The organism is Rhizobium brockwellii, from assembly GCF_000769405.2.
In the GTDB taxonomy this organism is placed as follows: Bacteria; Pseudomonadota; Alphaproteobacteria; order Rhizobiales; family Rhizobiaceae; genus Rhizobium; species Rhizobium brockwellii.
The window spans coordinates 2897927-2954114 of the sequence record NZ_CP053439.1; the positions used below are offsets into that span (position 1 = coordinate 2897927).

Genomic DNA, 56188 nt, shown 5'->3' on the forward strand with positions numbered 1-56188 from the left:
CCTCGCCGACCTGGCCTGCGAGATAGACCGTGTTGCCGTGAATGACGGCGCCGCTCATGCGCGAGCCGACGTCGATACGCTTGATGCTCATTATAGTCTCCTGAGTGAATGGAAGGTGAAGGCGTTGAGGTTCAACGTCGGAAAATCGGCGCCCGGAACGGGCTCAATTGCGGATATGGTGGGTCTTCTGGTAAATCGCCGTCGAGCGTGCCCCGGAACGGCAATAGCCGAGCATCGGCCGCGGGAATTCGTCGAGCGCGTCGACCATGCCCTGCACGGCTTCCTCGGTCACGCCCATCGGCCCCACAGGCACGTGGGCGATATTCAGGCCGAGTTCCTTGGCGCGCGCCTCGATAACAGAGAACGACGTCTGGTCGGGACTTTCGTGGTCGGGGCGGTGGCAGACGATCGATTTGAACCCCAGCGCCTTGATCTCGTCGAGCTCCTCAAGCGTGATCTGGCCCGAAACCGAATATTCATCGTCGATCTGGCGAATATCCATCGTCTTGTCTCCTCAAAAATCGTGGGCTGAAGGTCTACGACGGAGGTCTGCCAGCGTCAACAACACTTCGCTCACAGGAAGGCAAAGGTCAGCGCATAGCTGCGGCTCTCGCCGGGCGCCAACATATTGAACTCACCGGCGGCCTCGAGCTCGTCGCGCGAGATCCAGCGATGTGAAACCGGCTCGATGCCGATGATGTGGGCCGGCGCCTTCTGGTTCCGCCAGACCTGTAGATGCGGCAGCGTGTCGGCGCGGAAACGCACCCGCAGCGTCCTGCCGCCGATTGCGGCGATCGGTCCGAGGCGGACCTCCGCGAACCCCTCCTCCGCAGCCGCCGCCGCGACGCAGAAGATGCCGCCCGGCTCCTCGCCGAACGTCCAAGGGAAACCGCCATTTTCCAGCATCAGGCCTTCGAGCCGCGTTCCCTCGTCCAGCCATTTGCCGCCGGTGTTCATGTGGTACATCAGGAAGGTCGGCACCGTCCGATCGCTCGTATTGACGACCCGGTCCTCGAGCCGCACCTCGCCGGTCGCCCCATCGATCCGCCACAGCCGCTCGATGCGCTGCGGCAGTCCTTCGACGGTGGTGATGTCGATATCGGCGCGGCATTCGGCATTGCCGTTCTCGAACTTTGTCCACAGCACCTTTGCCGCATGGCCGGAGGCCGATCCGTGCAGCGGATAGACCTTGCCGTCGTCCCGGCCGGGGATCGGCTGGCGGTGGCGGATATGATCCGGCCCGCAGGTGAACAGAAAGCCCTCAAGCGAGTGATCGATTCGCGAATCGCCGTCATCGGGAATGGCGCGTTTCGGCGCGATGTCGACGCCGTTGACGATGCACCCGCCGATATCCAGCACCGATGTTTCGTCCAGCATCAGGCGCGGCCCACTTGCTGCGGCAAATTCGATCATCACGGTCTCCTTGGGGAATTGTCGGCCCCTTAGAGCGCCGAGCGTCCTTTCGGACGCACAAAGGACACTCTAACACTTTGAATCAACGCATCATACTTTCCGAAAAGCGGAATCGATTTTCGCAAAGAAGGATGCGCTAGCGTTAGGTTTCATGCCGCCATTCGTCAATCGGCGTCGCCCCGATCTTGCGTTATTGCAGCAACCGTGGATTTTGCGGAACTGACACAAGGACGCAAACGTTTATGAGCAAAAGGAAATCTTAGTGATTTTCATATTTTGTTCAGCACGCTTTCATAAATTCCACACTAGCGTCAAAATTCGCAGGTGTGTGTCTGCCAGTCACTGTTCGAGGTATCAGACGTGAATCGCTTTTTGAAGTCGGCATTTTGCCTCGCGGCCGTTCTGGCTGCTCTTGCGGCTACAGCGCCGCAGGCAGGCGCGCAGCAGTTCCGCGATCGCCGCCAGAGCGATATCGTGCTCGTGACGCCGAGCGGCGAAATCCTCGACTATGTTCCAGCTGGCTATATCTACGCCCGCGACCGTAGCGGCAATCGCGTGTTGATCGACGACTATGGCAACGTCGTCGCCACCGAGATGCGCGCGCGGGGCTACTATCCGCCGCGGCCGAGCCCGCGCGAGGTCTATAACGACCAGTATGGCAACGACCCCTATTATTCCGACAACAACCCCGATGGCGATACGCGTTATTCCGAGCGCGGTGCCGTCACCGGCGGAATTCCGCGCGATGCGGCGATCGAACGCCGGCCGCTCGGCGACCAGCCCTATCCCGATGACAACAGCATCGGCAATCCGCAACCCGGCGACGATTATGCCTCGATCGACCCCGACCAGCAGATCCCGCCCGCCGACCAGCCGAAGGCAGCACCCGATGAGCCTGTCATCACGCTGAAGAACAAGTCGAAGCCCGAGATCGTCGCATTACAGGTCTTCCTCGATCGCGCCGGCATCTCTCCGGGCGTCATCGACGGCCATATGGGCTCGAACGTCACCAAGGGCATCTATGCCTATGACCAGATGACCGGCTCCAAGCTCGATCCGAACGACACCGACGCCATTCTGGAAGAACTGCGCATGAACGGCGGCCTGCCTGTGGTCAGCTACACGATCACGCCGGCCGATGCGGCCGGCCCCTTCGTCGCCGAGATTCCGGAAGACTATTCGCATAAGGCGTTGCTGCCGTCGCTGGCTTACACCTCGACCACCGAGATGCTCGCCGAGCGTTTCCACATGGATGAAGCTTTCCTCAAGGAGATGAACCCCGGCGCCGACTTCACCGTTGCCGGCACCGTCATCAAGGTCGTCAATCCGGGCGAGCCGAAGAGCGGCGCGGTCGCCCGCATCATCGCCGACAAGGGCCGTAAGCAGGTCTTCGCCTATGACGGTGCCGGCAATCTTCTCGCCGCCTATCCGGCATCGATCGGCTCCACCGATACCCCCTCTCCGTCAGGCACGGTCACAGTCGAGCGCGTCGCGCTCAATCCCGGCTACACCTACAATCCGAAGATCAATTTCCAGCAGGGCGCCAACGACAAGATCCTCAACATTCCGCCCGGCCCGAACGGCCCCGTCGGCACCGTCTGGATGGCGCTCTCCAAGCCGACATACGGCATTCATGGCACGCCCGAGCCTTCCAAGATCGGCCGCACCCAGAGCCACGGCTGCATCCGCCTGACGAATTGGGATGCCACCGAGCTTGCCAAGATGGTCAAGCAGGGAGTGACGGTCGAATTCGTCGACTGAGCCGTGCAGCAGTTCCCGTAAAGTGTGAGCGGTTTCAGGCGACATCAAAACATCGCCGGGCCGAGATCGTGTGGAATGATTGCGGCCTGGATCGTCGCCGATGAACCGCGCATTTTCGGTACGTGGGTCTAAACAAAGCTCGCTCCAACCCTGGAGCGGGGTGACGTTGTCAGCCCTCGACAATGTCGGCGCCCGAGCTTCTATGCCATCGCTCAAGCCCAAGCGCCCGTGTAAAAGAGCCGCCAGAAACGGAAATTTGCGATCGCGATGCCGATAGGGCCGGACTTAAGTCCGCGACGCGAAGCTCAAGCCATTGCTTTCTCGGAACAAATGACACCGGCTGCGATCTACGAACATTCGCAGGAGCGCTCCTTCGTTCGTTGCGAGGTGGTCGGGTAGATGCACGATGCTGGGAGCCTCGTTGCCTCGAATCTTGGCATAGATATAGGTCTCAGTCCCGATACTTTCAGCGTAATCGACAACCATTTCAACACTCAGTGGATCGCTCGAAGCATCATGCTGGATCCGGAAATGGTTGGGCCTAATACCTAGCACGACTTCTTCGCCTTCGGCGGCGCCGGACGCGTCAAAGGGAAGGACTATTTCACCAAAACCCGGCACCGCTATCGTCACATCGCCGCGGCTGATGGAAATCAGCTTTCCGTTATAAAAGTTCATCTGCGGCGACCCGATAAAGCCTGCGACGAACTTGTTGGCCGGAGTTTCGAACAGTTCGAGCGGCGTGCCGACCTGCTCAACCCGCCCGCCATTGAGGACCACGATACGATCGGCCATGGTCATCGCCTCGATCTGGTCGTGCGTGACGTAGATCATCGTTGCCCCGAGCCGCTTATGCAATCGGCTGATCTCGCCACGTGTCTGCACGCGAAGGGCGGCGTCGAGATTGGATAGCGGTTCGTCGAAGAGGAATAGCGACGGGTTTCGAACGATGGCACGGCCGATTGCCACGCGTTGCCGCTGGCCGCCGGAAAGCTGCTTGGGGCGACGCTGCAAAAGTGGTTCGATCGCCAGCATCCGCGCGGCTTCGATGACGCGCGCGTCGATATCCGTGCGGCTCATCTTGAGGTTCTCCAGGCCGAACGACAGGTTTTTTGCGACGGTCATATGCGGATAAAGCGCGTAGGATTGAAACACCATCGCAATACCGCGGTCGCCCGGGGGCGCGGTCGTGACGTCCTGGTCATCAATGAAGATTTGGCCGGCTGTCGTGTCTTCAAGGCCGGCAATCAAGCGGAGCAAGGTTGATTTTCCGCAACCTGACGGACCGACGAGAACCACGAATTCGCCCTCGTTCACATTGAGATCAATGCCGTGAAGTATTGAATGATGGCCGAAGCTCTTCGTGACGCTATCCAACTTAAGCCCAGCCATACTCCGTCCTTCACATTCATCGTCGCTTTTGGGGCTTCAGCCCTACCGACGTTACCCTCGATATGAAATGCAGTTTGCAGGCCCATAATTAGTTCGTCAAGATGACGAACGTAAAATTATCTGTTACTGCTCCGCTGGTTCCTCCCCATATGACAGGACTCCTCCCATGAATTTTCAATCCGGCAGGCTTGAGCCTGCCTCCAGACGGACGCTGGCCAAGGCATTCTCGTCGGGTGCCAACGGTCGCCGCCTTGATCCGCTTCCCGCTCCACCAGAAGAAAACCGACCAAAAGCGGTTCTGTATATGCTTCTCGCGGTCACGCTTTTTGCTTTCCTCGATTCCGCTGCAAAGCTATCGGGACGCGAGGTACCGACGTTGGAAGTCGTCTGGTTCCGATTCGCCGTGCATTTCGTTCTGGTCGCAGCCGTCCTCAATCCATGGCAGGCCCCGCATGCCTGGCGGACGCGGTCACCGAAGCTCCAGTTGCTGCGCGCCGGCATCCAGATCTCCTGTACCGGGCTTAATTTTCTGGCGCTTGGCTATCTGCAAATTGCGCAGACACTCTCTATCCAGTTCACGACACCGATATTCGTGACGATCCTGTCGATCTTCTTTCTGTCCGAACAGGTCGGCCGCTATCGGTGGTTCGCGATCTTCGCGGGTTTTGCCGGCGTGTTGGTCGTGACCCGTCCGGGAATGGACGGGTTTCACTGGGCCTTCGGCGTCTCGCTGATCTCGGTCATGGTCGGCGCCAGCTACAACATCCTGACCCGGCATCTGGCGACCACCGAATCTTCAGGCAGCATGCTGCTGATCATGGCCGCATTTCCGGCAATCATCCTGCTGCCCGTCATGCCATTCGTCTGGAAATGGCCGGAAAGCAGCTACGCCTGGAGCGTTCTTCTTGCCACGGGATGCTTCGGCGCCGTCAGCCATTTCTTCATGATCCAGGCACATCGCTTCGCCCCCGCCTCATTCCTGGCGCCGCTGCAATACGCCCAGTTCCTGGCCGTTGTCCTGCTCGGTTTTCTGGTTTTCGGCGACATACCGACAACCTACACCTTCCTTGGCGCAAGCATCGTCATAGCCTCCGGCCTTTTCATCTGGTACCGCGAGCGCCGTCTATCGAGATCCGCCGCGGAGTAAGAATCAGAGCGGCGGCGGTGGAAGCCGCCGCTGTTCAGGCAGGATCTGCGGCGAGAAGAGCAAATTGTGGACGTGGTTCAGCCCGATCGCGAGAGCTCCCACCAACGTTGCCCGATTGCCGAGCACGCTCGCCTTGACGTCGATCGTACGCCGGCTGGCCTTTTCAATACCAAGGCCTACGCGATCGACGATCATCGGATGGCGCCCGATGCTGCCGCCGAGCACGACAGTCTTGGGGTCGACGACGGCATAGACGGCGACGATGAGCAGGGCCGCGATATCGGCGACTTTGCCGATTACGTCGGTCGCGATGGGATCGCCCGTCTCTGCAAGGCTCATGATATCGCGGACGGAGGTTCCCTCCACGCCGCCGGCTCGAGCGTAAAGTTCGGTGATGCCCTGCGCACCAATCGCACATTCGAGTGCGCCGCGTTCAAGGCTGTCGTCAGCATAGGGATCGGCTCCGAACGGCATATAGGAGATTTCCCCCGCCGCCCCGCTCGCTCCCCGCATCAGTTTTCCATCCTGGAGGACACCCAAGCCGATGCCGGTCCCAAGAGATACGAAAGCGACCGAGTCTATCGCCGCAGCGCAGCCCTGCCAGGATTCTCCGATGACTGCGGCATTGACGTCGTTTTCAAGCACGACCGTGCAGCCAAGGCGACCGTTCAACACCCGACCAAGGTCGATCCCGCCGATATCCGCGAGATTGGGTGCCATCGACAGAGCGCCTGTAGCCGGATCGACCACGCCGGGCGTTGCCACTGCGGCGACGAGCACGTTTTCGGAAGTAATGCCGGTGTCAGTCAGCATCTGCGACAATATCGCCTCAACCTGTTCGATCAGATGATAGCCGCCTCGCCTGTCCGACAGATATTCCCTTTCGGCGACGATATTGCCGACGATATTGACGAGTCCGATGCGCGTCGTCGTCGGCCCCATATCGATGCCGACGGCGTAGCCCGCATTTCCATTCACCTCATAGGTGATTGCCGTGCGGCCGACGCGTCCGCTGGTGACGCCCTTTTCGCGAACCCATCCGCTTTCTTCCAGGGTACGGATCACTTCGGACATCGTCTGCTTCGAAAGCCCGGTGAGTTTGGAAAGTTCCGCGCGGGAGGTCGGCCCGGATTGCAGGAGAACATCCATGACGGCGCGAACGGAGATCTGGCGAAGCACAGGAGGCGCGTTTTCGGTTATGGCCATGTTCGAACTATCCGCCGGTCGGTCTTTTGTTGCAAACTGATGTCCCTGCTTTTTCCATGAATGCCGGTGGATTTCAAACTGGTTGTTGACAGCTCACGGACGCAGCAATATTAAATTCGTCAACCTGCCGAACAAATATAGCAGAGGACTGCTTTTGTCAAATATTTCAGCCATTGCGTCGAGTTTGCGCAAACAGCCTCACAGCCGTTGCGCCACGCCATCAGCTGCACGTTCCGATGTGGTCATCGGTGTCGATCTCGGTGGCACTAAGGTGCTTGCTGGCGTCGCAGATCGGAATGGAAATGTTCTGGCCAGGACCTCGGAGCCGACGGAGCACGGAGCTGACGCGCCAGTTCTCAAGCAGATACCGCAGATGATTCTGTCTCTTCTCGAGCAGTGCGGTGACTGCGTCCGACTGAGCAAAGTTGTCGTTGGCATTCCAAGCGCCGTCTCACCTGCCACAGGACTTGCTTCCCTCTCCCCCCATCTTGCGATTCCCGCGGACCGCCCGCTTGCTGATGTGCTGTCGGAGAGCCTGCCATGTCCTGTTGTTGTCGAAAACGACGTCAATCTCGCCGCATTCGCCGAGGCCACGCTCGGCAAAGGCCGTGACTTGGGGTCGCTTGCGTTCGTTGCGTTTGGAACGGGTGTCGGCATGGGCCTTGTGGTTGGCGGAAACCTTTTTCGCGGCCAGCATGGCCGGGCCGGCGAACTCGGCTTGCTGCCGTTGGGCTTCAATCCGCACGAGACGGCGCCGAAGGCGCGCGCCGGCCTCTTTGAGGATCAGGTCGACTCACCCGCGATCCGTAGTCTCTATGGCGATGGAACGGTGACGGTCAGCGAGATTTTTGCCCGCTCTCTGGCAGGCGATGAAGATGCCAGGGCCGTGATCGAGGCTGCGGCGAAATCGGCCTCGGTCGGTATTGCGTCAGTCCAGGCACTGTTCGATCCCGCGATCACCGTGCTCGGTGGCGGCATTGGCTCGCGACCGGAGTTCGTCGAGGCGGTCAGGCGGCATATGAACGCCTTGCTCCCATTCGAGGCCCGAATCGAAGCTACGAGCCTCGGTCCGGATGCCGGCATGCTCGGAGCGATCATGCTCGGGCTGACCGATATTGCCGGTTTTGGAGAAGATGGACAACAGGAGGCCGCCCTATGACGACATCACCGACGATGCAGACCGCACTCACACCCCTACCAGACGGTCAGGTCCGTTCTGAGCAAGCCGTGCTGCTTCCCTTCATGGCGCCGCGCCTGCAAGGCGACTGCCGGCCGGAGGGCAAGCTCGAACTTTCGCTTTGGGGCGCCGGCAAGCTTGCCACCCTCTCCTTCTCAGGCTGGACCGGGCCGTTTGTCTATGCGCCCAACCGCGTTGAAACGGCCAACGGCGGCGGACTTCATGTGGCCCAGTCCATGCCGGCACTCTTTCTCAAGGGCGCGAAGCTTCGATCAATCACGCCATCCCGTCGCTGCGCCTGGTGGGGCGGCCTGATGCCACGCCAGCCGATCGAGCGCAGCGGCGAGCGCAGAACCGTGCGCACTGCATGGGGTGTCGTCGTTGCCGAGCAGCGAACGGACGGTGTTCTTGTTGTCGCTGGCGCCACACAGGAAGAAGCGGAAAAAGCCCTAGCGATCGATCCGGCGGCAGTGATCGATGAGGCGCGCGGCTATGTGGAGCGGTGCGACGCTATGCCGGAAGCGCAACCGCTGATGCGCAGCATGATTTCTCAGGGCCTTCACGCAGCACTTTCCAGCGTACGCCGCGACGAGCGCGGTGCCTTTGCCGGTCTGGCTGCCGGCCAGGCCTACAGCGCGCCGGCGCGCACCTATTATCGTGACGGCTATTGGACACTGCAGGCCCTGCTCGACCGTGAGCCGGCGGCCGTGCGTGGCCAGATCGATCTGCTCGCCCGCGGCATCCAGCCGGATGGCGAGGCGCCGAGCGGCGTCATTCTGACCGGGCCCGCCCAAGCCGAAGAATGGGAGAAGGTCCGTCGATCGCATCCGAAGATCAAGCTTGAACACTTGCGCCCCGGCGACTGGTGGAGCGATCACTTCGACAGCCCCCTCTTCTTCATCCTGACGATCGGCGACTATATCAGGGCGACGGGCGACACCGTGCCGGTCTCGCTCTACTGGGACAAGATCGTCACGATCTTCGAACGCTATCGCGGGTTCGATGTGGCTGGTAACGGGCTACCAGTGAAGCCGCGACATGATCGCGACTGGGCAGACAATGTCTACCGCCATGGCTACGTAGCCTATGATCTCGGCCTTTGGATCGGGGCGCTGGACGTCATCGCCGAATACGGCATCGATCCTGCGGTCGCTGAAAAGGCTACCGCTGTCGCGGTGAAAGCGCGCGCATCGCTCGATGAAGCGCTCCTTCAGCCGAATGGTATTTACGCCGATTACGGCACGAAAGACGATTTTGTCGAGGATCACCTGACGCTCGACAGCCTAACGCTTCTGCGTTTCCGTGCCGTGTCGCCGGAACGCGCAAAGATCGTGCTGGCCAAGGTGCAGGAGACACTGGAGAGCCGGAACAATCAAACCCAGCCTTACGGCGATTGGGGCGTCCTGTGTGCTTATCCACCCTTCAAGCGCCCTAAGGATACACGTGAAAAGTCTTATTTCGCCTATCGCTACCACAACGGCTCTGATTGGCCCTATCTCACTGGCCTCTACGCGGAGCAGCGCCTCGCCTATGGCCTGGAAGGGTTCGACTATCCCCTGCTTCGCTGGTGGCAGACCTGCCTGGAAGAGGGCTGGATGGGAGCGGTCGAATATTTCTCGCCACCTTGGGGGCGTGGATCACTGCTCCAGGGGTGGAGCAGCATGCCGGCGGCCGCAGCCTTAGCTTACAGAGACAGGGTCTTGGCGGCAAATCGCTGACGTTTCCCCAGCTGACCACCTTCGGCAGTCTTTTCTTGCCACAGATATCGCCTCGTAACGCAAACAAAAGCCGCCAGAGATAAACTGGCGGCTTTCTTTATTGAGACGATATTGGAAACCTATTCCTTTGTAGCCCCTGCCATCAATCCGCTCATCAACATACGCTGTAGAGCCGTAAACATCACCAGCACCGGCAGAACAGACAGAACGGACATCGACAACAGCCGCGGCCAGTTGATGCCGTACTTGCCGACGCTATTGGCCAGCGCCAGCTGTACGGTCCACTTGTCCTGATCGGTGATGATCAGGAACGGCCAAAGATAGTCATTCCAGCGCCAGACAAGATTGAACGCCAGGAGCGTGCCGATGGCGGGCAGCGCCAATGGTACGATGATCCGCAGAAGAATCCGCCATTCCGGCGTCCCGTCAATGCGGGCTGCCTCAAGCAGGCTATCGGGAATGTTGGTAATGTACTGGCGCATCAAGAAAACCCCGGTTGGCGTCGCGGCCGGCGCAATGATCAACCCGGCCAACGTATCGAGCAACCCGAGGTCGCGAAGAACAAGGAACACCGGGATCATCACGATCTGCAGCGGCACCATCAGCGACGACATGATCAGCAGAAACACCAGCGTGTCGCCCTTGAACTTGAACTTCGCCAGGGCATAACCGGCCATGACGCTGATCGTGACCGAAAGCATGGCCGAAAGAACCGAGACGATAGCGGAATTCTGGAAGAACAGAAGGAACTTAGCCCGCGATACCGTGTCGATGAAGTTCTGCAGTGTCGGCCGTTCCGGCAGGAATGTCGGAGGCCATTGGAAGATTTCCTGCTGTGACTTCAGCGATGACAGAAACAGCCAGACCGGCGGCATCAGGAAGACGAAGAGGGTCAAGGCGACGAAAGCAAGCCGCCACGGAGTATAGACGCGCGTCATTTTTCGCCTCTCGATACGCGGAGCTGGAAGACGGTAAGAAGCAGCAGGATCACAAAGAGAACCATGGACTGCGCAGCCGCAACGCCAGCCTGCATAGGCTTTTGAAAGGCCGTGTCATAGATCGTCTGGATCAGATAGACAGTGGCTTTCCCCGGCCCACCGCCCGTCAACGACACCACGAGTTCGTAAACCTTGAAGGCCTCGATGGACGAAAGCACCAGCACCACCGCCATCGTGGGCTTCAGCAAAGGTAAGGTAATGTGCGTAAACTGCCGCCACTTCGTCGTGCGGTCGATCGACGCTGCTTCGTAGTAGTCGGGGGAGATCGCCGTCAAGCCTGCAATGAAGATCATCATATTGAAACCGGCCTGCGCCCAGATCCACGCAATCACGACGGCGATCTGCGCCATCGTATCCTGTTCGAGCCAGGCGACCGGTGCGATGTGCATCAGCGACAGCAGGTAGTTGACCAGCCCGTTGTTCAATCCGAACAGCCAGCGCCAGGCGACGCCGATAATCAGGAGGCTGATCATCGAGGGGAAGAAAACGATCGTACGGACGAACGCAAAGAATTTCGTCTGCGGTGAAAGCAGCAAGGCGAGCGCCAGCGAAACCGCAATGTTGAGCGGAACCGCTACGACGACGAAGACGACAGTCTTCACCAAAGAGGTGCGAAAATCCGCATCTTGGATCAAGCCGGTGAAATTCTGGAAACCAACATATTGAGGCCACGTGTTCGGCATTTGGTCGAGCACGACCACACCGCGACGGAAGAACGCCATCAGCAGCCCCTGTGCCAGAGGATAGAGCGTGAAGGCCACCAGCAGCGCGACGGTCGGAACCATGAGCAAGTATGGCCATGCCGCCAATCCAAGGGAGCGACCTAGCCCTCGCGATGCCGGGCGTTTGCCCGGCATCGTTTGCTCATTCACGATCAGCGTGCTCGTCACTTGCTGGCCTCGACTGCATCGTCTGCCGCTTTCTTGATCTGGGCAACCGCTTCCGCCGACGATATCTGTCCGGCGACGGTCTGCGTGACCGCTGTTTTGACCGTACCCCAGACGGACTGCATCTGCGGCCATGCCTGGTCTGTCGCAGCATAGGTAGGGCTGACATTCAGCTCATTCTGCATGCTTTTAACGGCGTCCGTTGCGGCCGGATTGCCGTATTCGATCGCCGGCGTCTTCAGGTTCGCCGGAATCATGCCGAAGGTCTTGGCATACTGCGCCTGAATTTCCGGAGAGGTGACCCATTTGATGAAGGCGACGGCTTCAGGCAGGTGCTGGCTGGTGTTGAAGGCAACGAGATAGTCGCCGCCATAGATCGACGAGGCAACGGTGCCGCGCGGCGTCGGCCCAGCCTGCCAGGCAAAACCGGCATTCTTTGCAAGGCCGGCAATCTGCCAACTGCCGGACATGTAGGCCACCGCCTGGCCGGCAGTGAACAATTCCTTCGGATTGTCCGAGCTTGCGCCGGTCCAAAGACCGGGTGGCATCGACGACTTCGAGAGATCGACGAATTGATCGAGTGTCTTGGTCCAGGCGGCCTCGTCCATAACGACCTTCACGGGCTCCTGCTCGGAGAAGATGTGGTTGCCGTACTGATATTCGTGAACGATCCAGCGGCTGGCCGAAACGTCCCAGACCAGCGGATAACGGGTGCCGGATTTCTCGGCCACTTCCCTGATCTTGGGCAGGAACTCTTCCCAAGTCCAGCCGGTCGCCTGATCGGGGATCGCGACGCCTGCCTTCTTGAAAGCATCAACGTTAAGGAAGATGCCGGTCGACGTCACCTGAAGCGGCGCGGCAATGACCTTGTCGCCCAGCTTCGCGCCGTCGGCCCAACCCTTAACGAAGTCCTTGATCCAGTCAGGTCCGATCTCCTTGTTCAGATCGGCAAGGAAGGGACGGATGACCGGCTCCATCGAGGAGGTAAGTGAAAGGTCCGGCATGATGCCGGATGCCGCAAACTGCTGGAATTTCTGGATCATGCCGTCATAGGGCGTAATCTGCAGGTCGAAAGTCGTCTCGGGATGCGATTGCGTATACTGCTCGAGCAGTGTGCGCACATTGGCTTCCTGCTCGTCGCCATCGACATACCATACCATTTTCAGCTCGGAAGCCATCGCGCTCGTGAGCATAAAGCCGGTCGCAGCGGCTGCCATTACAATTGTCTTGAGCGGTTTCATGGGTTCCCCTTCTTGGCTCATATCGTTCGTCTGACATTTGTTCGTAAGCATGACGAATTAAATACGAGTTTTCGGCGCTGTCAATACGTCGAATCCGGCGATCGTTAAGCTCTTGAGAGAAATCGCAGTGGCAACCCGAGCAGTCGTCTAGAAAATGAAGCGCTTGTCGTCTTCCGCACCGAGAGGAATCAGCAGCAAATCATCCTTCGAAGAGACGAGGCTCCTGGTGATAGCTTCGTCGCTGCCTGACTTCAGGCAGCGTCTGGCTGGCAGCGACATTACGGAAAGGCCGCCGGATCGCTCCGGCGGCCTCGTCATTTCCACACTCCTGCGAAATTCAAAGTGTTACCGCGTCCTCTGCGCGCCCGAAAAGACGCGGCGCTGTAGCATCGTCAGGCGGCCGAGCGGACCATCGGGCTCGTCACGCGGGCGGATGCCACCAGCCTCACCGGCAGCTTGCGCATCATTTCATCGGCAAAACAGGTCGCGTTCTCACGCGCCTTGTCGAGATTGCTGACGCGCATGGGATCGATCGTGTGCAGCGTGCCGCCGCAGTCGAAGATGTCGCGGAAGGCGGAGCGTTCGATGATCGCCGTATCGAGCACCGGCACATGCCGCTCGCTGAGCAGCGACTTGACGACTTGCAGCGCCCGCGTCGTCACCATCGAATTGACGCGGGTGAGCACCACCGAATGGCCGATCTTGATGCCGGCCTTCTCGTCCAGATACTGCAGCAGTTCGAGCACCTGCGCGCCGCCGCGCGCGTCCATCGCACAGCCCTGGATCGGGATCAGCACGTGGTCGGAGAGGCCGACGGCGGTGGCAAGCAGCGGATTGCGCGCACCGGGCAGATCGACGATGAAATAGTCGGTATTGTGCTTGTTCTCGCTGATATGCTGCGGCAGCGAGGCGGTTGTCACGAAATCGATCACCGAAAGATTGGGAACATGACCTGATATTTCGTGCCAGCGCGAAATCCAGTGCTGCGGATCAGCGTCGAGAATGGTGACGCGATAGCCTTTGCGGGCAAGCTCGGTCGCGAGCAGCAGAACAGCGGTCGTCTTGCCGGCGCCGCCCTTGGTATTTGCGAATGTGATGACAGGCATGTTCGGTCCTCGGAAGGAAATGGTGCGAGCCGATATCGCTCTTTTACGCACCCTCGGAGCATCGTGCGGTTAATCCATCCTTTCTAATCATGGTTAACAAATTGGAAACACGCGCGGCGAAATTGCAGCCGGTATTTTTCACATCCCTAAAACTAGGGATGTCGCGACAACAAAAAAAGCCCGGAAAACCGAGGTTCTCCAGGCCAGTCATAAGGTCCGCTCTTATCTTGTCAGAAGCAATCCCTGAAAAGGGTCTTGGTATTTTCGAGCGTCATTGCAACCGGGTTGCCACCCGCGCTCGGATCTTCGATCGCCATGGCCGACAATTCGTCGATGCGGTCGGCAGCGATTCCCATCGCCGACAGCGTCTCCGGCACCCCGAGTTCGGAGCGGAGCTTCAGCACATAGTCGTAGAACCCGTCGAAACCGCCCGAGATGCCGAGATAGGCAGCGGCGCGGCCGATCTTCTCCTCGATCGCCTTGCGGTTGAAGCGCAGCACCGCCGGCATCACCACCGCATTGGTCATGCCGTGATGGGTGTTGTAGACGGCGCCGATCGGATGCGACAGCGCGTGGATGGCGCCGAGCCCCTTCTGGAAGGCGACCGCGCCCATGGCGGCCGCCGACATCATGTTGGCGCGGGCTTCCAGATCCGTGCCTTCCCTGTAGGCGCGCGGCAGAAACTCCTTGACGAGACGCATGCCTTCCAGCGCGATGCCGGCCGACATCGGGTGATAGAAGGGCGAGGAATAGGCCTCCAGGCAATGGGCGAAGGCATCCATGCCGGTCCCGGCCGTGATGATCTTCGGCATGCCGACCGTCAGTTCCGGATCGGAGATGACGACGCCAGGCAGGAACTTCGGATGGAAGATGATCTTCTTCACATGAGTTTCGGAATTGGTGATGACGCTGGCGCGCCCGACTTCCGAACCGGTGCCCGCCGTTGTCGGCACCGCGACGATCGGGGCGATACCCTCCAGGCTCGCACGCGTCCACCAGTCACCGATATCTTCGAAGTCCCAGACCGGCCGCGTCTGGCCGGCCATGAAGGCGACGCACTTGCCGAGATCGAGGCCGGAGCCGCCACCGAAAGCAACGACGCCGTCATGGCCGCCGTCCTTGAAGGCCCTGACGCCGGCTTCGAGGTTTTTCTCGTTCGGGTTCGGATCGACATCGGCGAAGATCGCCCGGCCGAGACCGGCATCTTCGAGGATATCGAGCGCAGTCTTGGTGATCGCCATCGAGGCAAGGCCGCGGTCGGTGACGAGCAGTGGCTTCTTGATGCCCAGGCTCTTGCAGGCGTCGGCCAGTTCCGTGATGCGGCCCCGGCCGAGCTTGACCGATGTCGGGTAACTCCAGTTTGCGGTGATGTTGCTGCTCATGCTGTGACTTTCTTCAGATGGAAGGATTTCGGACGCGTCAGATTGTGGAAGCCGATGATCGACAGCGAGCCGCCGCGGCCGGTCTCCTTGACGCCGGTCCAGCAGAGCGCCGGATCGAGATAGTCTGCGCGGTTCATGAAAACGGTGCCGGTTTCGATCTCGCGGCCGAGCTGCCCTGCCCGCTCGACATCCTTGGTCCAGAGCGAGGCCGTCAGCCCGTACTGGCTGTCGTTCATCAGTGCCAATGCTTCCTCGTCACTCTTCACCTTCATGATGCCGACTGCCGGGCCGAAAGTCTCTTCGCGCATGAAGGCCATGGAGTGGTCGACATCGACGAGGATCTGCGGGGCGAGATAGGCGCCGCCGTCATCCTGGGGGAAAAGCTTGGGATCGACAAGCGCTTTGGCGCCCTTGGAAACCGCATCGGCGATCTGTTCGCGCACAACCTTGGCGAAGCGCTTATGCGCCATCGGCCCGAGCGAGGTTTCCGGATCGAGCGGATTGCCGAGCTTGTAGTTCGACACCCAGGCAACCGACTTCTCGACGAAAGCGTCATAGAGCGATTCATGCACATAGATGCGCTCGATGCCGCAGCAGCACTGGCCGGAATTGTAGGTCGCGCCGTCCATCAGCGTGTCGACGGCTGCCTCGAGATCGGCGTCCTCCATGACATAACCCGGATCCTTGCCGCCCAGTTCGAGGCCGAGGCCGGTGAACGTGCCGGCGGCGGCCCGCTCCATCGACCGCCCGCCTTCGACCGATCCGGTGAAGTTGACGAAATTGAAGCTGCCGGCGGCAATCAGCGCAGACGTCGTTTCATGATCGAGGAAGACGTTCTGAAACACATCCTCGGGAACGCCGGCCTCGATGAAGGCCTGTACCAGCCGCTCACCGACCAGTAGCGTCTGCGAGGCATGTTTCAGCACCACGGTATTGCCGGCCATCAGCGCCGGCGCGATCGTGTTGATCGCCGTCATATAGGGATAGTTCCACGGCGCGACGACGAAGACGACGCCATGTGCCTCGCGCTCGATGCGACGCTCGAAACGCTCGCTCTCCTCGACGACGAGAGGCGCCAGCGCATCCGCCGCGATCGAAGCGACATAGTTGGAGCGCTCGTTGAAGCCCTTGTATTCGCCGCCGTACTTGATCGGCCGGCCCATCTGCCAGGCAAGCTCCGGCACCACAACGTCGGACATCTCGTTCAGCCGCGCGGCACCCTTCAGCACCAGTTGCACACGCTCTTCGAGCGGCCGTTTCGCCCAGGCTTTCTGGGCCTTGCGGGCGCGCGCCACCACGTCCTTGGCAGCATCGAAAGAAAGGGCTGCGCGTTCGGCATAGACCGACCCGTCCACCGGTGAAATGCATTGGATCATTGCCATGATCGATTTCCTGTCCTCGTATTGGTCAATATTTGGGTGGGCGACAGCCCCTCATCCGCCTGCCGGCACCTTCTCCCCGCCTGCGGGGCGAAGGGATATGCCGCACCGCCTTCCTTAACCTCGACGCTGCGTTTGGCACGTCCCCTCTCCCCGTTTTTACGGGGAGAGGGTTAGGGTGAGGGGCAAACACACTCGAAATGCCTATTAAGCTCTTTCGAAACCGCGCGCCACTTCCCAATCGGTGATGCGGCGGTCGTATTCTTCCTGCTCCCACTCGCCGGCGCGCGTATAGTGGTCGATCACGTCGTCGCCGAAGGCCTTGCGCAGCATCGCCGATTCCGTCATCGCCGCCGTGGCCGCGCGCAGCGTGCGCGGGATCTCGCGAACGCCCTTACCGCCATAGGCGTCGCCGACGAAGGGGGCTTCGAGTTCGAGCTTGTTCTCGATGCCGTCAATGCCGGCGGCAAGCAGCGCGGCGAAAGCAAGATAGGGATTGAGATCGGAGCCGCCGACGCGGCACTCGATACGGATACCCTTGGTCTCTTCGCCGCACAGGCGATAGCCGGCGGTGCGGTTGTCCTTACTCCAGATCGCCTTGGTCGGCGCAAACGTGCCGGCCATGAAGCGCTTGTAGGAGTTGATGTAGGGCGCCAGGAAATAGGTGATCTCGCTCGCATGGGCGAGAAGCCCGGCGACGTAATGATGCATCAGCGGTGACATGCCGTATTTGCCGGTATGGTCGAAGAACAGCGGCTTCTCCTCCAGGCTCCAAAGCGACTGGTGGATATGCGAGGAACTGCCGGCAGCATTGTAATTCCACTTGGCGAGGAAGGTGATGGCCTTGCCCTTCGACCAGGCGATCTCCTTGCAACCGTTCTTGATGATCGCGTGCCGGTCGGCCATGGCGAGCGCATCGGCGTAGCGCACGTTGATTTCCTCCTGGCCGGCCGAGGCCTCGCCCTTGGAGTTCTCGACCGGGATGCCGGCGCCCTGCAGCCCGGTGCGGATCGCCCGCATCACCTCTTCCTCCTTGGTGGTCTGGAAGATGTGGTAGTCCTCGTTATAGGCGCTGGCGAGCTTGAGATTGCGGTAGCCGGAAGCCTGCGCCGACTCGTAGGTCTGGTCGAACAGGAAGAATTCGAGCTCGGAGGCCATGTAGGCCTTCATGCCCATGTCTTCGAGGCGCTTCACCTGCTTCTTCAGGATCGCGCGCGGCGAATGGGCGACCTCTTCATGCGTATGATGGTCGAGCATGTCGCACAGCACAAGCGCTGTACCTTCGAGCCAGGGAATACGGCGTAGCGTCGAAAGATCCGGCTTCATCGTATAGTCGCCGTAACCCTTCTCCCAGCTCGTCGCCTTGTAGCCGGAGACGGTCTCCATCTCCATGTCGGTGGCGATCAGGTAGTTGCAGCTGTGCGTTTCCTTCCAGGCGCTCTCGACGAAATATTCCGCCTGGAAACGCTTGCCCATCAGCCGGCCCTGCATATCCACCTGGCAGGCCAGAACCGTGTCGATGCGCCCCTCGGCAACATCCTTCCTGAGATCGTCGATTGTGTAGCTGCTCATGATTGATCCGCCTGAATTGGGATTGAGAAAATCGGGGCAACAAAATCGCATGCGCTCGGCCGGACTTTGCGGCCCGATGCCTTTTCGTTGAACCGTGACGGGGCCGCAGGATGCGGCCCCGCCATTTGAGAGGGAAGTCTCGTTGCTTAGTGTTCGCCGCTTTCACCGACGGCTGCTTCGGCGGCCGCGATGCCGGCCTGGCGCTTCGCCACTTCGGCGCCGATCGGCGGTCCCTTGAAGCGCCGGCTTTCGAAACCGAACCAGACGATCGCGGTGAGCACCAGGAAGCCGACGGTAACGTAAAGCGCAATGTCGTTCGGCGGCTGGATGCCGAGAATGAAGATCAGGATCATAGCGATGATCGTGAGCACGGCAAACAGCTTGAAGACGCCCTCACCGAGGTTCCACGGACCCATCTTGTCCCACTTAGATGTGCCCCAGGCGAAGAGGCCGAGCGTGATCGGAATCGCGAAGGAGAAGAACAGGAAGATGACAGTGCACGAGACAACGATCGTATAAACCGGCGTCTCACCGATTTTCATGAAGTCGAGTGAAGTAAACCAAACGAAAAGCACCGACAGGATCGAGCCGGTCCAAATCGCCGCTACCGGCGTGCGGTATTTCGGGCTGACCTTCGACAGCGCCTTTGATGCCGGCAGACCGCCGTCACGCGAGAAGGCAAAGATCATGCGCGAGACCGAGGTGACGGTCGCAAGGCCGCACAGCCACTGGCTGACCAGGATGGCAAAATAGAGAATGTCCTTGATAACAGGGTTCACCTGGCTGTCCATTGCCCAGAAGAACACGTTCCAGCCCTGCTTTGCCGCATCGTCCATGTTCGGCAGCATCAGAACGAAGGCGCACAGCATGATGTAGCCGAAAAGAGCTGACCACAGGACGGAGGAGACCATGCCGCGCGGAACCGATTCGGCAGCCTTGACGGTCTCTTCCGATGTATGCGCCGAGGCGTCATAGCCGGTGATGGTGTAGATCGGCAGCAGCAGGCCGAGAAGGAAGACCCAAGCGCCCGAGGTGGAAGGCCAGACGTTGCCGCCGACTTCGCCGGAATAGTTGGCAAAAGTAAAGAGACGGCCGATCTCGTAGGAGGGCGCTGCGATGAGGCAGACGGCCGACAGCGCGATAGCGGTCGCGAAGATGAGATAACCCGAGAAATCGGTCAGCTTCGCGGTCAGTCCTATGCCCATGTGGTTCACGAGCGCCTGCGCGCCGGTGATGACCACGAGGAAGATGATGCGCACTGCTATTGTGTCGGTCAGTCCGAAATAGCTGGTGCCGAACGACCCCATGAAGAAATAATAGGTGCCGACATTGATGGCACCGAGCACTGTGACGAGACCGAGCAGGTTGAACCAGGCGGTCACCCAGCCGGTGAAACGGTTGCCGAGGATCGAGCTCCAGTGATAGAGGCCGCCGGCCGTCGGATAGGCCGAGCTGATCTGCGCCATGCCGATGGCGAAGACGAGCGATATGAAGCAACCGACCGGCCAACCGATGCCTATGGCGGCGCCGCCGGCACCCGAGGTCGCCTGCGCCAGCGAATTGATACCGCCGGAGAGGATGCAGATAATGGAAAATGATACGGCGAAGTTCGAGAACGAACTCATGCGTCGTTCGAGTTCCTGGGCATAACCCATGGAATGCAGGATGTGCACATCCTGCTTCTTGTCCAGTTCGGTATAATCCGACATGACTTCCCCCTGTTCACGATCGGCCGCGGAATTGCAGCCGGTTCAGTGCCAAATTGTCCGCGGCATTTTCGCCATACGGACGTTCGCAGTTAGACTGCTCCCTCGGGTCTTCTTTTTGTGTCAGGCTTCCAGGCTTTGCTGGAGCAGCCCTTTCAGATAGTCGGCCACGACCCCTTGGCCGATATCGTCTGCGATGAGGTCATTGCGGACCTCGATCATCACATTGCGCAAGCCGTTCGAAAGCCCGTGCAGGATCAGCGTGTGGGTCACGCCATCCTCAGGCCCGTAAGGCTCGTTGCGTTCTGTCCTGTAAAGCGGCGCCTCGGCCGCAGCCTCCAGCATACGGTCGGCAAGCCGGCTGTCCTCATCGTGCAATATGCCGAGTTCGACGGCGCGTTCGCGGCCATGATAGACCGGCGTGAAGCTGTGCATCGTCACGATGATGCTGTCCTGCCCCCTCGCCCGGCGATCGCGGATCAGCCCGCGAATGGCGTCGTGGAAAGGCACGTAGAGCGAGTCGGTGCGCGCAAGCCGTTCTTCGGGGCTCAAATCCTTGTTGCCGGGAATGGCGTAGATCTCGCTGGTCTCCGGCATGGCGCCGGGTGAATTGGGCGGCCGGTTGCAGTCGTAGATAAGCCGGGAGAACCGCTGGTAAACGAGCGTCGCGTCGAGCGCTTCCGATATGTTGCGGGCGACCGCAAGCGCGCCCGGGTCCCAGGCAATGTGACTGGAGAGCGCTTCGCTGGGCAGGCCGAGATTGCCGAAAACGGCTGGAAGCGCATTCGAAGCGTGCTCGCAGATGAGAAGCACCGGGCTCCGGCCGTGGATACGCTCGATCCCGACGCAGTCACCGTCCGCTTCACTGAGGATTTTCGGCCGGGCCAGCACCAAAGGCGCCACTCCTATCCCTTAACAAATTCTTGATGAAGAAAAGAATTCTTCAGGTTTCAGCCGGTGTCAAGCATCCACTGAAAATTTCTTTTCATGACAGTGGTTGACATGGATTATGACAGCGTTGTTAACTTTGAGTGGGAAAGTGGCGCTAGACCATCCCGGGGAGCATAGTTACGTGACAGTTGCGTCGAAGACGGTTTCGGACGTTATACACTCGCATTTGGGGGTGTTGACGCGCGCCGAGAAACAGTTGGCCGAAAGCCTTCTCGACAATTATCCGGTTTCCGGCCTCGGCAGCATCACGACGATTGCCGAGAATGCGGGCGTCTCGACGCCGACCGTCGTGCGCATGGTGCAGAAGCTCGGCTTCAAGGGCTATCCGGACTTTCAGGCGCATCTGCATCAGGAAGTCGAGGCGACGATCTCGAACCCCATCGCCAAGCACGACCGCTGGGCGCAAAATGCGCCGGGCACCCATATTCTCAACCGTTTCGCCGATGCCATCATGGGCAATCTGCGCCAGACGCTGACCGATCTCGACACCGCGACTTTCGACAGCGTCGCCGCGCTGCTTTCCGACCGCAAGCGCGGCCTTTATTTCGTCGGCGGCCGCATCACCGGCGCGCTTGCCGAATATTTTTTCACCCATATGCAGGTCATCCGGCCGGCAACGACGCTGCTCTCGTCGAATTCCAGCAGCTGGCCGCAATATGTCCTCAACATGAATGCCGGCGACATCCTGATCATCTTCGACATCCGCCGCTATGAGCAGGACATGGTGAGCCTTGTGACCGCCGCCCGCAAGCGCGGCGCCGAAATCATCGTCTTCACCGACCAGTGGGGCTCACCGGCCGCCAAGCTCGCCAGGCATGCTTTTCGCGTCCGGATCGAGGCGCCGTCGGCCTGGGATTCTTCCGTCGTTACACTGTTCATTGTCGAAGCGCTGATCGAAGCCGTTCAGAATTCGACCTGGGACGAGACGAAGGAGCGCATGAAGACACTGGAAGGCCTGTTCGAGCAGACCAGGCTTTTCCGCAAACCGGGTTAGGAGGACAAGACTAAAACAAAGAAAAACAATGACGGATTTTTCGCGGAAACAGTCGGCGTTGTCGCAAATAAAACATTTGTCACAACCCCCGCTATTCACAGCAGAATTAACGTCATCCAACTGTCACACAAGCTTCATGTAATCTCATTAACAGCATCGCCAGACACTGAAAACCCGAAGGAGAACAACAGTGATCTCTAACATTTCTCGACTTCTGTCGCTTTCTACTGCGATGATCGTGGCTTCGACCGCGATTGCCGCTGCCGAGCCGAGCGCTGAACTTATCGCCGCCGCCAAGAAGGAAGGCACCCTGACGACGATCGCTCTTCCGCACGACTGGTGCGGCTACGGCGAGGTCATTGCCGGCTTCAAGGCCAAGTATGGCCTCGAGGTCAACGAGCTCAACCCGGATGCGGGTTCGGGCGATGAAGTTGAAGCCATCAAGGCCAACAAGGGCAACACCGGCCCGCAGGCTCCTGACGTCATCGACGTCGGCCTCTCTTTCGGCCCGTCTGCAAAGAAAGACGGCCTGATCCAGCCTTACAAGGTCTCCACCTGGGACTCCATCCCGGATACCGCCAAGGATGCCGAAGGCTACTGGTACGGCGATTATTACGGCGTTCTCTCATTCCTGGTGAATAAGGATCTCGTCAAGGAATCGCCGGCCGATTGGGCCGATCTGAAGAAGAGCGACTACGCAAACAGCGTCGCCCTCGCGGGCGATCCGCGCGCCGCCAACCAGGCTGTCCAGGGCGTCTATGCCGCTGGTCTTTCCGCATCCGGCGGTGACGCGGCCAAGGCAGGCGAAGAAGGCCTGAAGTTCTTCGCCGAATTGAACAAGAACGGCAATTTCGTGCCGGTCGTCGGCAAGGCGGCTCCGTTCGCCCAGGGCTCCACGCCGATCATCATTGCCTGGGATTACAACGCCCTCTCCTGGGGCGAAAGCCTGAAGGGCAATCCTCCGTTCGAGGTCGTCGTTCCGAAGACAGGCGTCGTTGCCGGCGTCTACGTCCAGGCGATTTCCGCCTTCGCTCCGCACCCGAACGCTGCGAAGCTCTGGATGGAATACCTCTATTCCGACGAAGGTCAGCTCGGCTGGCTGAAGGGCTATTGCCACCCGATCCGCTTCAACGATCTTGCCAAGAACAACAAGATCCCGAAGGAACTGCTCGACAAGCTGCCGCCGGCTGCAGCCTATGAAAAGGCTGTCTTCCCGACGCTCGAAGAACAGTCCGCTGGCAAGGAAGCCATCACCAAGAACTGGGATTCCGTCGTCGGCGCCGCCGTCAAGTAATCTCTGATCCTGCCTCCCCGCCGCAAGGCGGGGAGGCTTTCTCACTCCGACGCCCCAGGATGAGCTTTTCCATGAGCACCGTTTCGACGCCTATGGTGCGCAGTGCCCCCTTGATCAACAGAGATCGCGTGATCGACTGGCTGGGCATTGCACCATTCATCATTTTCTCTCTGCTGTTCCTGATCATCCCCACGCTTTATCTTGTGGCGGGCGCATTCCTGACGCCCGAGGGCGATTTGACGCTGAAGAATATCGGTGATCTCTTTACCCCATCCATCATGAGCGCCTACTCGATCAGTATCCGTGTGTCGGTGGCGTCGGCTCTGGGCGGTGCGCTAATCGGCTTCTTCCTCGCCTGGGCCGTCGTGCTCGGCGGCCTGCCCGCCTCCGTGCGCTCGACGCTGCTGACCTTCTCCGGCGTCGCCTCGAATTTTGCCGGCGTGCCGCTCGCCTTCGCCTTTCTCGCAACGCTCGGCCGCACCGGGCTTGTGACGATTTTCCTGCGTGAATGGTTCGGTTTCAATCTCTACGGCACCGGCTTTAATTTGCTGTCCTTCTTCGGCCTCACCATCACCTACATGTATTTCCAGATCCCGCTGATGGTGCTGATTCTGACGCCGGCCCTCGACGGCATGAAGAAGGAATGGCGCGAAGCCTCGCAAATCCTTGGCGCCACCAACCGCCAGTACTGGACGATGGTCGCGCTGCCAATTCTCTGGCCGAGCCTGCTCGGCACAACGCTGTTGCTCTTCGCCAACGCTTTCGGCGCCATTGCCACCGCTTTCGCGCTGACCGGCAGCTCGCTGAACATCGTGCCGATCCTCCTCTATGCGCAGATTCGCGGCGACGTTCTGCACAATGCCAACCTCGGTTACGCCATCGCGCTCGGCATGATCGTCATCACCGGCGTCTCCAACGTCCTTTACCTCATGCTGCGCATGCGCGCAGAACGGTGGCAGAAATGAAAGCTCAGCGTCTCGGAGCCTGGATCGCCGTCATTCTAGGTGCATCCTATTTCGTCATCCCGTTGATCGGCACAATCGAGTTTTCATTGCGCATGCGCCGCGGCGAATACAGCCTCGATGCTTATGAGTCGGTCTTCTCCGACATTCAGTTCCGGGAGACCTTCGGCTATTCGATGCTGATGGCGCTGCTCACCATCGTCTTCGGCATGCTGCTCGTCGTGCCGACGGCCTATTGGGTGCGGCTGCGGCTGCCGCAGATGCGTCCGGTCGTCGAATTCATCACGTTGCTGCCGCTTGTCATTCCGGCGATCGTCATCGTCTTCGGATACCTCAGGATGTATAATTCTTCGTCCTACCTGCCGCTGACGGGTTCGACGACCGGCACCAACATCCTGCTGGTCTTCTCCTATATCACCCTGTCCCTGCCCTATATGTACCGCGCCGTCGATACCGCCATGCGCGCCATCGACGTCCGCACGCTGACGGAAGCGGCCGAAAGCCTCGGAGCCCGATGGACAACCATCATGTTCAAGTGCATTTTCCCGAATGTCATGAGCGGCGTGCTCTCAGGCGCTTTCATCACGCTCGCGATCGTCATGGGCGAATTCACCTTTGCCGCACTTTTGAACCGTCCGGCCTTCGGTCCCTACCTGCAGCTCGTCGGCGCCAACAAGGCCTATGAGCCTTCGGCGCTTGCCGTCATCGCCTTCTCGATCACCTGGCTCAGCATGGGCCTGCTCAATCTCGTTTCCCGCTTCGGCAAAGCCGCCCCGGCAAAGGCTTAAGGTATCTGGCTCATGTCTTTTCTCACGCTGACCAACATTCAGAAATCCTTCGGCCCGGTTCAGGTCGTCAAGAACTTCAACATGACGATCGAGAAGGGTGAGTTCGTCTCCTTCCTCGGACCGTCGGGCTGCGGCAAGACGACCGTCCTGCGCATGATCGCCGGCTTCGAAACGCCGACCGGCGGCACGCTGACCATCAACGGCAAGGACCAAAGCGCGCTGAAGCCGAACCAGCGCAATATCGGCATGGTGTTCCAGGCCTACGCGCTGTTCCCCAACATGACGGTACACGACAACGTCGCCTTCGGTCTCAAGGTCGCCGGCGCCCCAAAACCTGAAATCGACGCCCGCGTCAAGGAAATGCTCGGCCTGATCAAGCTTGATCACCTCGCCGACCGCTTCCCCTACCAGATGTCGGGCGGCCAGCAGCAGCGTGTCGCCCTTGCTCGTGCGCTTGCTGTCAAGCCGCAGGTGCTGCTGCTCGACGAGCCGCTCTCCGCACTCGACGCCAAGATCCGCGTGTCGCTGCGCGAGGAAATCCGCCAGATCCAGCAGCAACTCGGCATCACCACAGTCTTCGTCACCCATGATCAGGAAGAAGCCCTGTCGATCTCCGACCGCATCGTCGTCATGAATGCCGGCAAGGCCGACCAGATCGGTTCGCCCTTCGAGATCTACAATACGCCGGCGACGCGCTTCGTCGCCTCCTTCGTCGGCACGCTGAACCTCATCGAGGCCAAGGTCGTCGATCCCGATACCAACCGCATCCAGATCGGCGATCAGGGCATAACGCTGAAGCAGTCGGTCGCGGCCCACAAGGCCGGCGAAACCATTTCGCTGGCGCTGCGTCCGGAAGCCGGCTCCCTCTCCGACAGCGTCAAAAGCGACACGGCGCTGACCGGTCAGGTCGTTTCGGCCCATTTTCTGGGGTCGGTCATCCGCACCCGCATGAATGTCGGCGGCAACGTCATCTCCTTCGACATGTTCAACAGCCCGGGCACCACCCCGCCACAGGCCGGCGAAACGGTAACGCTGCGCTTCATGGCAGCCGACCTGCTCATCATCCGCGACTGATTTCGCCAATACCTCTGAGACAAAAGGCGCTGCAAAACGGCGCCTTTTTTCATTTCAGCTCGTCCGACCTGTCAGCAAACGTGATGCAGCCATCACCGCAAAGCACTTGAACTCTCCGAGGTCAGCGCCAGAAGTTGAGCAAACCAAATCTGCTGAGCAGCCCTCCGCCCGGCATTTTAGTCGATGGGATATGTCAATGATTACCTGCCACCTGCGTTATGTGATTGATCCGTATAAGCTTGCCGAATTCGAAGAATATGCCCGGCTCTGGATCCCGATCGTCAACAGGATGGGCGGCACCCATCACGGTTATTTCCTGCCGTCCGAAGGCGCCAACAATATTGCCGTTGCGCTGTTTTCCTTCCCGAGCCTTGCCGCCTACGAGGACTATCGCACACGCATGGCAAGCGATCCGGAATGTCAGGCGGCTTTCGAACTCGACAAATGCAACCGCAGTATCGTCAGCTATGAACGCAGCTTCATGCGGCCCGTACTCGGCTGATCAAACCCGCGCACGGCGGGAAATGAAAAACCCCGCCAGCAGGCTGGCGGGACTTTTTCGTTCAGTCATGCGCTTATCGGATCGCCTGGTCGTCGACATCGAAGCGGTGCACATGCGCCTGGTCAGGCGTCGCATAGACGATCTCGTCCGGCTCATATTGGTGTTCGCCGAAAAGACGCGCGGTCAACAGGCCGCATTGGTCGGATTCCAGATAGATGATCGTGTCGGCGCCGAGATGCTCGACATGCACGACCTTTGCAGCCCAAGTCCCCTGTTCGCGCGACAACGTCAGGTGTTCGGGACGCACGCCGATCGTCTTGGCGCTGTGATCGCCGACCTTCTCGGCCGCGATGAAATTCATCTGCGGGGAGCCGATGAAGCCGGCAACGAAGACATTGGCCGGTCGTTTGTAGAGTTCCATCGGCGAACCGATCTGCTCGATCGCGCCGGCATTCAAGACGACGATCTTGTCGGCAAGCGTCATCGCCTCGACCTGGTCGTGCGTGACATAGATCATCGTCGCCTTCAGGCTGCGGTGCAGCCGGGCGATTTCGAGGCGGGTCTGGACGCGCAGCGCCGCATCGAGGTTCGACAGCGGTTCATCGAACAGGAAGAGTTCCGGCTCGCGCACGATAGCACGGCCGATGGCGACGCGCTGGCGCTGGCCGCCGGAGAGCTCGGCCGGCCGCCGCGCCAGATAGGGTTCCAGCGACAGCATGCCGGATGCCTTGCCGACACGCCTTTCGATCTCATCCTTGGCGGTGCCGGCCTGCTTGAGCCCGAGCCCCATATTGTCCTTGACCGTCAGATGCGGATAGAGCGCGTAGGACTGAAACACCATGGCGATGCCGCGCTTGGCCGGCGGCGTCAGCGTCTCGTCGCGGCCATTGATGATAACGGCGCCTGACGTGACGTCTTCGAGGCCTGCAATGCTGCGCAGCAGCGTCGATTTCCCGCAGCCCGACGGCCCGACGAAGATGACGAATTCGCCGTCCTTGACCTCGAGGTCGATGCCTTTCAGCACTTCATGCGTGCCATAGGTCTTGCGGATGGATTTGAGTTGAAGCGATCCCACTGTCTTTCCCTTACAATCTGACCGGCTGGCCGGTACGCACGCTCTCGTCGGCGGCAAGGCAGATGCGCAGCGACGCCACCGCATCCGCCATATGGCGGTCGAGGTCCATATCCTCGCGGATCGCCCTCAGCATGAAGGCCTGTTCCAGGTCGCAGAGTTCCTGATGGCCGGGTTCGCCTTCCATCGTCATGTCCTGGTCGGGCCGAATGAACTTGCCGTCAGGCCCGGTCTCTGCCGTGTGCAGCCGGATCACCGAGGTCTTGGTGTGCGTGTCTATATCGTCGGACTTGGCGTTCGGATCCATGACGATCGACACGGCGCCCTTCGGCGACATCACATCCTTCACGAAGAAGGCGGTTTCCGAAATCATCGGACCCCAGCCAGCCTCGTACCAGCCGACGGAACCATCCTCGAACAGCACCTGGAGGTGACCGTAATTATACATGTCGGCAGCGATCTCGTGGGACATGCGCAGCCCCATGCCGCGCACCTCGACGGCCCTCGCGTCAGTGATCTGGCACATGACGTCGACATAATGCACACCGCAATCGACAATCGGCGAGGTCGTGCGCATCAGAGACTTATGCGTCGCCCAGGTCGGGCCGCTGGACTGCTGGTTGAGGTTCATGCGGAAGACGTAAGGCGGGCCGAGCTTGCGCGCCTCTTCGATCAGCTTCATCCAGGAGGGGTGATGGCGAAGGATATAACCGATCACCAGCTTGCGCCCGGCCTTCCCAGCCGCAGCAACGACGCGCTCGGCATCGGCGACGGTGGTCGCCAGTGGCTTTTCAACGAAGACGTCGCAGCCGGCCTCGAAGGCGGCGACGGCATAATCGGCATGGCTGTCAGAATAGGTGTTGATCGAGCAGAGGTCCGGTTTCAGCTCGGCCAACGCCGTCGTGAAGTCGGGATGGATCGTATAGCCCTGCAGCTCGGGCTCCAATTGCGGCGTCGAGCGGTTGACGAGACCGACGATCTCAAAGCCCGGATTGTTGTGATAGGCGAGCGCATGGCTGCGGCCCATGTTGCCGAGGCCGGCAACGAGGACGCGGATCGGTTTTTCGGTCACTTGACGGCTCCTGACGTGATGCCGCGGATCAGTTGCCGCGAGAAGATGACGTAGAGGACGAGGATCGGCAGGATCGCCAGCGACAGCGCCGCCAGCACCGCATTCCAATTGGTGACGAACTGGCCGATGAAGATCTGCGAGCCGAGCGTCACCGTCTTGGTGGCCTCGGAGGGCGCCAGGATCAGCGGGAACCAGAGATCGTTCCAGATCGGGATCATCGTGAAGACGGCGACCGTCGCCATGGCCGGGCGCACCAGCGGCAGCACCAGGCGGAAGAAGATCGCATATTCGGAAAGCCCGTCGATGCGCCCGGCATTCTTCAGATCGTCCGACACCGTGCGCATGAATTCCGACAGGATGAAGATCGCCAGCGGTATGCCTTGCGCGGTATAGACGAGGATCAGCGCCGTCAGCGTATTGACGAGGCCGGCCGCCACCATGCCCTGAAGGATCGCCACGGTGCCGAGGCGGATCGGGATCATGATGCCGATCGCCATGTAGAGCCCAAGCAGCATATTGCCGCGGAAACGGTATTCGGAAAGCGCAAAGGCGGCCATGGCGCCGAAGAGCAGCACCAGCAGGATCGAGACGATCGTGACGATGAAGCTGTTCTGGAAATAGATGGCGAAATCGCCTTGCCCCAGTACCGTCTGATAGCCGACGAGGCTGAAGGTCGACGGCGTCGGGATCATCAGCGGTTCGCGGAAGATCGAGGCGCGATCCTTGAACGAGTTGATGATGGTCAGAAACACCGGAAACAGCGCGACCAGCGTATAGGCGCTGAGCGCCAGATGCACGAGGCCGGTGCGGATGGGAGATGTGCGTGCCTTGGACATGCGCGCTCCTCAGAACTGGTAGCGACGCATGCGCCGCTGGATGACGAACAGATAAAGCGAGACGCCGGCGAGGATGATGAGGAACATCACCGTAGCGATCGTCGCACCCATCGAGCGGTCGCCGAGCTGAAGTTGGAAACCGAAGAAGGTGCGGTAGAGCAGCGTGCCGAGAATGTCGGTCGACATGTCAGGCCCGGCGAGAGCGCCCTGCACTGTATAGATGAGGTCGAAGGCGTTAAAATTGCCGACGAAGGTCAGGATCGAGATGATGCCGATCGCCGGCAGGATGAGCGGCAGCTTGATCTTCCAGAATTGGGCCCAGCCGGTGATGCCGTCGCATTCGGCCGCCTCGATCACCTCTTCGGGGATGCTGAGCAGTGCCGCATAGATCAGCATCATCGGAATGCCGATATATTGCCAGTTCGAGATCAGCGATACCGCAATCAGCGCCGAACCGGACTTGCCGAGCCACGGGGCGAACAGGAATTTCAACCCGATAAGATCGAGCATCCAGGGCGCCACGCCCCAGATCGGTGAAAGGATGAGCTTCCAGATGAAACCGACAATGACGAAGGACAGCAGAGTCGGCAGGAACATCGCCGTGCGATAGAAGGCAACCCCGCGCAACTTCGGCACCGAAAGCAGGGCGGCAAGCGCCACGCCGATCGGGTTCTGCACGCACATGTGGATGGCAAAGAAGATCAGATTATTGACAAGGGCATTCCAGAAATCGCGCGCCCAGCGCGCATCGCCGAACAGCACTTTGAAATTCGCCAGTCCAACGAAGGCAGGCTGCCCGTCGACCGTATTGTAGAGCGACAGCCGAAGAGTTTCGATGAGCGGCAGCACCATGACCGCGGAATAGACGATCAGGGCGGGCAACATGAAGACGAAAATGTGCCAGCGCACCGGGCGCTTGATCGGGACGATATCAGCCGCGTTGTCGGTTTCGCTCATTGGCTTTTGCCTGTTCTTGTCGACTGGCTGCAAGGGCAGCACAGGTGGAAACGTTGCGCCTCACCCTAACTCTCTGCCACCTGGGAAGAGAGGGAACACGCCCTGTTGAGATGCTATCGAGCTGGGAGGTCGCTGCGAGTCTCCTTCTCCCCGCGAGCGGGGAGAAGGTGGCCGGCAGGCCGGATGAGGGGCTGCAAACGCCGCCCCTGATCACATCACTTGGCCGGCTTGAACCAGCTGTCGAGGCCCTTCTGGAGCTTTTCGGCAGCAACCGCAGGCGTATCCGTGCCGTTGATCACATTGGCCGATTCGACCCAGGTCTCGTTTTCGAGGTTCGGCGTGCCACGTGACAGGATCTGGTAGGTCGAGCGCACCGTCGACTTGTACGGGCCGCGCCAGGAAACGAATTCCTGAGCGAGCGGATCGGACATCTTGACCGGGTTGGAATTCAGGCTGAAGAAGCCCGGCAGCGAGTTGGCATAGATATCGGCGAACTCCGGCGAAGCGACCCAGCTGAGGAACTTCTTGGCTTCCTCGGCATGCGTGCTCTTTGCGTTCAGGGCAACACCGATATCCGGATGGTCGGAGATGTAGCCCGTGTCGCCTGCCTTCGGAACCGGCGGCGGAAAGGCGCCCATCTTGAACTGGGCCTGGCTGTTGAACAGCGAGATTTCCCACGAGCCGGCCGGATAGATCGCGGCACGACCGAGCGTGAACAGGTTCTGGCTGTCGGAGTAGGTCTGGGCTTCGAAACCGTCGCCGAGATAGGGCTTCCACTTGGCAAGCTCTTCATAGGGCTTGACCCAGTCGGCATCGGTCAGCTTTTGCTTGCCGGCGATCAGGGCGGCGCGGCCGTCCTCACCCTTCCAGTAGTTCGGGCCGATGTTCTGGTAGCCCATGGTAGCGGCTTCCCAGAGGTCCTTCGTGCCCATGGCGAGCGGGATGTAGGTGCCGTCGGCCTTGATCTTGTCGAGCGCTGCGTAGAACTCATCCTGGGTCTTCGGCACCGAGATGCCGAGCTTGTCGAAGGCATCCTTGTTGTAGATGAAGCCGTGGATGACAGAAGCCATCGGCACGCAGAAGGTCGACTTGCCGTCGTCGGTGCTCCAGGCAGCCTTGGCGACCGGCGAGAAATTCTCCATACCAGGCAGGCTGGTGATGTCGACGAGTTGCTTCTTGTTGAAGAGTTCGAGCGAAGCGTCGAACGGACGGCAGGTGATGATATCGCCTGCGGAGCCTGCATCGAGCTTGGCATTCAGCGAGGCGTTGTATTCGGTCGGCGCGGTCGGCGAGAAAACGATCTTGATGCCCGGGTTCTTGGCTTCGAAAGCCGGGATGATCTTTTCCTGCCAGATCTGCAGGTCGTCGTTACGCCAGCTTTCGACCGTCAGCGTGACGTCGGCGGCGTGGACGAGACCCGCTGAACTCAGCAGACTGGAGGCAAGCAGCAGGCTTTTCAGAGCAGTGTTTTTCATTTCCCTCTCCTGTTTTAAGCGCCGCGAGGCGCTGTTTTCGATCTGAAACAAGCAATTGGTGTGTCTGAGGCAACACCCAACGCCCCTTGGAGGACCGCCAGCACTGCCGGTCCCGAAAGCTCGACGGACACGAAGGCGGATCGCCTGCGGCCGAACTGCGCGCCTTCCCGGCGGCTGCACCGGGAGCGGCGAAATGATGGGGAAAGCCGATGGATGCCCGAATTCGCCCCCAGCTTGATGGGCCGGGGGTCGTTCTCTCGATCATCCTCGAAGCGGTTCCGGCTTGACTTAACTGCCGGTTTTCGTGGGCTTCGAAGTGCTGTTCCCTTTTGCCGAATTAATGCCAACAAAATACCAATTGTCCAGCCGAAATTAACTTTTCGGCCTAATAAAACTCATTAAAAAATTTAAACAAGCAAAATCAATATGATAAAAAGATTGATTTTCTACGTCATTCCCACTTGGTAAATGGTATTTTTTTGGTATTGTATTAAAAAACATAGGGAACGGCATATTCGGAGGCCCGATGACGGAGCTTGCAATCGGCATAGACGGCGGCGGAACGAGCTGCCGGGCCGCGGTCGCGGACAGGAGCGGCAATATCATCGGCCGCGGCAAGGCCGGCGCTGCCAACATCCTGTCGGATCTCGAAAACTCTCTTCTCAATATCGTTGAATCCGCCCGGCAGGCGCTAGGCGATGCCGGGCTTGCCGCTGAAACCATTTCCTCCGTCGCAGCCGTCGTCGGCGTCGCCGGTGCCAATGTCGGCGATTATGGCAGACGAATCGAAAAGGCCCTGCCCTTCACCGAAGGCCGCGTCGTCACCGATGCGTTGATCGCCCTGCAGGGCGCGCTCGGCGACGCAGACGGTATCGTCGGCGCTTTCGGCACCGGTTCGGTCTATAATGCCCGTAGGGATGGGCGGCTGAACGGCATAGGTGGCTGGGGTTTCGTCGTCGGCGACCAGGCAAGCGGTGCCCGCCTCGGTCGCGACCTCCTGGAACGATCGCTGCTCGCCCATGACAGAGTGCGCCCTGCATCGCCGATCACCGACGTGGTCATGACCGAATACGGCAACGATCCCGAGCGCATCGTCGAATTCGCGCATTCGGCAAGACCGAAGGATTTTGCCCGTTACGCGCCGATCGTCTTCGAACATGCGGCCAAGAACGATGCCGTTGCAGTTGGCATCGTCACGGATGCCGCAACAGCGATCGGCGAAAGCCTCGATGCGCTGCTCTGGCCCGAATGCCCGTCGATCTGCCTGCTCGGAGGTCTTGCCGAAGCCTATGAACCCTGGCTTTCCGAACGCTACAGGCCGCTGCTCGCCAGACCGAAGAACGATGCCTTGCACGGCGCGGTGGAACTTGCGGTGAAGCTCCTGAACAACAGGCAGAGAGGTGCGGCATGAGCGACGACCTCGCTACCATCCTGTCCCTGGAGCGCTTGCAGGCTGCCGGCACCGGCCCGCTCTACGTCAAGCTGCGCCGCATGCTCGAAGAGGCCGTGCGCACCGGCACGCTCGGCCACGGCGATGCGCTGCCGCCGGAACGCGACATCGCCGAATTCGCCGCCGTCAGCCGCGTCACCGTGCGAAAGGCTATCGACGATCTTGTCGCCGACGGACTGCTGGTGCGCCGCCACGGCTCGGGCACCTTCGTCGCCAAGCCGGTCTCCAAGGTCGAGCAACGCCTGTCGCAGCTCACCTCCTTTACTGAGGATATGGCGCGCCGCGGCATGTCCTCCCGCTCCGAATGGCTGCACAAGGGCATCCACACCCCCTCGCCCGACGAGATGATGATCCTTGGCCTCGGTACCGACGTCAAGGTTTCGCGCCTCTCCCGCCTGCGCATCGCCGACGACCAGCCGCTGGCGATCGAGAACGCCAGCGTCTCCGGCGAATTCCTCCCCGATCCCTCGGCCGTCACCAATTCGCTCTATGCCGAACTCGAACGCCTCCAAGTTCGACCCGTGCGCGCCGTGCAGCGCATCTCGGCAACCAATATGAAGGAAGCCGACGCCCAGCTTCTCGGCGTCTCCGCGGGTGCGGCCGGCCTGTCGATCGAGCGTATCTCCTATCTCGGCTCCGGCCGCGCCGTCGAATTCACCCGCTCGCTTTATCGCGGCGATGCTTATGACTTTGTCGCGGAGCTGACGATCGCGATGACTTGAACGCAAAGCCGACATCATCCACTCAAAAGAAAAATCTTCTTTATTTTCAAAAGCATGAAGCCGGAAAAGTGAATCACTTTCCGGCTTCATCATTTCTTGAATCACTTTATCAGCCGACGACGCCAAACAGCTGGTTACGCCGCATCCTCGATCTCGGTTTCTGCCTTGCGCGGCACGTAGTTCAGCACCGGCCCGAGCCAGCGCTCGACTTCAGACACCGCCATCTGCTTGCGCGCCGCATAATCCTCAACTTGATCGCGCTCCACCTTGGCGACGCCGAAATAATAGGAGTCGGGATGGCCGATGTAGAGGCCGGAGACCGAGGAACCCGGCCACATCGCATAACTCTCCGTCAGCTTCACGCCGGCCGCTTTTTCAGCGTCGAGTAGTTTGAACAACGTTGCCTTTTCGGTGTGGTCGGGTTGAGCGGGATAACCGGGCGCCGGGCGAATGCCGGCATAGGCTTCGGTGATGAGATCCTCTTTGCTGAGCGTCTCGTCCTTGGCATAGCCCCAGTATTCGCGTCGCACCCGCTCATGCATGCGCTCGGCAAAAGCTTCGGCGAAGCGGTCGGCCAGCGCCTTGACCAGGATCGAGGAATAATCGTCGTTCGCCCGTTCGAAACGTTCGGCGATGGCGATTTCCTCGATGCCGGCCGTCACCACGAAGCCGCCGACATAGTCCTCAACACCGCTTGCGATAGGCGCCACGAAGTCGGAAAGCGCAACGTTCGGCCGCCCGTCCCGCTTGGAAAGCTGCTGGCGCAACGTGTAGAAGGTGGCAAGCTCCTGTTTCCGGCTCTCGTCCGTGAACAGCCGGATATCGTCGCCAATGGCGCCTGCCGGCCAGAAACCGATGACGGCGCGCGGGCGGAACCACTTCTCGTCGATGATCTTCTTGAGCATGGCCTGCGCATCGACCCAGAGCGCGCGCGCTGCCTCACCCTGCTTCTCATCCTCGAGAATGGCAGGGTAACGGCCGCGCAACTCCCAGGTCTGGAAGAACGGCGTCCAGTCGATGTATTTGGCAAGCTCGGCCAGATCGTAGTCCTCGAACACACGCGTGCCGAAGAATTGCGGCTTGGTCGGCTGGTAGGCCGACCAGTCGATCTTATGTGCGTTCTCGCGAGCCCGCGGCAACGGCAGGCGCACCTTCTCGGCCTCGCTGCGCGCATGGGCAGCCGCCACCTTGGCATATTCGGCTCTTACATCGTCGACATAGCTCTGGCGCGTTTCCGGCGAGAGCAGTGCCGAGACGACGCCGACGGCGCGACTGGCATCGGTGACGTAGACCGTTTGCCCCTTGTTGTAGCCCGGATGGATCTTCACGGCCGTATGCACGCGACTGGTCGTTGCCCCGCCGATCAATAGCGGGATCTCGAAGCCCTGGCGCTCCATCTCGGCGGCGACATGCACCATCTCGTCGAGTGACGGCGTGATCAGGCCGGAGAGGCCGATGACGTCGACCTTCTCGGCAATGGCCGTCTCGAGAATCTTCGTCGCCGGCACCATGACGCCGAGGTCGACGATCTCGTAATTGTTGCAGGCGAGCACGACGCCGACGATGTTCTTGCCGATATCGTGCACGTCGCCCTTGACCGTCGCCATCAGGATCTTGCCTGCCGTCTTGCGCTGATCGCCGCCGTTGAGGCGTTTTTCTTCTTCCATATAGGGCAGCAGCACGGCGACCGCCTGCTTCATCACGCGCGCCGACTTGACCACCTGTGGCAGGAACATCTTGCCCGAGCCGAACAGATCGCCGACGACGTTCATGCCGGCCATCAGCGGCCCTTCGATGACGTGCAGCGGCCGCGCGGCCTGAAGGCGCGCCTCTTCGGTATCGGCCTCGATATATTCGGTGATGCCGTTGACCAACGCGTGTTCGAGACGCTTCTCGACGCTCCATTCGCGCCAGGAGAGATCCTGGACGCGGCCTTCGCGTGCCGCGCCGCCACGGAATTTCTCCGCCACTTCGAGCAGCCGCTCGGTGCCATCAGGCCGGCGGTTCAGCACCACGTCCTCGCAGGCCTCGCGCAGTTCGGGATCGATGTTGTCGTAGACGGCAAGCTGGCCGGCATTGACGATGCCCATGTCCATGCCCGCCTGGATGGCGTGGTAGAGGAACACGGCGTGCATCGCCTCGCGCACCGGCTCGTTGCCGCGGAACGAGAAGGACAGGTTGGAGACACCGCCCGAAATATGCACCAGCGGCATGCGCTCGCGGATCGTCCGCGTCGCCTCAATGAAGTCGACGCCGTAATTATTGTGCTCTTCGATGCCGGTCGCGACCGCGAAGATATTCGGATCGAAGATGATGTCCTCGGGCGGGTAGCCGATCTTTTCGGTCAGCAGCTTATAGGCGCGTGTGCAGATATCCACCTTGCGCTCGTAGCTGTCCGCCTGCCCCGTCTCATCGAAGGCCATGACGACGACGGCAGCACCATAATTATGCAGCAGCCGCGCCTGGGCGAGGAAATTCTCCTCGCCTTCCTTAAGCGAGATCGAGTTGACAATCGGCTTACCCTGGACACGCTTCAGGCCGGATTCGATGATCGAGAACTTAGACGAGTCGATCATCACGGGCACACGGGCGATGTCAGGCTCGGCGGCGATCAGGTTGAGGAACTCGACCATCGCCTTTTCGGAATCGATCAGCCCCTCGTCCATGTTGATGTCGATCACCTGCGCGCCGTTCTCAACCTGGTCGCGCGCAACATCGAGCGCTGCGGTGAAATCGGCGTTGGTGATCAGCTTGCGGAAGCGGGCCGAGCCGGTGACGTTGGTGCGCTCGCCGACATTGACGAAGGGAATGTCCTTGGTCAGTTCGAAGGGTTCTAGCCCCGACAGCGACATGAAGGGGCGATGCTCGGGAATCGGCCGTGGCTTATACTTGGCGACGGTCTCGGCGATCGCCTTGATGTGCTCGGGCGTCGAGCCGCAGCAGCCGCCGACGATGTTGACGAGGCCCTCGCGGGCGAAGCTGTCGATCTGCGCCGCCATCAGTTCCGGCGTTTCGTCATACTGGCCGAACTCGTTCGGCAGGCCGGCATTCGGGTAGGCGCAGATGAAGGTGTCGGCGACACCTGAAAGCTCCTGCAGATGCGGGCGCATCGCATTGGCGCCGAGCGCGCAGTTGAGCCCGATCGTAAAGGGATTGGCATGCCGCACCGAGTTCCAGAAGGCCGATGGCGTCTGGCCGGACAGCGTGCGGCCGGAAAGGTCGGTGATCGTGCCCGAGATCATCACGGGCAGGCGCACGCCCTTGGCCTCGAAGCGCTCCTCGCAGGCGAAGATCGCCGCCTTGGCGTTCAGCGTGTCGAAGATCGTCTCGATGAGGATGATGTCGGCGCCGCCGTCGATCAGCCCGTCGATCTGCTCGCCATAGGCCGAACGCAGATCGTCGAAGGTGACGGCGCGAAAACCGGGATTGTTGACGTCGGGTGAGATCGAGGCGGTGCGGTTGGTCGGACCGATGGCGCCGGCGACGAAGCGGCGGCGGCCGTCCTCGCGCTCGGCGCGCTGTGCCGCCCGGCGCACGATCTCGGCACCTTCCTTGTTGAGGTCGTAGACCGCACCTTCCATCTCGTAATCGGCCTGTGCGATGCGGGTCGAGGAGAAGGTGTTGGTCTCGAGAATATCGGCGCCGGCCTTGGCGTATCTGTAATGGATCTCTTCGATCGCATCGGGCTGGGTCAGGATCAGAAGGTCGTTATTGCCCTTCTGATGACAGGCGCAGCCGATGAAGCGCGTTCCGCGAAACTGGTCTTCATCATAGCCGAGCCCCTGGATCTGCGTGCCCATGGCGCCGTCGAGAACAAGGATGCGCTCGCTCGCGGCTTGCCTCAAAGCTGCGAACACTTCACTGCCGTCACGTTTGCCCGTTTCCGGACCAAAGAGATTGTCAAACACGGGAGGGCTCCTTGACGTCGTAAGACCAGACAGTCCAAATCACATAAAGATATCTTTATGTCAATATATGCCGATCGATTTCGTGCTTTGCAAGTCTACAGAGCCGCGCGTCTCTGAAGACGCGCAAAGGATGCTGTAGCAGTTTGAATCTTCGCGTCGTGCTTTCCGAAAATCCATCGCGATTTTCGAGCCGATGCGATAGCCAGATGACAGGCTTGCCCGACCTCTATATAGGCGTTTGCGACGCTTGTGCACGAAATCGGAGGAGCATCATGGCACCCGCAAACGGCAACGCCGTGCTTGGAAACTGGACGACCCGCGCCTATCATCGCGGCTGGCTGCTGACCCAGGCGAACGGTCTCTTCGATTTCTTTCAGCACAATTCGGTCAACCCCAAGGGCGGTTTCTACGATCTCGACGACGAAGGCGGGCCTCTCGACGCCGAGGGCCAGGTTCGCGGCATCCATATCGCCGCACGCGCCGTGCATTGCTTCTCGATCGGCGCCTTGCTTGGCCGTCCCGGCGCCGCCGATGTCGTCGACCACGGCATGGATTATATCTGGAACCATCATCGCGACCGGAAAAATGGCGGCTATTTCTGGTCGCTCAACAATGACGGACCCGTCGATTCCAACAAGCAGGGCTATGGCCATGCTTTCGTGCTGCTCGCCGCCTCAGCCGCAAAGACGATCGGCCATCCGCTTGCCGACGGCATGCTTGATGATATCACCGAGATCCTGAACACGAAGTTCTGGGAGGCGAAGCACGGTGCGATCGCCGAGGAGTTCACCGCCGACTGGCAGCCACTCGATGGCGGCGCCTATCGCGGCCAGAACTCCAACATGCACCTGACCGAAGCGCTGATGGCGGCCTTCGAAGCCACCGGCGACCGGGACTATCTGTCCAAGGCCGAAAGCATCGCCGATCTAATCATCCGCCGCGCCGCCGGTTCGGTGGACTGGCGCGTCGCCGAGCATTTCGACGCCGAATGGAACCTCGACAAGACTTACTACCATCCGAACGAAATGTTCCGCCCGGCCGGCACGACGCCCGGCCACTGGCTGGAATGGACCCGCCTCATCCTGCAGCTCTGGGCGCTCGGCGGCAAACGGATCGAGTGGATGCCGGATGCGGCGAAGGCGCTCTTTGCCCAATCCATGGCACTCGGCTGGGACAACGACAAGGGCGGCTTCTTCTATACGCTCGATTGGGACGACAAGCCCGCCAAGCGTAACAAGCTCTGGTGGCCAGCCTGCGAAGGTGCGGCTGCTGCACATTTCCTCAACGAGCACCTGCCGAGCGATTTCCATGAAGAGAGCTACCGCAAGATCTGGAACGTGATCGAGCGCGCCTTCATCGACCACAAGAACGGCGGTTGGCACGAGGAGTTGACAGAGGATCTCGTTCCCTCGCACTCGCTCTTCCCCGGCAAGGGCGATATCTATCACGCCCTGCAGGCCTGCCTCATCCCGCTATTCCCGGCAACGGGCAGCCTGACGAAGGGCATCACTGAGGCTGGCGGCAAGCTCTGAGGCGAAAGCCTCAGCAGCGCGGCACCGATTGGTTGCGGCAGGACGTCGGCCGACGAAAGATACCGAGTCCTGTCAGCGCGCCTGCGCCAGATCCAGATCGATATAGTATTGCAGATGGATATTGTGCTCGCGGTTCACCGCTTGAATCAGCCGCTCGACGTTGTCGATCGGTGAATGCAATATCTCCGACAAGAGCGCACGAAAATCGGTTTGCGATATCTTCGCCGTATCGATGATCGTGCGCTGAAGTTTGGTATGAAGAACCCAATGCAGGACCGCCCGGCGATAGACATCGTCGAGCAGCACAGCCAGATCGCCGGCTTCGATCTCATACTCGAAGGACAGGCTGATATGCCCGGAATCGACGGGAAGCGAATAGATCAGCCGTCCATCGGTATCATCGACATGCGGCTCGTATAGCCGTCGCCCAGGCAGCGCCTACCACGCACCTTGGCCATCTCAGGCGAGCCGCAGCGAATCCAGATCCTTCGCCAGCATCAGCGCCAGCGCCTCGACCGCGAGATTGTGGTCGTCACGCTGCGGCAGGCCGGAGACGGTGACGGCGCCGATGCAGCCGGTACCCTTGACGTTGATCGGGAAACTGCCGCCATGCGGGGCATAGTCGGCGCCGGAAAGCCCATTATCCTCGACCGTCTTGCCATCCTTCTGCAGCTTCAAACCGGAGGCATAACTGCTGCGGAAATAACGCAGCACCATATTGCGCTTGCGGCGAACCCAGTTCACGTTATCAGGCGTTACACCCGGGAGTGCCGCATAGAAAACCGGCATCGAATGCAGCGTCACATCGATCGCGATCCCGAGGCCACGCTCGGTGGCGAGTTCCTGCAGGAGCTTGCCGAGCTGCCATGCCGTCGTCAGGTCAAAAGCGTCGAAGCTTAGGACTTTCTCCTGCTCCGCGATCCGGCTGAGATCGTCCTCGATTGTCATAGGTAAAGCGCTCCTCTGCCGCGATGATCCGTTGCAGACCATTCTTGCGGGGAGCAAAAAAGTAAAGCAAAAACTTGGACCTATCCCTGGAGCAATTCCAGCAAATGTGCGCAGCGGTTTTGCGCCCTGAATTGCGCGAAGACAAAGAGATAGGGCATTTTCGTCACTCGAAGAAAACGGAAATGCTCCATGTCAGAGCTTCGGCGTCAGCATCTCGAAGCGGTCGCGGATGGTGGCGCAGGTATCGCCGCCGAGCCTTGCAATGGCATCGACCGCTGAGGGATCGACATGCAGCCTTTCCGGATCGACGACCCCGTCACGGTAATGCGCATAGACGATCTCGCCCATGACGATCTGCCGCGAGCGGCCGAGCTCCAGCGTCACATGCCGCTTGCATTCGAAGGCGGCCGGCGCCTCGGCGATAAAGGGCGAGGCCACCTTCTCACCCGGCATCGCCGTCAGGCCGGCTTCCTTCAACTCGTCGACGCCGCGCGGATACTTGGCACCACAGACATGCATCGCCTCGGCGATCGCGAAGGAGACGATATTGACCGTGAACACTTCGGTCATGCGGATATTGTGGCCAGTGTCCTTGAACGACATGTCGGCATTGTTCTCGACCCCGATCGCCAGGATCGGTGGATCGGCCGAAAGGCAGTTGAAGAAGCTGAAGGGCGCCGCATTGACCCGGCCGTTCTCGTCGACCGTCGTCACCAGTGCGATCGGCCGAGGGATGATCGTGCCGATCATCAGCTTGTAGCGTTCGCGCTCGGTGAGCTGCTTGAAATCGAAGGAAACGGACATGGATCAGCCGACCTTCAGGACCGGCGAGAAACCACTCATCGCCCCGGTGAAGGGTTTCGGCAGCGGCGAGGCGTAGGAGCCGCGCTTGCTGGTGGAAAGCCCGAGCGACACCAGCGCTTCGGCCTGCTTGACGGCGGCCGCGACGCCATCGACGACAGGCACGCCGTAGATCTCCTGCAGTTCACGCGCCAGATCGGTCATGCCGGCGCAGCCGAGCACGATCGCCTCGGCACCGTCTTCCGAAAGCGCCCGCTCGATCTCGACCCTCAGCTTGCCGATCGCGCCCGAGGCCGGATCTTCCAGCTCCAGCACCGGGATGTCGGAGGCGCGCACCTTGGCACGGTCGCCCATGCCGTAGCGGCGCACCAGATTGTCGATCAGCACCCGCGACCGCTCCAGCGTCGTCACCACGGTGAAGCGCTGCGCCAGGAAACCAGCCGTTACCACGGCGGACTCGCAAAGCCCGAGGATCGGCACATCGGCAAAGGTCCGCGCCGCTTCGAGCCCGGTATCGTCGAAGCAGGCGATAACGGCCGCGTCATAACCCGCCGGCTGCCGGTCCCTGAGTTCGGCGAGCAGACCGGGGATCGCTAAGACCCCGTCGTAATGCCCCTCGATGGAGACCGGCCCCATGCGCGAGGTAGCCGCGATGATCTCCGTGCCGGATGCCGCCACCGCACGCGCGGCGGTGGCGGCCTTCTCGGTCATGGAGGCCGTGGTGTTCGGATTGACGATGAGGATGCGCATGTCAGTTTATCTTTGCCTGCCGCCGGCTGAGCATCGTCATGATGCCGAGTGCGACGAGAATGATGGTGAAGGAAAACAGCGTCGTCACCGTGCCGAGCGCATAGAGCACCGGCGTCGTGACGTTGGTGGTCATCCCGTAGATTTCGAGCGGCAGCGTATTGTAGGTGCCTGATGTCATCAGCGTGCGGGCGAATTCGTCGTAGGAGAGCGTGAAGCCGAACAGGCCGACGCCGACGAGGCTCGGCGCGATCATCGGCAGCACGACATGGCGGAACGTCTGCCAGGAGCTGGCGCCGAGGTCACGCGCCGCCTCTTCATAAGCCGGCGAAAAGCGGTTGAAGACGGCAAACATGATCAGCACGCCGAACGGCAGCGTCCAGGTGAGATGCGCGCCGAAGGCCGACGAATACCAGGCGGGCTTCAGCCCTCCCTCCTGGAAGACGACGCCGATGCCGAGCGAGATGATGATCGACGGCACGACAAGGCTTGCGACCGTGGCATAGAACAGCGCGGTCGAACCGCGGAAACGGCGGCGGAAGGCAAGGCCGGCGAGCAGTGAGACGACGACGGTCACCGCCATCACCATCAGCCCGAGGGTGAAGGAGCGGCGGAACGAGGCGCCGAAATCGCCGACCGCCTGCTTCTCGAACAGATTGAAGAACCAGTGCGTGGAAACGCCGTTCATCGGGAACGTCAGGCCGCCGTCCGGCCCCTGGAAGGAGAGGATCAGGATCGCCGAAAGCGGGCCGTAGAGAAACAGCACGAAAATGATGAAGAAGAGCGCCAGCAGATAGAATTCCAGGCCGCGTTTTTCGTGGCTCATCTCAAAGCTCCTTGCGGATGTCGACGACGCGCAGGATGGCCGCGACCATCAACAGCACGACGGCGAGCAGCACCACTGCATTGGCGGCAGCGGCCGGATATTGCAGCAGCGACATCTGGTTCTTCATCATCAGCGCCACCGAAGCGCTCTGGCCGCCGGACATCACCTGCACCGTCGAAAAGTCAGCCATGACGAGCGTGACGACGAAGATCGTGCCGATCGCCATGCCGGGTTTGGCGAGCGGGAAGACGACGTTCCACAACACCTGCCAGCCGGAGGCGCCGGCATCGCGCGCCGCCTCGAACAGCGATCGGTCGATGCGCATCAGCGTGTTGAAGATCGGCGTCACCATAAACAGCGTATAGAGATGCACCATGGCGAGCACGACGGCGAAATCGGAATAGAGCAGCCATTCGATCGGCTGCGGGATGATGCCCATCTTGATCAGCGTCGAATTGACGAGGCCGTTGCGCCCGAGCACCGGGATCCACGAGATCATGCGGATGATGTTCGAGGTCATGAACGGCACGGTGCAGACGAGGAAGAGGATCATCTGCGTCGAGGTCTTGCGGATGTGGAAGGCCAGGAAATAGGCGACCCAGAAACCGATGACCAGCGTCAGCGCCCAGACGATCGCAGTGAATTTCAACGTGTTGAGATAGATCTTCCACGTCACCCACGAACCGAGCGTGTCGGTGTAGTTCATCGTCAGGAAATCGGGATAGAGACCGGCAAAGTCGTAGTCCCAGAAGCTGACGACCGCGATCATGGCGATTGGCAGCAGGAAGAACAAGCCGAGAATGACGAACAGCGGCGTCGCCTGGAGATAGGAGATCGCCGATGGGGAAAGCCTCAGTCCGCGCCCGCCGCGCGCGCCCTGGCCATCCTCCTCCGTTTCCGCTGCGATGGTCGCCATCCCTTACCCTTTCGGAAGCTCGTCATTCGTCCTGCCGTTAAAGGGAGGGCTCCAGAAGACCCCTCCCCAACCCTCCCCACAAGGGGGAGGGAGTATCTTTGCCGCGCCGCCCCCGCCTCCCGCCGCGCAGGAGGAAGGGGTGTCCTTGCCGCACCGCCTCCGGGCTCCCTCCCCCTTGTGGGGAGGGTTGGGGAGGGGAAGGCGACAAACGCCTACTTGGCCTTACGCTGCGATGAACTCGTTCCAGCGACGGACCATGTAGCGGTCCTCGTCCATGACGGAGTTCCAGCAGGCGACAGCACCCATGCGGGCTTCGAAGGAACCGCCGTCGCGAACGGCGCCGGCCTTCTCCATGACCTTGCCCTCGGGAGACAGAATGTCGCCGGCAGCCGGCTTGCCCTCGATCCAGTAGCCCCATTCGTCGGCCGACATGAATTCCTTGGCGGTGTCCATGCAGGCGGAGTAATAGCCCTGGCGGTTGAGGTAGCCGCCGACCCAGCCCGACGTGTACCAGTTGATGTATTCATAGGCGGCATCGAGCTGCGCGCCCTTGAGGTGCGAGGCAAGGCCGAGACCGCCGCCCCAGGCGCGGTAGCCTTCCTTGAGCGGCTGGAAGGTGCAGGCAATGCCCTTCGAACGAACGGCGGCGACGGCCGGCGACCACATCGACTGGATGACGACTTCGCCCGACGCCATCAGGTTCACCGACTCGTCGAAGCTCTTCCAGAAGGCGCGGAACTGGCCGTCGCCCTTGGCCTTGATGAGGAATTCGATCGTCTTGTCGATTTCTTCCTTCGTCATGTTGCCCTTGTCGGCATATTTGATCTTGCCGGAAGCTTCCATGATCATCGCCGCATCCATGATGCCGATCGACGGGATGTTGAGGATCGCGGTCTTGCCCTTGAAGGCGGGATCGAGAATATCGGCCCAGCTGGTGATCGGACGGCCGGTGAGATCAGGACGGATGCCGAGCGTATCGGCATTGTAGATGGTCGGAACCATCGTCATCCACTGCGTCGGCTCCTTGGCAAACTTCTTGGAATCCTGCGCTTCGACGAAGCCGACCGTGTGCGGCGCCGTGCCCTGGGCGATGACGCTGTCTGCCTTCAGTTTGCCGTTGATGAACAGCGGCACGATCTTGTCGTAATATTTCAGCTTCTTGACGTCCATCGGCTGCATCACGCCGGTCGGGAACACCTTCTTGGCGATCCAGTATTCGACGTCGGCAATGTCGTAGCTGTCTGGCTGGGTGACGGCACGCTGGGCGGCGGCGTCGGAATCGGTTGCCGTCATCTCCAGCGTGATGCCGAGATCGGCCTTGCACTTTTCGGCGATGGCATTGATGTTCGAAACCCCGGTGCCGAACTGGCGAAGCGTGATGTTCGTCTGCGCCCAGATGGTGGGAAAGCCGGTAATGGCGCCGGAGCCGGCGATGGCGCCGACGGCGGCAGCACCCGTCTTCAGCAGCGTGCGGCGTGAAAGCCCCTTTTCCGCCTTGGTCGATGTCGTTTCAGTCGTCATGTCAGTTCCCCTTTTCTTCGATGGAAGGTTCAGTGTTCTTGATGGTGATGGCTCATGCGGAAGAGCGACCGAGAAGCACGGCATCGTCGAGCGCCCAGCTGAGCGAGACGGTGTCGCCGACGGCAACCGGCCGGGCGAAATAGTCGCCGTCGTCGGCAATGACGGTGAAGTCGTCGCTGCCGGCGCCGATCACGGTGATCTTCACCGAAGAGCCGCGATATTCGATGTTGGAGACGATGCCGTCGAAGCCGAGCGTCCATTCGCTCGCCACCTGCAGGCGCACGCGGTCGGTGCGGATGCCGATATCGACGGGCTCGCCGACTTCCCTGCCCGTCCCGCGCACGGAAAAGCTCTGCCCCTCCGGCACGGTCATGACGAGCACGCCGTTCTCGCTCGACGTCACCCGGCCGGACAGCACATTGTGGTCGCCCATGAACCGCGCGACGAAGGCAGTCGCCGGCCGCTCGAAGACCTCGCGCGGGGCGGCGGCCTGTTCGATCCGGCCGTCATTCATGATGACGATGACGTCGGCGAGCGCCATCGCCTCTTCCTGGCTGTGGGTGACGTGTACGAAGGTGATGCCGAGCGATTTCTGCAGTTTCTTGAGTTCGGCGCGCATGCGGATCTTCAGGAACGGATCGAGCGCCGACAGCGGCTCGTCGAGCAGCAGCGCTTCCGGATCGGTGATCAGCGCGCGTGCCAGCGCCACGCGCTGCTGCTGGCCGCCGGAAAGCTGGGCCGGACGCCTATTGGCGTAGGCCTCCATCTGCATCAGCTTCAGCATTTCGAGCGCCTTGGCCTGCCGCTCCTGCTTGTCGACGCCCTTCATCTTCAGGCTAAAGGCGACGTTGTCGATCAAATCGAGATGCGGAAAGAGCGCGTAGGATTGGAACATCATCGCCGTGCCGCGCCTGGCCGGCGGAAAATCGGTGACGACGACATTGCCGAGGCGAATATCGCCCGACGAGATGCTCTCATGGCCGGCGATCATGCGCAGCGTCGAAGTCTTGCCGCAGCCCGACGGGCCGAGAAAGCAGCAATAGGACCCGGCCGGAATCTTCAGGCTGATCGCATGGACCGCCGTCGTCGCGCCATAAACCTTCGAAACGGATACTATATCGATCTCTGCCGCTTTCGACATCATGCCTTCCCCTGTTCGGAAAAGACGATGCATCTGCCGTGCCAAATTCCGCCGCTCGCATCAAACCATTGCGAAATCAGGATTTTATCGCCGGCGAACTTGCAGGAGTAAATTATAGGCACACCGGCACCTGCACATGATTTAGGCTATCGTGCGCGATTTGTGCAGAAAATCGTATACAATTTTGCCACCATTTCGGGCACAAATTCCGTTTAACTTTTACCGAGAACACGGATATGGTTTCTCGTCATCAGGAAATCGATTTTCATGAAATCCGCCGCCAAGGCTCAGCAAGCCGAAGACTCCGCCGAAAAAGGCGCGCAACAGATCCGCGATGCCATCCGCGAAGCGATTGTCGAGCGCAGGCTCTCGCCCGGCACCAAGCTTTCGGAAAGCGATGTCGGCAATCTCTTCAACGTCAGCCGCACGCTTGCCCGCGCCGCCCTGCAGGCGCTCTCTTATGAAGGCCTCGTCAGTGTCGAGAAGAACCGCGGCGCCTTCGTCGCCTATCCCTCGCCGGAAGAAGCTCGCCAGATCTTTTCCGCCCGCCGCCTAGTTGAACCAGGCATATTGCGCGAGGCAGCGGCGCGGATCACGCCTGACGATATTACTCATCTGCGGCAGCTTCTGCTGGAAGAAGGCCGTCTGATGAGCGAGCGTGGCCAGACGGCGCGCCGCGCTGAAATCAAGGCATCCGGCGATTTTCATCTAACGCTGGCGGTCATATCAGGAAATTCGATCATGCAGCGCTTCATGGAGGAGCTCGTCGCCCGCTCGTCGCTGGTGATTGCGCTCTACGGGCAGTCGACCGCATCGAGCTGCGGCCATTCGGAACATGGTGACATCATCTCGGCGATCGAAGCCGACGAACTCGACCGCGCCTGCCAGCTGATGCTGCATCATATCGCCCATATCGAGGCTGATCTCGACCTGCGCGAACGCAAGAGTCTGGGCCTGAAGGAAGCCTTCGAGCTCTGAACACGCAAAAGATGCGGGCGCGGATGATCCACCGCGCGCCGCTTCAACCAGTCGCTTCAAACGGAATCTCGAAACACTACCAAGGCGTGTTCTTCGGCAACATCTCGAAAGCCGAGAAGATATCCTCGGCGCTCATCGGCTCACTCGAGCGCAGCTTCACGATTCCGTCGCGTCCAACCAGGATCAACCCGAACTCCCCGGACGGCGGTCCCTGCAGACGATCGCGAATATCATCGGCATCGAGCTCCCAGTCATCGTCGAATAGCGCAAACGCGCCGCCGCCGGCAATGCTGAACACTTCGACGTCTTCTTCGATGAGGCGCATATGCGCCTTGCGCAGCCATTCGTCTTGAATGAGCGCGCGGTCGTCTTGCGCATCGGCGAAGATGATCAGGACGCGCTTGCGATCCCGAAATTGCTCAAGTGATTGTGGAAGCTCAGGCTCGCGCCGGGGCGTGCCGATGATTTCATGAACGATAGATTTCAGCATGGTGCTCATTCCTCGGCCATCGCTTGATGTGGCCGTGCCTGCCGGATTAAACGGTTGGGAATAAGCGAGGTTCCGCCAAAAGCGGAAAAGGATCGCGGCCATGGCCGCGATCCTTATCCTATCAGTCGCGGCCCTGGTCTTCGGACGCGTGGGCCGAAACGGCGACGAGATCCGCAGCCCCAGTGACGTGAAGGCGCTTGCGCACCAAAACGCGCATGACACGCGCCGCCGTCGAGAAAGTCATTTGATCGAGCGGGCCTTCGCCCTCCCACGGCTTGGTCAGCCGTTCGGTGACGGCGCCGACGATGTTCATCGGCACGATGTCGGTGCATTCGCGCATGGCTTCAAAAACGAAGCTGATGGGCATGACCCGTCCTTCGTAGGTCACGATCGGTTCGGTCAATTCGCTGTCCCATTCCTCGAAGGCATAAAGAGCTTCGCGAAACAGCTGCTGGAGGTTGAACGGCGCGTGGCCGTCATGAAGTGGCGGCAGTGCATTCATCATGTCTGTCTCCTCTTGATGGGTTGAAGCCAAAGTCCTCCGGTATCGGTCGCGCCAACGCGGGGAACGCAACGTTTTGCTGCCCCTGCGAACCGAATAACACTATTGATTCTATAGAGTAACGCGCCGGGGTAAAGCCCATTTATCCGTCGCCACGGAAGCGAATTCCATAACACGCTGATATTCTTGCATGTTTTAGATGAAATTTTCTCTGCACACACCAGCCTTAAAAATCCATGCCATCCGCCTGCGATCGCTCCGGAATGGCACGGCGAGGCGAAAAAACCCTGAAAATTCACGGAACTTTTGTGGCTGTAATCTGTTTTGTTCTCACAATTTGCAACACACACTGGGGTTACCACCAATGACGCAAATCCGTGAACCGGAGCGCCGCAGCAGGATCCTGCGCGGCCGCCCCTATAGCCTTGACGAATTCGCCTCCAAATATGGCCTGCACGGCGATCAGGCCGAAAGTCTTTTCACCCGTTTCGGACCTTCCTCGATCGAACTCGACCTGCTGATGGCAGCCAAACGCCGGCCGCCGGTTCTGCAGGATAGAATTGCCGAATAGCAGTTTTGATGGATGGAATGGATAGATGAGCGACCGACGCCATGAATGGATCAGCAAACGAGCTTACGCGATCTGGGAGGAACGGGGCCGGCCTGATGGCCGCGACGACGAGCACTGGCGCCAGGCAGTTGCCGAACGCGACGCGCTGGAGCGCACGCAGGCCTCTTCCGATGGCCGCGAGGTGCTGGTGAAGTTTCGCCCGAAGCCGCAACAGCCCGAAGCGCCATGCGCCGGCTGGTTCAACCGAACCGCAAGCGTCGGCTGAACCCTTTCTCACACCGGACCAGGCCGCTTCATCCGTACAGGATCAAGCGGCCCAGTCTCGGCAAATCCCGTGGCTCAATCCCCGCGGGATCGCGCGGCTCGATGCCAGATCGAGCGGTTCAGACGAGGCTGAGCCGGAAGAGCGCCTGAAAATCTCCCTGCCACCACATCGGGAAATTGGTTCCCCATTTATTGTTGTGCAGATTGAAGCGGATGCCGGCGGTAAAATCCGGCAGCGTCCTGCAGAACGTCATAAAATCCGAGCCTTGCGGCGCAACCAGCGGCGCATCGAAGGTTTCGATCGTCAGCGGACCATCGGCAAGATCACAGCGTGCCGATGTCACCGCCTGTAATTGCGCCCCGCCGCTCGTCGCAATATTCCCGGATCGATGCCACAGGCCCATCTTGCGGAAATTCCAGTCCGCGGCTCGATCAGGCGTGAAGGAGAGGAAGCTTGCCTCCGGCATGCGGTTGGCCGGCTTGTCGTACAACGTCAGACGCAGGTCGAGGCGATCGCCCTCGGCGAGGAAATGCAGCATTACATGCGGCGGCGCACCATATTTCTGCACGGCCTCGGCAGGCATCGACAGAAGAATGCCCGCCCCATCAGTCGCTTCCAGCGCCGGCAGAAAAACCTTCGAAAGTGCTGCTCCTGAACGCGCAAGTCCCGGCTTGTCATGGTCGAGAACCGCCCATTCCTGGCGATGGGTCAGATAGGTCTCCATGTGCCTGACAACGTCGCCGGCATCGTAGCTCTCATATCGATAGGCGATCAGCGAGCCGTCGCGGCCGGAGATCGTCCGGCCGGAGGGAGAGGTGATTGCGGCCACATCGCCGCTCGCACTGTCGAGCGCGATCGACCAGCCGCCGGCCTGCAGGCGGAGCTCCCGTCCAACACCCTCGATCACGGCAGGCGCGGCGAATTCGGCAAGCACGGCCTGGGCCGCCTTCCGGTCCGTCTCGGCGAGCTCCGAGACCGCCTGGTCGAGATAGGCCCGCTGCTCGTCCCATGAGGCTTCGGTATAGGCGAAGCGATAATCGGATCGGCGCGCGGCCTCGAAATCGGCCCGCGACCACGCCTTGTCGTCGCGCAGATAGGATTTGATATCGACGCCGCAGGTATGCTCGGCCACCATCGCCAGTCCACGACCGAAGGCGAGACGCCGTGCGTCGAGCCCATCCGCCGCGAAACGGTCGTAGAGCCGCTGCAGCGCGAGGAACCGCGCCGTCTTCACCGGATCGCTGCCGCTGCCATGGATCCAGCTGTCGCCGAGTTCCAGTTCGACAACAGGGAAACGCTGACGCTCGCTCCAGAGAATGGCGCCGTAATCCTCCAGCGTCGCCGCGCGGATGACCGCATCCGACTCACGGGCGCGTAATTCGCGATAGGCCTCGGCCGTCTGCGGCACGCTCTGCGGCCCCATATTGTCGTTGGTATGGGCAAAGCTCAGCCCGTCCTCGAAACCGTCGGGGAAACAGGTCTCGCCATAGGAGCGCTGGTACATGACGACCACCTCCTCGCCGCCGGGCGCCCGCCAGCGGAAGATGTCGGGCACATCGGGCGGTGGTGAGGCCGTATTGACGCCGAGATGCAGGAAGCGGATGCCCGCCTCGGAAAGCAGCGGCACCATGCCGAGCGTATGGCCGGGCACATCGGTCATCTTCGCCGCGATCGTCGTCTTGCCGAAGCGCCGGTCGAGCTCCTGCGAATAGGAAAGCCCGGCCTGGAAAAGGTCAGGCGACATCAGCTCCGTATGCGTGGTGAACGGCAGGCCGTGCCAGCGGATCAGCCCGCGCTCGATCGCCTGTTCCAGCGCTGCCACCTCTCCCGCCGAGCGCGAATTCAGATGGTCCCAGATCAGCCAGGCGCCCGTCGTCCAGATGAATTTCGGCTCGTCGGGATTTTCGGCATGAAAATGCTTGCCCGTTTCGATCGCCTGCGGAATGAAGCGCTCGTGATATTGCCGGCGGACTTTCTCGGCATGGTCGGTAAAGCCGATATCGAGATGGGTCTTGAAGACCAGATGCACGCGCTTTTCAGTCATTCCATTCCACGCATCGGTGACGACAGTCGAAACATTCTGCAGCCAGTGGCGGCACAGGTGAGGAGTGTAACCGTTTCCACAAACATCATTGCTCCTGCCGCAAATTCTTCGTCAACCCGTTTTGGCACAAATCGATCAAATAGTGCGGGTTTTTTAACCATATATCCGAAAACGTTACCGTCCGACCCTTTCATCATAGAATCGAATCGCGACAAGAATGAAGACGTGTTCATCGATAATTATATTGAAAGGCGGCGGGACTTCCTTGCTGCCGCGCCCGGGTGGTGCGCTGCTTAGCCAAGGAGAAAAGCCTGAGTCTTTCGGGAAAGCCGATTATCAGAAGGCGTTGGTATCCTGGCAGAGCGTCCGATGAACCTCGGTCCAGAACAGCGCCAACGGCGTGTCGCCGTTACGTTCGGCAACGAGCGCGCGGATCAGCGCTTCGGAGCCTGCCATGTCCTGCCAGCTGGATTTCAGGCCCTTGGCGGCCTGTTGGCATTCGGCAATCTCGAATGGTCTCTTGCTGTCCATATGAGGTCTCCTCATGACAGGCGCTAGCAGATGGGACCCGGATTGTCATTCCCCGCATATGTGGGGATGCCTTGTATTTATGACGGCCCTCGCGGTAGGATTGAGGGGATTGGGGCAGTGGAAATGATTGAGACTACATACAGCGAAAAGTTCGAGTCCGCTTTCGAACAGATCAAGGCCGCGGCCAATGTCGATGCCGCGATCCGCATTCTCCAGGCCGAATATGGCCTCGATTTCGTCACCTACCATCTCGCCCAGACCATCGCGAGCAAGATCGATTCGCCCTTCGTGCGCACCACCTATCCGGATGCCTGGGTCTCTCGCTACCTCTTGAACAGCTATGTGAAGGTCGATCCGATCGTCAAACAGGGCTTCGAACGCCAGCTGCCCTTCGACTGGAGCGAGGTCGAGCCGACGCCCGAGGCCTATGCCATGCTGGTCGATGCCCAGAAGCACGGCATCGGCGGCAACGGCTACTCCATTCCCGTCGCCGACAAGGCGCAACGCCGTGCGCTCTTGTCGCTGAATGCCCGCATCCCGGCCGAGGAATGGACCGAACTCGTCCGCCGCTGCCGCAACGAATGGATCGAGATCGCCCATCTCATCCACCGCAAGGCCGTCTACGAGCTGCATGGCGAAAACGATCCGGTGCCGTCATTGTCGCCGCGCGAAATCGAGTGTCTGCATTGGACGGCGCTGGGCAAGGACTACAAGGATATTTCGGTCATCCTCGGCATATCGGAGCACACGACGCGCGATTATCTGAAGACTGCCCGCTTCAAGCTCGGCTGTGCGACGATCTCGGCCGCCGCCTCCCGGGCCGTGCAATTGCGTATCATCAATCCCTAAAGCCTTTCCGGGTTAGGTTGAAGCATTCTGCCGGAGCAGGTTTGCGTCAGGGCGTTGGCGCATGTCGTTATCGCAAAACCGCTGCACACTTTTGCGCGACATGCTCTGCCCCCCTCATCTGAGGGGGCCCATCTGAGGGAATTTCCGAACCGGCCCGCCTGAACCATTCTGCTTTCCACGAACTTGAAAACGCTGGAGGGCAAAATGTTCGTTATCATTCAGGCACATGAGTATCAGAAATACGCTGCCGTACTCGACCAGATGTTTCGCCTGCGCAAGAAGGTCTTCGCCGATACGCTCGGCTGGGACGTTCCTGTCATCGGCCCCTACGAACGTGACAGCTACGATTCGCTCGCCCCCGCCTATCTCGTCTGGTGCAACGACAGCCGCACCCGCCTCTATGGCGGCATGCGCCTGATGCCGACGACAGGCCCGACCCTTCTCTACGACGTCTTCCGTGAGACGTTTCCCGATGCCGCCAATCTTATCGCCCCCGGCATCTGGGAAGGCACGCGCATGTGCATCGACGAGGAGGCGATCGCCAAGGATTTCTCCAATGTCGACGCCGGCCGCGCCTTCTCCATGATGCTGCTTGCGCTTTGCGAATGCGCGCTCGATCACGGCATCCATACGATGATTTCCAACTACGAGCCCTACCTCAAGCGCGTCTACAAGCGCGCCGGCGCCGAAGTGGAAGAACTCGGCCGCGCAGACGGTTACGGCAAATACCCCGTCTGCTGCGGCGCCTTCGAAGTATCGGACCGGGTGCTGCGCAAGATGCGCGCCGCCCTCGGCCTCACCCTACCCCTTTATGTCAGGCACGTGCCGGCCCGCTCGGTCGTGACCCAATTCCTGGAGATGGCAGCATGAACCGCGTCGCTGAAACCGCCACGCAGACCGCAATTCAGAAGGATATCGGTGCGCTGGAGCGCCATGTTCTCGCATCCCGCGACATCGCCACGCAGATAGGGGATCCCTTCCTCTCCTATCTCCTCTCGATGGCGCTGTTCACGATCTACGAGAAGAAGGCCCATCATGAGAACGAGGCGCTGAGGAGCAGCTTCAGCTGAGGGTGTGGTTCCCCTCCGCCCCGCCTGAAGACGAGCATGTCTCCCGGCGCCTCGCGCGCAGCCGCAAAAACAGTCCCCGTTTTGCGGCTGCGCGCCCCTGTCATCTCGCAGGGCATTGCCGTTACGTCATCAGGGAATTGATCGTCGAAATCAGCGCGTCGTGCATGTAGGGCTTCGGCAGGAAGGCGGTATTGGCGGGCAGAGTCATCGGATCGAGCCGCACCATGCCCGAGGTGATGATGATGCCGATGTTCGGCCGCATCGCCCGCACCCGATTGGCAAGCTGGAGACCGTCCATCGAACCCGCCATATTGACGTCGGTGAACAGGATATCGACATCCTGCCTGCCCTTCAGCACCACCAGAGCCTCGTCGGCGTTCGCCGCCTCCAGCGCCACATGGCCAACCTCCTCCAGCACATCGAGGATATTGAACCGGATCAGCGGCTCGTCCTCCACGATGAGCACCACGGCACTGTTAAAAGCCACCATCTGCGATCGCCCTTTTCATGCGGAATGTGACTTGATAAGTGTGGCCCGCGCGAGAAGGTTCCAGTGGCTGCCTACGAAATATGCATCGTCCACAGATGCTTGCGCTCCCCGCTTGTGGCTCCCGCGGATTTGCGTTAGAGCGAAACCCGTGCTGCGGGAACCATTGCCCCGGCATCACGGTGCCGTTACCGGCGCCAAGGGCCTGTAGCTCAATGGTTAGAGCCGGCGGCTCATAACCGCTTGGTTGGGGGTTCGAGTCCCTCCGGGCCCACCATTCAATTTTGCAAGCTCCTGTTTTTCCTCCATTTCTTTGGCTTCTATGTCCCACTTCTCAACAGTGGACTCTCCAGGTGGGACACTTTTGTTCTCGTTCCGATCCGGCAAAAGGAGCTTTGTGGCGTCTCCGGCCAGCTTCTTTCGACGAGCAGCGCGTGTGTAGAGATCGGCCTGCTGGCTCGTCGTCCATCCAAAAATTGCCTTGAGTTGGTCAGACGTTGCGCCGTTCTCTGCGGCGATCGAAGCGCCCGCCTTTCGAAGGCCATGCGCCGAGCAGTGAAACAGCCCGGCTTCGTCGCACCATTGGCGCATCTTGTTCCCCAGGCCCTTATCCGAAAAAGGCTTGCCGTACTCGGTGACAAGAAAGGTAAGTTGACCGACGGGCACCCGATCCAGTTCCTCGGCGAGGTCGGGTAGGATTGGCACGTTGACCTCTACCCCGCTCGACTTTCGGGTCTTGCCAGGCCGAATGCGAATCCAACCATCGTTGAGATGTTGCCGGCCGAGAATGGCGGCGTCAGATAGCCGGAGGCCAGTGAACATGAAAACGGCGAGAGCTCGCCGCGCGGTCGTGCCAGGGGCGTGTTTGGCTTCGTACTGCTCGATCTCCTCGAGCGTCCACGTATGGAACCCGTCGCCTGATTTGAGGCGTTTGATGCCGTTGCAGGGGTTTGTCTTCGCCTCCCCGACCTCAATTGCCCAAGCAAACAGCGCACTGATGGCCTTTACGATGTTGTTGGCCGCGCCTGGGCTGTCGATCCTCGTATCGCGTATCGCCGTGACATGCTTTCGCTCTAGAAGCTCAAAAGGCTTGTCGCCGTGCTTAACGCAAATTTCCTCGAGAATACGCCGTCGGCGGCTCATAGTATCGACCGTGACCGAGTTCGCCGCGCGCTTGAAATGCTGCTGGCAGAGCCAACGGAAGGACCGCGCTACAACAGGCTTTGTCGAATCGGAAACGACGGGAGAGTCGCCATAAGGTATGCCCTTTTCGGCGCACTCATACTCGCGAAGAAACGCGGCTGTACCCGGCTTCTCACGAAGCCGGACCTTCTTCTTGCCTTTGATGCGGTAGTACAGCCTGATGTTGCCGTGCCGGTCTGTGTCCTCGATGATGCCGCGCAAATGGAGCTTCATGCGACCCCGACATCGTCCCAAGGGTTTTCCCCTGTCGGCGGCGGGTGGCGCGTGTCGTCGCGAGGGAGCGCCTCAAATGCCTCATCCAATTCGCAACGATCCCATAGAATGCGGCCGCCGGCTTTTCGCGGACAGGGCATGGCACCCTGCCCCACCATATGATCGAACAGAGTTGCGCCGATGCCGACATAAGCCGCAGCGGCCACGCGCGAAAGACCGCGTGGGATCATGCCATAGGGCAAGCGGTTGTCGTTGGCTGCAGCGGGCATCGGTCCTCCGTTGGTAGTCGGACGTAGAGTGAAGTGTAAAACACACCCTCGTGGTCAAGTCTGGGAACCAGTCAGCGACCGATTTACAAATATTGCAATAGAACCAGCCGGCGCGCCGCTGGTGTGGTCGCGGGTGGTGATC

General features: G+C 60.4%; 54 protein-coding genes, 1 tRNA gene and 1 pseudogene (1 of these 56 only partly in view). 20 read left to right on the forward strand and 36 right to left on the reverse strand.

What is annotated here, in order from left to right; genetic code table 11:
• The 3 genes from RLCC275e_RS14470 to RLCC275e_RS14480 form a co-directional block, all read right to left on the reverse strand.
• Nucleotides 1-91 carry the start of a RidA family protein gene (locus RLCC275e_RS14470; RefSeq protein WP_018446572.1) on the reverse strand. The gene continues 254 nt to the left of window position 1, outside the view, so the window shows 91 of its 345 coding nt (coding positions 1-91); the start codon lies at nucleotides 89-91; its stop codon lies beyond the left edge, outside the window.
• 72 nt (nucleotides 92-163) lie between these two features.
• Nucleotides 164-502, reverse strand: coding sequence for a protein tyrosine phosphatase family protein (locus RLCC275e_RS14475; protein WP_003541467.1), 339 nt, complete (start codon nucleotides 500-502; stop codon nucleotides 164-166).
• 71 nt (nucleotides 503-573) lie between these two features.
• Nucleotides 574-1413 (reverse strand): DUF4432 family protein, encoded by an 840-nt coding sequence (locus RLCC275e_RS14480; RefSeq protein ID WP_033180980.1) that lies wholly within the window; start codon nucleotides 1411-1413, stop codon nucleotides 574-576.
• A gap of 360 nt (nucleotides 1414-1773) precedes the next feature.
• Between RLCC275e_RS14480 and RLCC275e_RS14485 the strand changes: the two genes are divergently transcribed.
• Complete coding sequence (locus RLCC275e_RS14485) at nucleotides 1774-3174, forward strand: L,D-transpeptidase (RefSeq protein WP_033180981.1); 1401 nt, start codon at nucleotides 1774-1776, stop codon at nucleotides 3172-3174.
• A 285-nt stretch (nucleotides 3175-3459) separates the two neighbouring features.
• Here RLCC275e_RS14485 and RLCC275e_RS14490 read toward each other — a convergent pair whose 3' ends face one another.
• Entirely contained in the window at nucleotides 3460-4566 is a 1107-nt protein-coding gene (locus RLCC275e_RS14490) for an ABC transporter ATP-binding protein (protein ID WP_033180982.1), read from the reverse strand.
• 166 nt (nucleotides 4567-4732) lie between these two features.
• Between RLCC275e_RS14490 and RLCC275e_RS14495 the strand changes: the two genes are divergently transcribed.
• The gene (locus tag RLCC275e_RS14495; protein WP_082229741.1) at nucleotides 4733-5713 is read left to right on the forward strand and encodes a DMT family transporter; all 981 of its coding nucleotides are present in this window, start codon (nucleotides 4733-4735) and stop codon (nucleotides 5711-5713) included.
• Nucleotides 5714-5716: 3 nt separating this feature from the next.
• On the opposite strand, the gene RLCC275e_RS14500 is transcribed toward RLCC275e_RS14495, so the two are convergent.
• On the reverse strand, nucleotides 5717-6919 hold the full coding sequence (locus RLCC275e_RS14500; protein ID WP_033180984.1) for an ROK family transcriptional regulator: 1203 nt from the start codon (nucleotides 6917-6919) through the stop codon (nucleotides 5717-5719).
• A gap of 82 nt (nucleotides 6920-7001) precedes the next feature.
• Between RLCC275e_RS14500 and RLCC275e_RS14505 the strand changes: the two genes are divergently transcribed.
• Together RLCC275e_RS14505 and RLCC275e_RS14510 are read left to right on the forward strand one after the other, a co-directional pair.
• Nucleotides 7002-8078, forward strand: a complete 1077-nt coding sequence (locus RLCC275e_RS14505) for an ROK family protein (RefSeq protein WP_245494072.1) — start codon at nucleotides 7002-7004, stop codon at nucleotides 8076-8078.
• The gene (locus RLCC275e_RS14510) at nucleotides 8075-9814 is read left to right on the forward strand and encodes an amylo-alpha-1,6-glucosidase (RefSeq protein WP_033180986.1); all 1740 of its coding nucleotides are present in this window, start codon (nucleotides 8075-8077) and stop codon (nucleotides 9812-9814) included. The genes RLCC275e_RS14505 and RLCC275e_RS14510 overlap by 4 nt, the downstream gene beginning before the upstream one ends.
• Before the next feature lie 119 nt (nucleotides 9815-9933).
• On the opposite strand, the gene RLCC275e_RS14515 is transcribed toward RLCC275e_RS14510, so the two are convergent.
• From RLCC275e_RS14515 to RLCC275e_RS14560, 10 genes are all read right to left on the reverse strand, one after another.
• Complete coding sequence (locus tag RLCC275e_RS14515) at nucleotides 9934-10752, reverse strand: carbohydrate ABC transporter permease (protein ID WP_003561086.1); 819 nt, start codon at nucleotides 10750-10752, stop codon at nucleotides 9934-9936.
• Complete coding sequence (locus tag RLCC275e_RS14520) at nucleotides 10749-11702, reverse strand: carbohydrate ABC transporter permease (RefSeq protein ID WP_033180987.1); 954 nt, start codon at nucleotides 11700-11702, stop codon at nucleotides 10749-10751. The genes RLCC275e_RS14515 and RLCC275e_RS14520 overlap by 4 nt, the downstream gene beginning before the upstream one ends.
• The gene (locus tag RLCC275e_RS14525; protein ID WP_033181035.1) at nucleotides 11699-12940 is read right to left on the reverse strand and encodes an ABC transporter substrate-binding protein; all 1242 of its coding nucleotides are present in this window, start codon (nucleotides 12938-12940) and stop codon (nucleotides 11699-11701) included. The genes RLCC275e_RS14520 and RLCC275e_RS14525 overlap by 4 nt, the downstream gene beginning before the upstream one ends.
• 147 nt (nucleotides 12941-13087) lie before the next feature.
• Nucleotides 13088-13258 carry a hypothetical protein gene (locus tag RLCC275e_RS14530; RefSeq protein ID WP_165418926.1) on the reverse strand — a complete coding sequence of 57 codons (171 nt, stop codon included), beginning with the start codon at nucleotides 13256-13258 and terminating at the stop codon, nucleotides 13088-13090.
• Between the two features lie 74 nt (nucleotides 13259-13332).
• On the reverse strand, nucleotides 13333-14046 hold the full coding sequence (locus RLCC275e_RS14535) for an AAA family ATPase (protein WP_033180988.1): 714 nt from the start codon (nucleotides 14044-14046) through the stop codon (nucleotides 13333-13335).
• A 230-nt stretch (nucleotides 14047-14276) separates the two neighbouring features.
• Nucleotides 14277-15428: an iron-containing alcohol dehydrogenase gene (locus RLCC275e_RS14540; RefSeq protein ID WP_003561096.1), complete on the reverse strand. Its 1152-nt coding sequence runs from the start codon at nucleotides 15426-15428 to the stop codon at nucleotides 14277-14279.
• Nucleotides 15425-16810 (reverse strand): aldehyde dehydrogenase family protein, encoded by a 1386-nt coding sequence (locus RLCC275e_RS14545; RefSeq protein ID WP_033180989.1) that lies wholly within the window; start codon nucleotides 16808-16810, stop codon nucleotides 15425-15427. Before RLCC275e_RS14545 ends, RLCC275e_RS14540 begins: the two co-directional genes overlap by 4 nt.
• A gap of 204 nt (nucleotides 16811-17014) precedes the next feature.
• Nucleotides 17015-18379, reverse strand: coding sequence for a glutamine synthetase family protein (locus RLCC275e_RS14550; protein ID WP_033180990.1), 1365 nt, complete (start codon nucleotides 18377-18379; stop codon nucleotides 17015-17017).
• Nucleotides 18380-18525: 146 nt separating this feature from the next.
• On the reverse strand, nucleotides 18526-20088 hold the full coding sequence (locus tag RLCC275e_RS14555; protein ID WP_027683705.1) for an amino acid permease: 1563 nt from the start codon (nucleotides 20086-20088) through the stop codon (nucleotides 18526-18528).
• A gap of 120 nt (nucleotides 20089-20208) precedes the next feature.
• Nucleotides 20209-20979, reverse strand: coding sequence for an N-formylglutamate amidohydrolase (locus tag RLCC275e_RS14560; protein ID WP_033180991.1), 771 nt, complete (start codon nucleotides 20977-20979; stop codon nucleotides 20209-20211).
• Between the two features lie 178 nt (nucleotides 20980-21157).
• On the opposite strand from RLCC275e_RS14560, the gene RLCC275e_RS14565 reads away from it, so the two are divergent.
• The 6 genes from RLCC275e_RS14565 (at nucleotide 21158) to RLCC275e_RS14590 (ending at nucleotide 26650) form a co-directional block, all read left to right on the forward strand.
• Complete coding sequence (locus RLCC275e_RS14565) at nucleotides 21158-22030, forward strand: MurR/RpiR family transcriptional regulator (RefSeq protein ID WP_033180992.1); 873 nt, start codon at nucleotides 21158-21160, stop codon at nucleotides 22028-22030.
• A 190-nt stretch (nucleotides 22031-22220) separates the two neighbouring features.
• Nucleotides 22221-23324 (forward strand): ABC transporter substrate-binding protein, encoded by a 1104-nt coding sequence (locus RLCC275e_RS14570; RefSeq protein ID WP_033180993.1) that lies wholly within the window; start codon nucleotides 22221-22223, stop codon nucleotides 23322-23324.
• Between the two features lie 71 nt (nucleotides 23325-23395).
• Nucleotides 23396-24289 (forward strand): ABC transporter permease, encoded by an 894-nt coding sequence (locus RLCC275e_RS14575; RefSeq protein ID WP_003561109.1) that lies wholly within the window; start codon nucleotides 23396-23398, stop codon nucleotides 24287-24289.
• A complete protein-coding gene (locus tag RLCC275e_RS14580) occupies nucleotides 24286-25074 on the forward strand; it encodes an ABC transporter permease (protein ID WP_003561111.1) in 789 nt (262 codons plus the stop codon). The genes RLCC275e_RS14575 and RLCC275e_RS14580 overlap by 4 nt, the downstream gene beginning before the upstream one ends.
• 12 nt (nucleotides 25075-25086) lie before the next feature.
• Nucleotides 25087-26148 (forward strand): ABC transporter ATP-binding protein, encoded by a 1062-nt coding sequence (locus RLCC275e_RS14585; RefSeq protein WP_003561113.1) that lies wholly within the window; start codon nucleotides 25087-25089, stop codon nucleotides 26146-26148.
• Between the two features lie 196 nt (nucleotides 26149-26344).
• Complete coding sequence (locus tag RLCC275e_RS14590; protein ID WP_003561115.1) at nucleotides 26345-26650, forward strand: NIPSNAP family protein; 306 nt, start codon at nucleotides 26345-26347, stop codon at nucleotides 26648-26650.
• Nucleotides 26651-26723: 73 nt separating this feature from the next.
• Here RLCC275e_RS14590 and RLCC275e_RS14595 read toward each other — a convergent pair whose 3' ends face one another.
• From RLCC275e_RS14595 to RLCC275e_RS14615, 5 genes are all read right to left on the reverse strand, one after another.
• Nucleotides 26724-27725: an ABC transporter ATP-binding protein gene (locus RLCC275e_RS14595; protein WP_003561117.1), complete on the reverse strand. Its 1002-nt coding sequence runs from the start codon at nucleotides 27723-27725 to the stop codon at nucleotides 26724-26726.
• 10 nt (nucleotides 27726-27735) lie between these two features.
• Nucleotides 27736-28749, reverse strand: a complete 1014-nt coding sequence (locus RLCC275e_RS14600) for a Gfo/Idh/MocA family protein (RefSeq protein WP_050516809.1) — start codon at nucleotides 28747-28749, stop codon at nucleotides 27736-27738.
• 41 nt (nucleotides 28750-28790) lie between these two features.
• Entirely contained in the window at nucleotides 28791-29630 is an 840-nt protein-coding gene (locus RLCC275e_RS14605) for a carbohydrate ABC transporter permease (protein ID WP_003561122.1), read from the reverse strand.
• Nucleotides 29631-29639: 9 nt separating this feature from the next.
• A complete protein-coding gene (locus RLCC275e_RS14610; RefSeq protein ID WP_003561123.1) occupies nucleotides 29640-30587 on the reverse strand; it encodes a carbohydrate ABC transporter permease in 948 nt (315 codons plus the stop codon).
• A 215-nt stretch (nucleotides 30588-30802) separates the two neighbouring features.
• Nucleotides 30803-32062 carry an ABC transporter substrate-binding protein gene (locus tag RLCC275e_RS14615; RefSeq protein ID WP_003561125.1) on the reverse strand — a complete coding sequence of 420 codons (1260 nt, stop codon included), beginning with the start codon at nucleotides 32060-32062 and terminating at the stop codon, nucleotides 30803-30805.
• A gap of 526 nt (nucleotides 32063-32588) precedes the next feature.
• On the opposite strand from RLCC275e_RS14615, the gene RLCC275e_RS14620 reads away from it, so the two are divergent.
• Nucleotides 32589-33473 (forward strand): glucosamine kinase nucleotide-binding domain-containing protein, encoded by an 885-nt coding sequence (locus RLCC275e_RS14620; RefSeq protein ID WP_033180994.1) that lies wholly within the window; start codon nucleotides 32589-32591, stop codon nucleotides 33471-33473.
• Nucleotides 33470-34234, forward strand: coding sequence for a GntR family transcriptional regulator (locus RLCC275e_RS14625; RefSeq protein WP_003561129.1), 765 nt, complete (start codon nucleotides 33470-33472; stop codon nucleotides 34232-34234). The genes RLCC275e_RS14620 and RLCC275e_RS14625 overlap by 4 nt, the downstream gene beginning before the upstream one ends.
• A gap of 134 nt (nucleotides 34235-34368) precedes the next feature.
• On the opposite strand, the gene metH is transcribed toward RLCC275e_RS14625, so the two are convergent.
• The gene (gene metH, locus RLCC275e_RS14630; protein WP_033180995.1) at nucleotides 34369-38142 is read right to left on the reverse strand and encodes a methionine synthase; all 3774 of its coding nucleotides are present in this window, start codon (nucleotides 38140-38142) and stop codon (nucleotides 34369-34371) included.
• 272 nt (nucleotides 38143-38414) lie between these two features.
• On the opposite strand from metH, the gene RLCC275e_RS14635 reads away from it, so the two are divergent.
• Nucleotides 38415-39674, forward strand: a complete 1260-nt coding sequence (locus RLCC275e_RS14635) for an AGE family epimerase/isomerase (RefSeq protein WP_033180996.1) — start codon at nucleotides 38415-38417, stop codon at nucleotides 39672-39674.
• Between the two features lie 72 nt (nucleotides 39675-39746).
• Here the strand turns inward: RLCC275e_RS14635 and RLCC275e_RS34265 are convergent, their stop codons facing one another.
• The 8 genes from RLCC275e_RS34265 to RLCC275e_RS14675 form a co-directional block, all read right to left on the reverse strand.
• Entirely contained in the window at nucleotides 39747-39980 is a 234-nt protein-coding gene (locus RLCC275e_RS34265) for a hypothetical protein (RefSeq protein ID WP_245485036.1), read from the reverse strand.
• Between the two features lie 153 nt (nucleotides 39981-40133).
• Nucleotides 40134-40622, reverse strand: a complete 489-nt coding sequence (locus tag RLCC275e_RS14645) for a heme-degrading domain-containing protein (protein WP_003561136.1) — start codon at nucleotides 40620-40622, stop codon at nucleotides 40134-40136.
• A 192-nt stretch (nucleotides 40623-40814) separates the two neighbouring features.
• A complete protein-coding gene (locus RLCC275e_RS14650; RefSeq protein WP_033180997.1) occupies nucleotides 40815-41426 on the reverse strand; it encodes a flavin reductase family protein in 612 nt (203 codons plus the stop codon).
• Between the two features lie 3 nt (nucleotides 41427-41429).
• The gene (locus RLCC275e_RS14655; RefSeq protein WP_033180998.1) at nucleotides 41430-42173 is read right to left on the reverse strand and encodes an aspartate/glutamate racemase family protein; all 744 of its coding nucleotides are present in this window, start codon (nucleotides 42171-42173) and stop codon (nucleotides 41430-41432) included.
• Nucleotide 42174: 1 nt separating this feature from the next.
• Entirely contained in the window at nucleotides 42175-42996 is an 822-nt protein-coding gene (locus RLCC275e_RS14660; protein WP_033180999.1) for an ABC transporter permease, read from the reverse strand.
• A 1-nt stretch (nucleotide 42997) separates the two neighbouring features.
• The gene (locus RLCC275e_RS14665; protein ID WP_003561140.1) at nucleotides 42998-43912 is read right to left on the reverse strand and encodes an ABC transporter permease; all 915 of its coding nucleotides are present in this window, start codon (nucleotides 43910-43912) and stop codon (nucleotides 42998-43000) included.
• Between the two features lie 222 nt (nucleotides 43913-44134).
• Nucleotides 44135-45433 (reverse strand): ABC transporter substrate-binding protein, encoded by a 1299-nt coding sequence (locus RLCC275e_RS14670; RefSeq protein WP_003561141.1) that lies wholly within the window; start codon nucleotides 45431-45433, stop codon nucleotides 44135-44137.
• 52 nt (nucleotides 45434-45485) lie between these two features.
• Nucleotides 45486-46574 carry an ABC transporter ATP-binding protein gene (locus RLCC275e_RS14675; RefSeq protein WP_033181000.1) on the reverse strand — a complete coding sequence of 363 codons (1089 nt, stop codon included), beginning with the start codon at nucleotides 46572-46574 and terminating at the stop codon, nucleotides 45486-45488.
• A gap of 267 nt (nucleotides 46575-46841) precedes the next feature.
• On the opposite strand from RLCC275e_RS14675, the gene RLCC275e_RS14680 reads away from it, so the two are divergent.
• The gene (locus tag RLCC275e_RS14680; RefSeq protein ID WP_033181001.1) at nucleotides 46842-47552 is read left to right on the forward strand and encodes a GntR family transcriptional regulator; all 711 of its coding nucleotides are present in this window, start codon (nucleotides 46842-46844) and stop codon (nucleotides 47550-47552) included.
• Nucleotides 47553-47628: 76 nt separating this feature from the next.
• Here RLCC275e_RS14680 and RLCC275e_RS14685 read toward each other — a convergent pair whose 3' ends face one another.
• A complete protein-coding gene (locus RLCC275e_RS14685) occupies nucleotides 47629-48042 on the reverse strand; it encodes a DUF4174 domain-containing protein (RefSeq protein ID WP_033181036.1) in 414 nt (137 codons plus the stop codon).
• A gap of 121 nt (nucleotides 48043-48163) precedes the next feature.
• Nucleotides 48164-48547 carry a BRA0787 family protein gene (locus RLCC275e_RS14690; RefSeq protein WP_003561145.1) on the reverse strand — a complete coding sequence of 128 codons (384 nt, stop codon included), beginning with the start codon at nucleotides 48545-48547 and terminating at the stop codon, nucleotides 48164-48166.
• A 361-nt stretch (nucleotides 48548-48908) separates the two neighbouring features.
• On the opposite strand from RLCC275e_RS14690, the gene RLCC275e_RS14695 reads away from it, so the two are divergent.
• Nucleotides 48909-49115 carry a hypothetical protein gene (locus RLCC275e_RS14695; RefSeq protein WP_003561146.1) on the forward strand — a complete coding sequence of 69 codons (207 nt, stop codon included), beginning with the start codon at nucleotides 48909-48911 and terminating at the stop codon, nucleotides 49113-49115.
• 25 nt (nucleotides 49116-49140) lie between these two features.
• Nucleotides 49141-49380, forward strand: coding sequence for a DUF2934 domain-containing protein (locus tag RLCC275e_RS14700; protein WP_033181002.1), 240 nt, complete (start codon nucleotides 49141-49143; stop codon nucleotides 49378-49380).
• 118 nt (nucleotides 49381-49498) lie between these two features.
• On the opposite strand, the gene RLCC275e_RS14705 is transcribed toward RLCC275e_RS14700, so the two are convergent.
• Together RLCC275e_RS14705 and RLCC275e_RS14710 are read right to left on the reverse strand one after the other, a co-directional pair.
• A complete protein-coding gene (locus tag RLCC275e_RS14705) occupies nucleotides 49499-51424 on the reverse strand; it encodes a DUF5054 domain-containing protein (RefSeq protein WP_033181003.1) in 1926 nt (641 codons plus the stop codon).
• Between the two features lie 336 nt (nucleotides 51425-51760).
• Nucleotides 51761-51955 carry a hypothetical protein gene (locus RLCC275e_RS14710; protein ID WP_003561148.1) on the reverse strand — a complete coding sequence of 65 codons (195 nt, stop codon included), beginning with the start codon at nucleotides 51953-51955 and terminating at the stop codon, nucleotides 51761-51763.
• Nucleotides 51956-52078: 123 nt separating this feature from the next.
• Between RLCC275e_RS14710 and RLCC275e_RS14715 the strand changes: the two genes are divergently transcribed.
• From RLCC275e_RS14715 to RLCC275e_RS14725, 3 genes are all read left to right on the forward strand, one after another.
• Nucleotides 52079-52804: a LuxR family transcriptional regulator gene (locus tag RLCC275e_RS14715; protein WP_033181004.1), complete on the forward strand. Its 726-nt coding sequence runs from the start codon at nucleotides 52079-52081 to the stop codon at nucleotides 52802-52804.
• A 204-nt stretch (nucleotides 52805-53008) separates the two neighbouring features.
• Nucleotides 53009-53674, forward strand: coding sequence for an acyl-homoserine-lactone synthase (locus tag RLCC275e_RS14720; protein ID WP_003541559.1), 666 nt, complete (start codon nucleotides 53009-53011; stop codon nucleotides 53672-53674).
• Nucleotides 53671-53874: a hypothetical protein gene (locus RLCC275e_RS14725; RefSeq protein WP_033181005.1), complete on the forward strand. Its 204-nt coding sequence runs from the start codon at nucleotides 53671-53673 to the stop codon at nucleotides 53872-53874. The genes RLCC275e_RS14720 and RLCC275e_RS14725 overlap by 4 nt, the downstream gene beginning before the upstream one ends.
• 121 nt (nucleotides 53875-53995) lie before the next feature.
• Here RLCC275e_RS14725 and RLCC275e_RS14730 read toward each other — a convergent pair whose 3' ends face one another.
• A complete protein-coding gene (locus RLCC275e_RS14730) occupies nucleotides 53996-54364 on the reverse strand; it encodes a response regulator (RefSeq protein ID WP_130669045.1) in 369 nt (122 codons plus the stop codon).
• A 198-nt stretch (nucleotides 54365-54562) separates the two neighbouring features.
• Between RLCC275e_RS14730 and RLCC275e_RS14735 the strand changes: the two genes are divergently transcribed.
• Nucleotides 54563-54638: transfer RNA gene (locus tag RLCC275e_RS14735), tRNA-Ile, on the forward strand.
• 209 nt (nucleotides 54639-54847) lie between these two features.
• On the opposite strand, the pseudogene RLCC275e_RS34665 reads toward RLCC275e_RS14735, so the two are convergent.
• Together RLCC275e_RS34665 and RLCC275e_RS14745 are read right to left on the reverse strand one after the other, a co-directional pair.
• Nucleotides 54848-55777 (reverse strand): annotated as a pseudogene (locus tag RLCC275e_RS34665) (tyrosine-type recombinase/integrase); the annotation flags it as partial.
• On the reverse strand, nucleotides 55774-56046 hold the full coding sequence (locus RLCC275e_RS14745) for a hypothetical protein (RefSeq protein WP_033182969.1): 273 nt from the start codon (nucleotides 56044-56046) through the stop codon (nucleotides 55774-55776). The gene RLCC275e_RS14745 and the pseudogene RLCC275e_RS34665, both read right to left, overlap by 4 nt.
• Between the last annotated feature and the right edge of the window lie 142 nt (nucleotides 56047-56188).

Bases quoted from the DNA above. Each gene is read 5' to 3' on its own strand.
- RLCC275e_RS14475 (WP_003541467.1), bottom strand. From the start codon at position 502: ATGGATATTCGCCAGATCGACGATGAATATTCGGTTTCGGGCCAGATC.
- RLCC275e_RS14480 (WP_033180980.1), bottom strand. From the start codon at position 1,413: ATGATCGAATTTGCCGCAGCAAGTGGGCCGCGCCTGATGCTGGACGAA.
- RLCC275e_RS14490 (WP_033180982.1), bottom strand. From the start codon at position 4,566: ATGGCTGGGCTTAAGTTGGATAGCGTCACGAAGAGCTTCGGCCATCAT.
- RLCC275e_RS14495 (WP_082229741.1), top strand. From the start codon at position 4,733: ATGAATTTTCAATCCGGCAGGCTTGAGCCTGCCTCCAGACGGACGCTG.
- RLCC275e_RS14500 (WP_033180984.1), bottom strand. From the start codon at position 6,919: ATGGCCATAACCGAAAACGCGCCTCCTGTGCTTCGCCAGATCTCCGTT.
- RLCC275e_RS14510 (WP_033180986.1), top strand. From the start codon at position 8,075: ATGACGACATCACCGACGATGCAGACCGCACTCACACCCCTACCAGAC.
- RLCC275e_RS14515 (WP_003561086.1), bottom strand. From the start codon at position 10,752: ATGACGCGCGTCTATACTCCGTGGCGGCTTGCTTTCGTCGCCTTGACC.
- RLCC275e_RS14525 (WP_033181035.1), bottom strand. From the start codon at position 12,940: ATGAAACCGCTCAAGACAATTGTAATGGCAGCCGCTGCGACCGGCTTT.
- RLCC275e_RS14530 (WP_165418926.1), bottom strand. From the start codon at position 13,258: ATGACGAGGCCGCCGGAGCGATCCGGCGGCCTTTCCGTAATGTCGCTG.
- RLCC275e_RS14535 (WP_033180988.1), bottom strand. From the start codon at position 14,046: ATGCCTGTCATCACATTCGCAAATACCAAGGGCGGCGCCGGCAAGACG.
- RLCC275e_RS14540 (WP_003561096.1), bottom strand. From the start codon at position 15,428: ATGAGCAGCAACATCACCGCAAACTGGAGTTACCCGACATCGGTCAAG.
- RLCC275e_RS14545 (WP_033180989.1), bottom strand. From the start codon at position 16,810: ATGGCAATGATCCAATGCATTTCACCGGTGGACGGGTCGGTCTATGCC.
- RLCC275e_RS14550 (WP_033180990.1), bottom strand. From the start codon at position 18,379: ATGAGCAGCTACACAATCGACGATCTCAGGAAGGATGTTGCCGAGGGG.
- RLCC275e_RS14555 (WP_027683705.1), bottom strand. From the start codon at position 20,088: ATGTCGGATTATACCGAACTGGACAAGAAGCAGGATGTGCACATCCTG.
- RLCC275e_RS14575 (WP_003561109.1), top strand. From the start codon at position 23,396: ATGAGCACCGTTTCGACGCCTATGGTGCGCAGTGCCCCCTTGATCAAC.
- RLCC275e_RS14580 (WP_003561111.1), top strand. From the start codon at position 24,286: ATGAAAGCTCAGCGTCTCGGAGCCTGGATCGCCGTCATTCTAGGTGCA.
- RLCC275e_RS14585 (WP_003561113.1), top strand. From the start codon at position 25,087: ATGTCTTTTCTCACGCTGACCAACATTCAGAAATCCTTCGGCCCGGTT.
- RLCC275e_RS14590 (WP_003561115.1), top strand. From the start codon at position 26,345: ATGATTACCTGCCACCTGCGTTATGTGATTGATCCGTATAAGCTTGCC.
- RLCC275e_RS14600 (WP_050516809.1), bottom strand. From the start codon at position 28,749: ATGGGCCGCAGCCATGCGCTCGCCTATCACAACAATCCGGGCTTTGAG.
- RLCC275e_RS14605 (WP_003561122.1), bottom strand. From the start codon at position 29,630: ATGTCCAAGGCACGCACATCTCCCATCCGCACCGGCCTCGTGCATCTG.
- RLCC275e_RS14610 (WP_003561123.1), bottom strand. From the start codon at position 30,587: ATGAGCGAAACCGACAACGCGGCTGATATCGTCCCGATCAAGCGCCCG.
- RLCC275e_RS14615 (WP_003561125.1), bottom strand. From the start codon at position 32,062: ATGAAAAACACTGCTCTGAAAAGCCTGCTGCTTGCCTCCAGTCTGCTG.
- RLCC275e_RS14620 (WP_033180994.1), top strand. From the start codon at position 32,589: ATGACGGAGCTTGCAATCGGCATAGACGGCGGCGGAACGAGCTGCCGG.
- RLCC275e_RS14625 (WP_003561129.1), top strand. From the start codon at position 33,470: ATGAGCGACGACCTCGCTACCATCCTGTCCCTGGAGCGCTTGCAGGCT.
- RLCC275e_RS14635 (WP_033180996.1), top strand. From the start codon at position 38,415: ATGGCACCCGCAAACGGCAACGCCGTGCTTGGAAACTGGACGACCCGC.
- RLCC275e_RS14645 (WP_003561136.1), bottom strand. From the start codon at position 40,622: ATGACAATCGAGGACGATCTCAGCCGGATCGCGGAGCAGGAGAAAGTC.
- RLCC275e_RS14650 (WP_033180997.1), bottom strand. From the start codon at position 41,426: ATGTCCGTTTCCTTCGATTTCAAGCAGCTCACCGAGCGCGAACGCTAC.
- RLCC275e_RS14655 (WP_033180998.1), bottom strand. From the start codon at position 42,173: ATGCGCATCCTCATCGTCAATCCGAACACCACGGCCTCCATGACCGAG.
- RLCC275e_RS14660 (WP_033180999.1), bottom strand. From the start codon at position 42,996: ATGAGCCACGAAAAACGCGGCCTGGAATTCTATCTGCTGGCGCTCTTC.
- RLCC275e_RS14665 (WP_003561140.1), bottom strand. From the start codon at position 43,912: ATGGCGACCATCGCAGCGGAAACGGAGGAGGATGGCCAGGGCGCGCGC.
- RLCC275e_RS14670 (WP_003561141.1), bottom strand. From the start codon at position 45,433: ATGACGACTGAAACGACATCGACCAAGGCGGAAAAGGGGCTTTCACGC.
- RLCC275e_RS14675 (WP_033181000.1), bottom strand. From the start codon at position 46,574: ATGTCGAAAGCGGCAGAGATCGATATAGTATCCGTTTCGAAGGTTTAT.
- RLCC275e_RS14680 (WP_033181001.1), top strand. From the start codon at position 46,842: ATGAAATCCGCCGCCAAGGCTCAGCAAGCCGAAGACTCCGCCGAAAAA.
- RLCC275e_RS14685 (WP_033181036.1), bottom strand. From the start codon at position 48,042: ATGCTGAAATCTATCGTTCATGAAATCATCGGCACGCCCCGGCGCGAG.
- RLCC275e_RS14690 (WP_003561145.1), bottom strand. From the start codon at position 48,547: ATGATGAATGCACTGCCGCCACTTCATGACGGCCACGCGCCGTTCAAC.
- RLCC275e_RS14695 (WP_003561146.1), top strand. From the start codon at position 48,909: ATGACGCAAATCCGTGAACCGGAGCGCCGCAGCAGGATCCTGCGCGGC.
- RLCC275e_RS14700 (WP_033181002.1), top strand. From the start codon at position 49,141: ATGAGCGACCGACGCCATGAATGGATCAGCAAACGAGCTTACGCGATC.
- RLCC275e_RS14705 (WP_033181003.1), bottom strand. From the start codon at position 51,424: ATGACTGAAAAGCGCGTGCATCTGGTCTTCAAGACCCATCTCGATATC.
- RLCC275e_RS14710 (WP_003561148.1), bottom strand. From the start codon at position 51,955: ATGGACAGCAAGAGACCATTCGAGATTGCCGAATGCCAACAGGCCGCC.
- RLCC275e_RS14715 (WP_033181004.1), top strand. From the start codon at position 52,079: ATGATTGAGACTACATACAGCGAAAAGTTCGAGTCCGCTTTCGAACAG.
- RLCC275e_RS14720 (WP_003541559.1), top strand. From the start codon at position 53,009: ATGTTCGTTATCATTCAGGCACATGAGTATCAGAAATACGCTGCCGTA.
- RLCC275e_RS14725 (WP_033181005.1), top strand. From the start codon at position 53,671: ATGAACCGCGTCGCTGAAACCGCCACGCAGACCGCAATTCAGAAGGAT.
- RLCC275e_RS14730 (WP_130669045.1), bottom strand. From the start codon at position 54,364: ATGGTGGCTTTTAACAGTGCCGTGGTGCTCATCGTGGAGGACGAGCCG.
- RLCC275e_RS14745 (WP_033182969.1), bottom strand. From the start codon at position 56,046: ATGCCCGCTGCAGCCAACGACAACCGCTTGCCCTATGGCATGATCCCA.